Here is a 57,671-nt window from a genome sequence, read left to right as displayed (position 1 = left end):
AACTTGAAATCATCTCCGTTGATATGGATATCCAAGGTAGTGGAGAAGCCTTCCCATCGATTGAAGTGCTCAAAACTAACATTGTTGACCACAACACTAACGAGCGTATCGAAGGCATTGTGGGCAACAACTTCTCTTCATACGTGCGTGATTACGACTTTAGCGTTTTGCTGTTGGACCACAACAAAAACCAGCCACAGTTCAGCATCCCAGCGAACTTCGGTGATTTGCATGGCAAACTGTTCAAAGCTTTCGTTAATTCTGAGTCTTACAAACAGCATTTCAAAAAGCTGCCAGTGATTTGTCTGAGCGTATCGGACAACAAAGTATACCGACGTACTGAAAACCAACATCCTGTTTTGGGCTTTGAATATCAGCCGAACGAATCTTCGTTGACGGAGCAGTACTTCAAAAAGATGGGCTTACAGGTGCGCTACTTTATGCCGCCAAACAGTGTTGCACCATTGGCATTCTACTTCTTCGGTGACTTGTTGAACGATTATTCAAACCTAGAGCTTATCAGTACGATTAGCACGATGGAGACATTCCAGAAGATTTACCGACCTGAGATTTACAATGCCAACGCGGTTGCCGGTAATTGCTACCAGCCAAACCTAAAAAACCTAGACCACTCGCTAACTCAAATCGTTTACGACCGAGAAGAGCGCAGCCAACTGGCAGTTGAACAAGGGAAATTTGCCGAGGAGCATTTCATCAAACCTTATCAATCTGTGCTTGAACAATGGTCTGCAAGCTACGCGTAATCGATAACGAGAATCTAGAAAGGAATGACGATGAAAACACTATTACCGACTTCAACGGCTGGGAGCTTACCGAAACCTTCTTGGCTAGCGGAACCAGAAAAACTTTGGTCGCCGTGGAAACTGCAAGGTGAAGAACTGATTGATGGCAAACGCGATGCGCTACGTGTCGCTTTGCAAGAACAAGAGCTGGCAGGCGTTGATATCGTCAGTGATGGAGAGCAAACTCGGCAACATTTTGTGACGACCTTTATTGAGCATTTAAGCGGCGTAGATTTTGAAAACCGTAAAACGGTGACCATTCGCAACCGCTATGAAGCAAGTGTTCCGACGGTGGTTGGCCCAGTAAGCCGCACAAAGCCCGTGTTTGTTGAAGATGCAAAGTTCTTGCGTCAGCAAACTAAGCAACCTATCAAGTGGGCACTGCCAGGCCCTATGACGATGATCGATACGCTTTATGATGATCATTACGGTAGCCGTGAAAAGCTGGCTTGGGAATTTGCGAAGATCCTCAACCAAGAAGCGAAAGAGCTTGAAGCGGCGGGTGTCGACATTATTCAATTCGATGAACCTGCGTTCAATGTGTTCTTCGATGATGTGAACGAGTGGGGCATTGCATGTTTAGAGCGTGCGATTGAAGGGCTGAAATGTGAAACTGCGGTGCATATCTGCTATGGCTACGGCATCAAAGCGAACACAGATTGGAAGCAAACGCTAGGCACTGAATGGCGACAATACGAAGAAGTATTCCCTAAATTGCAGCAGTCAAATATCGATATTATCTCGCTTGAGTGTCATAACTCGCGAGTGCCTATTGAGTTGCTTGAGTTGATTCGCGGTAAGAAGGTGATGGTTGGTGCGATTGACGTCGCTACTAACGAAATTGAAACGCCAGAAGAAGTAGCGAACACATTGCGAGAGGCGTTGAAGTACGTTGATGCCGACAAGCTTTACCCATGTACCAACTGCGGTATGGCACCTTTGTCTCGTGAAGTATCGACCGCTAAGCTCAATGCGTTAAGTGCGGGTGCGGAGATCATTCGTAAAGAGTTGGTGGGTTGATATTAATACTTAGGCTCCGCACCATGAACTAAAATTAGGGTCAATCTAGCGAGTTTAAATGAAAATAGGAATCGGATTACAGCTCGCTAGGAAATAGCGATAACTTTCGCACTTCAAAGCTCTTGGTGGGTAGATCCTGAATCACGCTCGTCCCTCGCTGTTCAGGATGACGGATGTTGGAAGATATATTGCTCGCCACAACCCTAGGTATTGGAGCAGCTTCAAGATAGGGTCTTTCCGGCGAGTTAAAACGAGACTAGGAATCGGGTTACTGCTCGCTAGGAAATGACGATAACTTTCGCACTTCAAAGCACTCGGTGGGTAGATCCTGAATCACGCTCGTCCCTCGTTGTTCAGGATGACGGATGTTGGAAGATACATTGCTCGCCACAACCCTAGGTATTGGATCTGCTCCAAGAGAGGGTCATTCCAGCGAGTCTAGACGAGAATAGGAATCGGATTACAGCTCGCTAGGAAATAGCGATAACTTTCGCACTTCAAAGCTCTCGGTGGGTAGATCCTGAATCACGCTCGTCCCTCGCTGTTCAGGATGACGGATGTTGGAAGATACATTGCTCGCCACAACCCTAGGTATTGGAGCAGCTCCAATATAGGATCATTCTAGCGAGTTTAAACGAGGCTAGGAATCTACTAACAACTCACTGGAAAATGGCGATAACCTTAGAACTTCAAAGCACTCGGTGGGTAGATCCTGAATCACGTTCGTCCCTCGCTGTTCAGGATGACGGATGTTGGAAGATACATTGCTCGCCATCCACCAGGTATTAGAGCAGCTCCAAGGTCGGGTCATTCCAGCGAGTCTAAACGAGACTAGGAATCTACTAACAACTCACTGGAAAATGGCGATAACCTTAGAACTTCACAGCACTCGGTGGGTAGCTCCTGAATCACCTCGTCCCTCGTTGTTCAGGGTGACCGTTTTAAATAAAAATGCCGCTCACAGTAAAGTGATCGGCATACATTTCCCGTTTCCAGCCTCGGCCAGATTTAATTCAACTCCACGCTCTTAATCTCAGGATGCTTTAGCAACATCACACGAATCCAGTGATGCACCACCCACATCACCATCGCGGTGAGCAGAACCGCGACGAAAATCGAGCTGAAACGGTACAAGATCGAAAAGAACGCGTCTTTTTGTTCTGGCACCAATGAGGTCGTCAGCGGAACCGATAGGGCAGACATGGCAGAAAACGCGATAGCCGCTTTAATTTGCCCTTTGGTGAGCCACAAGCAGAATGGCCCCATTGCAATGGTAAAGGCGAGCCAAAAGAGTAGCCCATGCCCATACCAACTGCCCAATATCAGCTGAACAGCCATCCCTGCGATGCAGCCTAGTGCGGTGCCGATGATGCGAATTTTTGCCATGGCGAGCGAGCCCGCTAAAGTCATTGGGGTTAGGATGATCAAAATGGAAGCTTGTGCGGACAGCGAGTCATATAAGTCCGCTACTTGGAATACGATAAATGCCGCCATCGCCACTACCCAACCCATAGCAACTTGGCTGATGTAGTCAATATCGCTTTTTACTGGGGTCGACATCTCAATGTGCTCGGCGGGGGATTTTGGCTCCGGGAACAACCAATACGCGAATGCGCAAACAAAAATATTGCTGAACGCCATCACCCACATGTTGACGTTGAACTCTTCAATATCCATGAAGTTATAGCTGGCAAAATTCAACACAATTGAACCCACCAACAGCCCCATGTAACCAAACAAATAGGTTTTCTGGTTCATCATTGCAATGCACTTGAACAGCATCATGATTCCGACGGCAACGGTCATTAATGTTGGATGAAACTGCAAGTATTCCAGCAAAAATGTGGCTTGTATGGTTGTCCACACCGCAGAGAAAAACACGATCAATAAAGCCGAAATATTAAAGTTGTCCATTCTGCCCAATATAAACAGCGGCATCATGATGGCAAAAAATCCGTAAGACCAACCGAAGATCATGCTTAGCGCGAGCCCTAAAGAGCAGCCGAACCAAATTCGTAAGGTTTTCATTGTCGCCGCCTAGTAAATGAAGTGGAACCAGCTTGCGAGGTGAATCTGTGCTTGCGCCATCAACTGCCAGAAAATGCTGTTGTCTGGGTACAAAACAATGGTAGCGCGAGAGCCGACAAACAGTGCTGGTGGTAACTCTTCGCTGCTGGTTAGGTTCACTCGTGTACGCTGCGCATCACGTACCCAGCGGTTGTTCACTTCCACTTTGGTCAGTGCGCCATTAGGCGTTTGTTGTGCGGCTGCTACACCGTAATCGCGGCTAGCTAAATCAAAGTCGTACACCGAACCTGGGTTGGCATCAAATGTGACCAAGGCGTGGAAAGTCTTGTCTACGTTCGCGACGGACTTTTCACGAAAATCAGCGGCTACCCAGAGTGATCCTGTTGGTACAAACGTCAGCAATGGCATGTTGGTGTTTGCCATCGTGCCAACTTCTAGTTGCAGGTTGGTCACGACACCATCACTGGGAGCGAGTACCGCGGTATTTGCCAAATCAAGTTGCGCCTTTTCGATGCCGTTTTTGGCAATTCGAACGGCGGTGCTTTGACCTTTTTGATCGCCTAATTGCGCCTCAATGACTTTTAAGTTTTGTCGTTCCGCTTTAAGCGCTGCACGTGATACCTGATTTTGGGCAAAGGCATTATCGAGTGTCGATTGAGAGATGACTTTCTGCTTCGATAGTGTCAGTAAGCGGTTGTACTCGCGGTGTGCATTATCAAATGTCGCTTGTGCGCGGGCAATATTGGCAAGAGCGGCTTCGCGTTGAGAATACAGCGTTGCTTCTTTTTCATAAGCGGATTGCAGAGACAGCTCCGCCTGTTCAAGTGCTATCTTGTATTTACGATCATCAATCGTAAACAACACATCGCCTTTTTGAACGGACTGGTTATTCTCGATGAGAACGTCGGTCACTTTACCAGATACCTCGGGCGCGACTTGGACAACGTATCCTTGTACTCGTCCTTCGGTCGTTAAGGGGGCGTGGCGGTCAGCAATGATAATGTACAAAAATAGTACGATGAACAGGACAATCAAAGTTCGCATCCAGTGTTTAAATTTTTGGTCAGCCGTCATTACAAGTTCCGTTAAACATATTGGATAGCGGATTATAGAGAAGTCACTCACAATTCAGTAGAATGATAATACGAACATGAATGACCTAAAAATAGGACAATGAACGTTAGTTTTGATGATATTTACCTATTCACTCAGACGGTGGTTCACGGCGGTATAAGTGCAGCGGCAGAGGCGAATCAACTACAACGCTCAAAAGTGAGTCGTCGCCTGCAAGAATTAGAGAAATCGCTCGGGGTACAGCTTTTGATCCGCACAACACGCAGCATTGAGTTGACGGAGCACGGGAAACGCTTGTTTGAGTTGGTGGGGCAGCCTATTGACCATATTCAGCAAGGTTTAAATGCCATGCACGAATATCAACAAGAGCTGACGGGCAAGGTGCGTTTAGCCATTCCTTCCGCATTGATGAGCTCTGCCGCGTTTAACGCGATCATCACCGAGTACACAACGCGGTATCCGGAGATTTCGGTCGAGATTGAAAACCATCAAGAGAGTGTCGATCTTAAGCGTCAATCGTTTGATTTACAGCTTCTTCCGAGCGTGGTCAAAGTCACCGATGACAGCTATGTGCAGTTCAGTCTTTTGCCTTATCGTAGTCACTTTGTTGCGTCAAAAGCCTATCTAGAATCGCATCCGCCAGTAAAAACGGTGGAAGATCTTAAGCAGCATCGCCTTTTAACTAATCGTTACAATGCCGATTTGCTCGATTCAGATCTGCATGTGGCGTTGCGCTCGGACGACCTCAACTTGCTGCGCTCGATGGCGATAGCAGGAAACGGCATCGCGTTTATTCCTCAAATTCATTCCAAGCCTGCACTGAGAGACGGTTTGTTGGTCGAGGTGCTGCCTCAATTCGCGCATCCGAAGCAGCATCTTACTCTGATTTATCCCTCGGCCTTATTTCTGCCCAATAAAGTCAAAGCCTTGATTGAACTAATTCGAGAGAAATTTAAATAGTCAGTTCAAACCACCCTTACCTAAGGGCAAATGTGTGAGCGAAGGTCATCTTTCTAGGTTTTATTGCTCTAACATGAAAGGGTTCTGATACATTAACTGTTGCTCAACTTGTTGAGTATGGTTTGTGGTCGCACAAGATAGGAGATGGAAATGTTATCGAAAGGAAACACGGGCCTGATTGTGGTGGATGTTCAGGGCAAACTCGCTACATTAATGCATGAAAGCGACGCACTGATTGAAAATATCACGAAACTGGTAAAGGGTGCCAAAGCACTAGATTTGCCTATTCTGTGGATAGAACAGAATCCAGAAAGGTTGGGCCCAACCGCGGAGCCGATTCGTGAAGTGCTTGAAAGCACGCATTTACCTATTACCAAGTACACGTTTGATGGTTGCAAAGAGGCGACATTTAAGGTCGCGGTGGAGAACGCGAAAGTTGATACCTGGTTGGTTTGCGGTATTGAATCCCACATTTGCGTCTATCAAACCGCGGTTTCTCTGCGCCAGTCCGGTTATCGCGTTGAATTAGTCACGGATTGTGTATCTTCCCGAACCGCTGCCAATAAAGCGCTCGCTCTTGCGAAGTTAACCGCTAACGGTGTGGTGCTCACTGGGCTAGAAATGTGTTTGTATGAAATGGTCGAAGATTGCCGAGCACCTGAATTCAAAGAAATTCTGGCGCTCATCAAATAGTGTAATCACTGGAATCAACAACAACTTTATCTGAACACGCTATTCAAATTCTCGTTGATATCTTGGCAACATCGACTCGTTGCCAAGTAACCCGCCTTGGTGAATGTAAATCACCGTTTTATCTGTGTTCTCTTCCAACCAAGGGGTGAGGCATTGCCACATATACGGGTCGTATAACAGGTCAAATTCGAGGTCGGTTTGCTCAAAGAGTGCTTTCCATGTGATGTAATCTTCTTCGTACAAGCGACCAAAATGGTGTTTGTTGCGGATGGTTAAAATGGTTGGGTGGCTGTTTTCACAGAGCTGGTTGAACTGCTCAGTTAAGTAATCTGCATCGCCTACGCAAGGGCAAGTTAGCACTTCTATGCCGTGTGGGCTTAAATGTTTATGAAGATATAAAGCGGTCGTGCCAGTGCCTGATGGCAGGGCGACGGTAAACTGTTCTTTACCTCTCAATCGCGTCCAATCAAGAATTTCTCGTGCTAACTGTTTGATGCCAGCTTCAGCGAGGTGGGAACGTCCACCCTCTGGAATAAGCAATGTCGACTCATCTAATCTTCGTACCTGGTGGATGTATTCACTAGGGTGGAGTTCGCTACCGATGTCTTGCATGGCGGTGATTTTCATACCCAAATCGAGAGCGCCGCGATAGTTTCCGATGGGGGAGCTTTTTAGCCAAGATGGAATGTGATGAACATAAAACTCAAATGCCCAACCTTTAATCTGGGCGAGAGCCGCTAGCGAATACATCGCGTTGGATTGAGCAGAGCCGTAACTGATGAGGGTTTTGATGTCGCTGTTTTGCGTTTCCATCAACGCCATAAACTTACGTGCTTTGTTCCCAGAAAAGTGAGAATGCAGCATGTCATCACGCTTAAGAAAAAACGTATGACCGTTGAAGTTGTGTTGAGTTATCGGGCTTTCAGAGAGTTTCATGTGACTGCTGACGTGTCCAACCACGCGACCTTGCCGTTAAAAAGGGCGCGTAGTGTAACGCCATTAAACCCAGATAAAAAGTCTGTGTTTCAGTACAACCATTTCGGTTATTCCTGATGCTCTGACGCAAGATCAATCACCGCCTCACAGCCACCTTCTGGATGTGTACCAATCTTAAACTGCCAGCCATAGCGTTGGCACAAATCGTCCACAATCATCAAACCTAATCCGTGCCCATCAGAATGCGGAATGGTTGAAAAGCCTTCACCTTCATCGCGCACCGAGATGGTGTTCTCATCCATATTGATATGAATTGATCCCGATGGTGTCGCGGCGATGCCGTTGCGAATCAGGTTGCCAAGAATAATGGTTAGCACTGCATTGGTCGCGCGCGTTCTTGGGTTGCCGTCTATCTGTACATCAAAGCTAAGTGCTTTCTCATCGGCCTGAGCTTGGCTTTGGAAGATGATTTGGTTGAGTTCTTCTTCGGTGATGTTGCGTACTGGTGAGTCATCTGCATTACGCTCGTAACGCACTAAGCCGAGTAGGGCATCCACCATGGTCGACATCTGCTGCGTTGCATCCTGAATTCGGTTCACTTGGCGGGTCTGGAAATCCGTATTCGCACTTCTCGCCAGTAAGCTGCTTGAGCCTTTCATTACGGTTAACGGTGTACGCAGTTCATGGCTTGCGTATCGTGCAAAGGCTTGCTCACGCTTGATGACTTGGTTGATTTTGTGGCGGTACTCATTCAATTCATCCGCAAGGGTTTGGAACTCTTTGGCCGAGCCCTCGGGCACACTAAAAGTCTGTGTGGCATCGCCTTGGTGGTGATCGAGTTGAGTTTTAAGCGCATTGACGGGTTCAATTAAGCGCTGTGACAAACGCAGCAACAGGCTACCAAACAGGAACACCAGCACGGCGACAATCGATAACACCATAGCGACGACGAGAATGAATTCCTCTGAGGTGATCTCGATTTCATCAATCAAGGAAACCAGAATCACGGGATGTTCAACGCCTTTGTAGGTGTAAGTACTCATGTAAACCATGCGCGAGTATTCACCGTCTTCTACTTCATCAAGAAAGTGCTTTTGACCTATTAGGTATTTTTGGTAGCGCTCGGCAACCAATGAGATGTCGTTGTATGCGGTAGTGAGCAGGTCAAGCTGAATACTGCCTTGCTCTGGATGAGACTGGAAATGTTCAATCGCTTCTTTTTTGTCGACCATAATACGACGCTCGCCCACGCGGTCTTCAGACCAAAGCAGGGAGCCAGTAATCAACAAAAAGCAGAAGATGCCAATCACGACCGACACAAAAGAGAAAAACAGAGCGAGTCGCCCTGTCATACTTTGTGTGCTTTGCGTGCTAGCAAGTAAGCGATTGATCATGCACTTGTCTCCAAGCGGAAGCCAACTTTCGGTACGGTGATCAGCACATGTTGTTCAAATGGCTTATCAAGTTGGTTACGCAGTTGGTAAATGTGGCTTCGCAGAACGTCGTTGTTCGGCTCGTTCTCTTGCCACAGTTGGAAGGCGATTTCTTCACGTGTCACCACGTCTGGCGCGCTTTTCACAAGCATTTCCAGAATGGTGTAAGTGGTAGGGTTTAGCGCCAACAGTTTATTTTGGCGGTAAGCTTTACGCGTTTTTTGGTCGATAGAGACTTCGCCATATTCCAACTTACTCGATGCGACAGTGCCACGGTAACGTCGGATCAGCGCCATCATACGCGCTTCTAGAATATCCAAGTCGAAAGGTTTGGTCAGATAGTCATCGGCGCCGTGTTGGAAGCCTTTGAGCATATCGTCACGGCTATCGAGCGCCGTCAGCATAAGTACCGGTGTGTTGTTGCCCTCGTCGCGAAGTTTATTACACATGGTCAGGCCATCCATGCGTGGCAGCATGAGGTCGAGCAAGATGATGTCGAAGGTGTTTTCCATCGCCAGTTTCAGGCCGAGCTCGCCGTTGTCTGCATAATCGAGTTCCATACCTGCACACTCAAAATAATCGAACAGCATGCCTGCGATTTCTCGATTATCTTCGACTAAAAGTACGCGTTTCATGTATTTCTCTCCAAGTGGGCAGGTGTTCGAAAATAACATTTCGTATTAACCGAACATTATTCACTAAGGACGTGAAAAAGATGTCAATAACATCTCTTTCACATTGATGTTTGTAGACTGGATTCATTCATCGGATTTAGTGGAAGAGTAGCATGTCAACCTTCAACATTCACGCTGTAACCTTTTCAAAGGTGAGCCAACACACTGAGCCTAAAACAGTTTTGTCTGTTGTGGTGCCATTCTTTAACGAGCAAGAAGTCTTGCCTGAATTTCATCGTCGTTTAGCCGCCGTTTTGGATGAAATGCCAGAACGCTGTGAAATCGTCTATGTCGACGACGGCAGCAAAGACGACAGCCTAATGATCGCGCAAAACTTTTCTCAATCTTCTAGCGATGTTCGTTGTATTGCATTAAGCCGTAACTTCGGCAAAGAGTCTGCCATGAGTGCGGGGTTGGAACACTGCCAAGGTGAAGCGGTGATCGTGATTGATGCCGACTTGCAAGACCCGCCTGAGTTGATCCCGCAAATGGTATCAAAATGGCGTGAAGGGTATGACGTAGTGAACATGCAGCGCAGCGAACGCCACGGTGAAACTTGGTTCAAACGCTTCTCGGCTGCTTGCTTTTACAAAGTGCTTAACAGCATGGCGAAATTGGATGTGCCGGAGAACGTGGGTGATTTCCGTCTACTGAGCGCAAAAGTGGTTAAACACATCAATGCGTTGCCAGAGCGTAACCGATACATGAAAGGCATCTTCTCTTGGCCGGGTTTCAAGCAAGTGACGGTTCAGTTTGAGCGTGACGCTCGTTTCTGTGGTGAAACCAAATGGAACTACCTCAAGCTGATTGGCCTTGCAATGGACGGCATTACCTCGTTTTCCATTCGTCCTTTGCGCTTAGCGACACTTGCCGGTGCGTTAGTGGCGTTCAGTGCCTTTATCTATGGCGCATTCATTGTGATGAAAACCGTTGTGTTTGGTGAGCCTGTCACTGGCTACCCATCCATGATGGTCGTCCAACTTGCCTTGGGCGGTGTGCAATTGCTGTCGATTGGTCTTTTAGGCGAGTACATTGGCCGCATTTTTGTCGAGACCAAGCAACGTCCTCTTTATCTTGTTCAGTCTGTTTACGAGCAGCCTGCAAAACATCAATCCATCCAAACCATGAAGTTTAAACTGGGAGAAACCGTGTAATCATGAGTATTAATAAAACCCATCTGTGGTTGTTGTTGGCGTTTGCTCTTTTACTCCGTCTTATTTCACTTGCCGCTTACCCTTTGATGGACACCACAGAAGCCCGCTACGGCGAAATGGCACGCTTAATGGTGGAAACCGGCAATTGGCTTACCCCACAGTTTGATTACGGCGTGCCTTTTTGGGGGAAGCCACCCCTGTTCACGTGGATGAGTGCTTATGGCATTGAGTTGTTTGGATTGAATGAATTTGCAGTGCGCGCGCCTCATTGGCTAGCGGGTGTTGCGACGATTGTTTTTGTTGCTTTCATGGCGTATCGCGCGGGCTTTAATGCAGTCATCGCAGCGTTGGTACTGGCGACGTGTGGCATCTTTTCAATTGCGGCGGGCGCGGTGATGACAGACATGGCACTGACGTTGGCAATGACGATGGCGATGGTCGGCTTTTATTACTGCTGGCTTGGAAAAGACAAACACAGCCGATTGTGGGGTTACCTCGGTTTCTTTGGCTTGGCTTGCGGGCTGTTAGCGAAAGGTCCAGTGGCGATCGTGATCATGGGCATCGCAGTGTTTCCTTGGCTCGTGATTCAGCATGGTTTCTTTGGTGCCTTCAAAGCCTTGTGGCAGCGTTTTCCAATTGTGTCGGGGTTGGTGTTCATGCTGGCGATTGCTCTGCCTTGGTACATCATGGCAGAAATGGCGACGCCTGGATTTATTGATTATTTCATTGTTGGCGAGCACTTTAAGCGTTTTGTTGTCGCCGGTTGGGAAGGGGATTTGTATGGCTCTGCTCATGATCAACCACGTGGAATGATCTGGGTATTCTGGCTGCAATCGGCTGCGCCTTGGTCAATTGTATTGCCTATCTTGGCGTGGAAACGTCGTAAGGTACTCAAAGCCATTGAAACCGATCATCAAGGTCTGTTTAGCTTCCTGATGTGTTGGCTGATTTCACCAATGATCTTGTTCACCATGGCTGGGAATATTTTGCCTGCTTACGTACTACCGGGTGTGCCTGCATTGGGTATCTTGATTGCAATGCTGGTGGATAAACACGATTTCAAATGGCTGACCGGAACGGCAGCGGTGTTGCCAGCCCTGCTTATGATTGCGATGTTGGTTTTGAATATGGGCAAAGCAGATAGCCGCAGCGACCGCATAATCTTCGCGCAAATTAATGATAATGCTCCGGTCTTCTACATTGGTAAGCGCCCGTTTTCAGGCCAGTTCTATAGTCATGGTCAGGCGAAAAAGCTTAAACATAAGAATGACTTAAACAATCTGAAGAAATTCCACCTGATTGGTAAATCGCAGCAAGTGGATAGCATGATTCATGAAAATGCGTTGAGTTGTACCAACGAGTTCACAGCAAAATCGAAACGCTCACTCTACACCTGTGTGGTTGGATAACGGAATGCGCAAATTACCAAAATTTACTTCGCTGGAAAGGTTTGCTTCGTTAACAAGGTTTGCTCTAGTAGGTGGTGTCGGCTTTATGGTCGACACCCTTATCTTTTCTGTGTTGTTCCATTGGTTTGGTCTTGAGCTGATGCTGGCTCGTGGGATTGCATTTTTGTTTGCGGCAACCACGACTTGGCTTGGCAATCGCTGTCTGACTTTCTCTCAAGCAGAAAAAACCAACCCTTTCGCTCAATGGCAAAAATTTATGGCGAGTGCCTTTATCAGTGCTTTGCCTAACTTTATTGTGTTCAAAGGCGTAACGCTCGCGCTAGGAACGCAAGGGGTGATGGTCTATTTGGCTTTGATCTTAGGCATATTGGCAGGCATGGTGAGTAACTATTTACTCAGTGCAAAATGGGTGTTTAGTTGAGGATAGAAAGGTTCGGGCTTACTATCCTATCCTCGAGTTAAAAATTCGTTATCTGAACCAATTTTTCTTTTTGTACATCAGAGTAAACCTAAAGCTTTTCATGGGGGGGATGTAAAAAGGTAAACAAGCCAAGGTTTATACCTTGGCTGCCGTTAGTTCAGATTTTGATTGTTCGATTTCAAACTCGGTTTGCCACTTGCCGTTGTAAAGATACTTACACTCTGGGAGTGGCGCTTTCGCATCCCTTAAATCAAACACTTCATTGGTAGGGTATTCTCGATAATAAGCGGGAGTCGTAAAAAGTCTAGGTTCAGGCTTCGCTTCAAACAGCTTTTTATGATCATTGACCTCTTTACAATCCAGTTTGTAGACCTCTGACAGTTGCGTGACCATGGATTCTAATTCCGCTTCATTTTTAAAGAAAATGTAACAATAAAATCGTCCCTGTGAGCGAAAAGTAATCTCCTGAGCAGTATCTTGGTATTCGCACCTGTCATACTTAAAAAAGAACTTAATTACTTTCCTTTTCTTATTATAATCAGCAAAGAGCCAGTCTTCACGTTCTCCGACCCTCACTTCTGTTGGTTCATCAGGCTGACGTTTAAGCATTTTAAAGGAGACTAATATAAAAGCACCAGCGCCTGCTAACGCCATCGGGCCAACCACCGCAACCATCACCACACACACCACAGCACCTATCCAGCCAACGGCTTGCGTGGCGGTATTCACCCAGTTAGGCATGTTGCGACGTTTCTTCATCACAAAGCCTTTGTCAGAAAAAATATAGTCATAGCGATAGTCGAGGCCAATCGTAAGGTAAAAGGCTCCAGACACCATCACCGACAAAATAAAAGAAAAAATAGTTACGTCAACCGTGTCACTCGTGTGTATAAACAAAGTTAATAGGAATGGGGCGATCACAAATGGAAGCGCAAAAAGTTTAAAGTAATAGCGAAATGGTTCCTCTACATCATACTTATGCCATGTTCTGACGTTATCGCCTGCGAGTATTTCTTGCTCTTGTGCCTCTTGATAAACTGCCAACTCTTCTGGGGTGATGTAAAATGGTGAATATGCCAAGGGTTACTCCTTAAAACCTAATGTGCCAACAGCGGGGGTAAGTGATTTTTTAATGATGTTTTGTTTGGTATTGTCTGAAATCAAGCGATAAGTTGCACTCTGTTTTACGCTATTTTGGAACCAATACTCACGCTTTGATGGCGCATCATCTTCTGCATCGTACTCCACTTGCATGGCAAGGTAATGGTCTGCTTCTTTAATTGGCAATGTTACCTTGTACACAACCAATTCGGCGCTAGTTTGGTCTTGAGTTTGTAGCGTGACTAAATCTGCGTTTTGATGCCACGAGCCTGACATCAAATCATCTTTTGTTGCCTTGGTGTTGGTACTCAATGTAATACCATTCGTTGCAGCGCGCCGTGGCAGTTGAATATGCACTTCCAAACCGATTAACTCACGATGTGTGTAACCTGGGTAGGCCTGTATTTTTTCAACAGGTTGATGGTATACCGTAGGCTGTTGAATAATAGATTGTAAGTCAAACAGCGCTTGCTGCACCAATGCTGAATTATGCTTCTCTCTCTCGGGCAAGCTCGAAGATTGGCTCCACTGAGTGCGAGCTGGGTGATAACCCCAAGGCAGTTTATCTAACCATTTTTGGAAATCATCTTGTTTCAGTTTATTCAACTTATAATTGATGGCTAAGTATGTAACTGTAAGAATAACTAAAGCTGCCGTTACCGGGCCACCAAAAAGCAAGTTAGTCGAAAAAGTACCAGTAGAGGCTCCTAAGAACTGAAACGCACCAATCGCACCAGTTAAACCAAGTGTTACGGTATTTGCTAAATATAATTTGCTTTCGAGGCCATAAACGTTATCGATACTCTGCCAAGAACGGTAAGCCTCAATACCTGAAGCTAGCGCTCCTAAAGCCCCTGTGATTGCGAGCCATTTATGGAATACCTTTAAGTCATCAAGGATCAAGTTTTCAAAACCTTCGACATTTTGATTCACTAACTCTTTTAAGACTTTGTATGAATGAGCTCTTAATTTGGGATCACCCTTCACATTCTCCCATAATTTACCCGTACGAATCCCCGTCCAAGCGTTAGCTGTATAAAAAAGCTTTTGTTGGATATCCAAAAATTCATCTGAGGATGTTAACCCTGTGTCTTGGATACTGCTCATGGCATCACCAAGCGCGATGCAGTTAAATACTAATGCCAGAAAGCCTAGACCACCGGCATTCTCGAACAGTTTATTCAAATCATTGAGCTTATTCATCACGATCCGCGTTCTAAGCTCGATGGTTCTTTGAGGTAGATCATCAGGTAACTCAATGTACTGCGGGTACTCCAATGTAGCTACAGCGAGAGCCTTCTTAATAGTCTTTCTATTTTCTAAAGCTGTTGTGTATTTAGAGTCAGCTTTGCGGTTATTTTTCTGGAAGTCAGCAATGATTGCATCGTTTTTTTCGAGCTTAATCAGATAATCATTTACGCGTGTTTTCCATTTTTTAAAATCGTGAGCGTAACCTTCTTTTATTGTTACGGGCATATTGTGTGCCATATGTTCTGCAATAACGGCAAATAAATAATAGCTATGACGGTTCAGAGGTTTAGCGAAAACAGGCATCAGCGAAATTGATACTTGTGAGGTCATGCTAACACCAAACTCTACAACGCCTTTTGCAAGCGCACCTATTGCAGATTTAAAAATAATATCCAGCTCTTGGAAACCTTTGGCGATATCTTTGAGAAAGGCTGTTTCCGCAGTGTTTGGGTTGGAAACAAAGTCCATGATCTTAGAGTACATATTCACGCGGTTGCTGGTATCAGATATCTGGTCCATCAACTGATTATCAGGATCAGGATTTTCTGAGACGATCGACTGTTCATCAAGTGCCTCTGTAATATTCTTCTCCATCACTTTAAATAAACTACGACTAAACCCAGAGGCATAGAGAGCAAGTAAACTGGTTGGTCTTTCCCATTGGCTTTCAGCCCATTGGCGGTCTTCTTCTTGCATCACCAGAGTAAATGACTCAACGGCTTGCTTGTGCAGTTGATACAAGCTGTACTGCGTGTCTTCGCTGTATAGGTCGAAGATTCTCTCAAGATGATGAGGTGTCAAAGATTCCATTACAGCAATAAAGTCGCGTTTGACCGAAACCACTTGGGCTAGCATGGTTTCTTTTTGTTCTGACAGCTCTTGCATCTCGCTCAGCATTTGCTTCCAGTTGAGCTGCTGACGCCAGCGTTCAGTCGCTATCCATTGTTCGTATTTACCAAAACGGCTCGCAGAAATTCGATATTTGTCCTGTATCGCTTTAGCAATGTCACTTTGGGTATGTTGGTGTGATTCAATCGCTCCAGCGGAAAATTTAGCAGGATAGCCGGACTGAACTGAGCTTTTGTTCTGCTCTGCCAAATCAAGTTGGTGAGAGGAGTCATAATAGTCAGCCATGTCGGTATAAAACGACAGCTCTTCGCCGTTACGCTTAACGCTAGCTGGCATGTCTATCTCGTCACTTGCACCAAACATACACAGTTGCATGGCGGTCTGCATCAAGTTCCACTGGTTTGAAAACTGGTCAGTGAAAAGGCGGTAAGGGCTTGCGGCACCAACAAAATGCAGTGACATATCTTGAATGTCTGCGGCGTAATCTTTTATCGCGACGAAGTAGCCTGATTCTTCTTCTGGAATCGCAGAGGTTAAATCGCTTTCGACTGCGACAGGTTTAAAGACAGAACCATCTTCATCTGCTTTGGTGGCGATGCCAGAATCCGCAAAGCGACCATCATCGACGGCAGAAGATTCAATATCAGCGACTTGGGTTAACTTATCTATTGGTGCAATGTTGTGCTGATTCTCGTTTGAGGACAGAACAATGGTTTGCATGCGATCGATATGATTACTCGGATTGTTAAGTACGCGCATGAACGTGTGCCATGTCCACCGGTGCTCAGAGAAGCAAATCGATAGTACGCTTCCGTTGACGTAAGTAAGGAAGGGCTTTGCATCTTGTGGTGTCCCACGCTGCTCTGATTTTGGGCTTTCTGATTCTCCCAACTTATAGAGCGTGAATTGCGTTCCTTTGATTTCGTATTCGTCTAAGCTTTTGTTGATTGCATCATAGACATACAGCCAACCGTCGCGCAGTTGACGCAGGGTGTAACCAACGGTATTGAGTTTGGCTGGGCCTTGGCCTTTCCATTCTTCAGGCAAACCAAAAGGTTGTGTCTCTTCTGTTTCTAGCTGATCGATGGCATAGCGGACTGGGATAAAGTGCGCAGGTGATGCTTCCGTTGCTTCCTTCTCAGTTTTTAAATTGAGAGGCTCTGGTTCAGACGGCGGTGGCGGATCGATTTTTTTTGTTTCTCCCTCCCAAAACATACTGCGCTCTGGGGGTGAGCCAGCAAGATCATCGGATTCCGTGGTTGGAACGATATTCAGCGATTTCAGTGTACCATCGCTTTCAAATGCCTGAACGGCCTCCTCATAGGTATAGCTGTTGTCATACCAGAACATAGAAGTTTTTGGGGGAAGTGGATGATTCATCGTTAGCCCATGTTTAAGAGTTTTACTCTGTTACGCAAATATCGCACCAAAATAAAGCTATTAAAAATCAATGAGTTAGTTTTTTATGGTTTTGCGTCAATCAAATAATTGTTTGTTTTTCCAATAAGTTGGTTGGTGTTTACCATTTTTTGTATTGATTGAATCAAAGTTTGAGTTGTGAGTGATGCCTCAATGAGCCGACAAAACAAAAGGGCTCCAGAGTTACCTCTGGAGCCCTTTCTAGTATTTAAGTGCTAAAGAGTTAGCGACGCTTTGGTTTACGTTGACCAGCTGGTTTGCCTTGTCCTTGTGGGCGACCTTGGCCTTGCGGCTTGCTACCTGCCGGGCGGTTTGCACCGTTGCCGCTAGGACGTTGGCCGTTGCTTGCAGGGCGTTGACCACCTGTAGCTTTACCCGAACCGTTACGGTTGCCAGATGGTTTACCATCTTTTGAACCGCCTTCAGAACGTTTGTTCAAATGACCACCGAAGCCTGGTTGGTTTTTGGTATGTTTGGTTGCAAAGCGGTTTGCCCCGTGACGACCAGATTTACGACGTTGCGCAGGTGTTTGTGCTTCAATGTCTTCTGCAGGAACGAGACAGCCTTGTTTGTCACCAATCAAATGTTTTTTACCCATACTGATTAGGGCTTCACGGATCATTGGCCAGTTTGCTGGATCGTGATAACGCAACAGCGCTTTATGCAGGCGACGTTGACGTTCACCTTTTGCTACAGGTACATCTTCACGTTTTTTGTACTTCACGCGTTTCAGAGGGTTTGTCTCTGAGTAGTACATCGACGTTGCGTTACACATTGGCGAAGGGTAGAAGTTTTGTACTTGATCACATTCGAAGTTGTTCTTTTTCAGCCACAGAGCAAGGTTCAGCATGTCTTCGTCTTCTGTGCCTGGGTGCGCAGAGATAAAATAAGGGATTAAGTACTGCTTCTTGCCTGCTTCTGCACTGTATTTCTCGAACATCTCTTTAAAGCGATCGTACGTACCCATGCCTGGCTTCATCATCAGATCAAGAGGACCTTTCTCTGTATGTTCCGGTGCAATCTTCAAGTAACCGCCTACGTGGTGAGTCACGAGCTCTTTCACGTATTCTGGTGATTCAATCGCAAGGTCGTAACGTACGCCAGATGCAACCATCACTTTCTTCACGCCTTCAACTTTACGCGCTTCGCGGTATAAATCGATCGTGTGTTTGTGGTCTGTGTTTAGCTTGTTACAGATGCCCGGGAATACACAAGAAGGACGACGACAGTTCGCTTCCGCTTTTGGATCTTTACAGCCCAGGCGGTACATGTTTGCAGTCGGGCCACCAAGATCGGAAATTGTGCCGGTAAAGCCTGGAACTTTGTCGCGAATTTCTTCAATCTCGTTGATGATAGACTCTTTCGAACGGTTTTGAATGATTCGACCTTCATGCTCGGTAATCGAACAGAAAGAACAGCCACCAAAGCAACCACGCATGATGTTCACAGACGTCTTGATCATGTCGTACGCAGGAATTTTTGCTTTGCCGTACATAGGATGAGGAACACGCGCGTAAGGCAGGCCAAACACAAAGTCCATCTCTTCGGTCGTCAATGGAATTGGAGCTTGGTTTACCCAAAGTTCACGATCACCATGGCTTTGAAGTAACGCTCGACCAGAGTACGGGTTCGTTTCTAAATGCAGTACACGGCTTGCATGCGCATAAAGAATGCGATCGTTTCTTAGCTTTTCAAACGAAGGTAAACGGACCGCAGTCGTCGCAGCATCGTGGCGTGATGGGCGAATTGTGATTGGTTGTGCAACTGGCTCGTCTTTTTTAGTTTCACACTGAGTTTCTACTTCGTATGGGTTCTTTGGTACGAACGCTTCTTTACGAGGTTTTTCAATGCGAGAAGAATCAATAACCGTGTAGCCTTCTGGTGCAGCTGGCAAGTTCACGGCAGTACCACGAATATTGGTCATGGTGCTGATGTCTTCGCCGTTTGCGATGCGATGTGCTACTTCGACAAGTGCGCGCTCTGCGTTACCAAAAAGTAGGATGTCTGCTTTTGCATCAAACAGTACAGAACGGCGAACTTTATCTGACCAGTAATCGTAGTGTGCAACACGGCGTAGGCTAGCTTCGATACCACCTAAAACAATAGGTACTTCTTTGTATGCCTCACGACAACGTTGAGAGTAAACCAACGTTGCTCGGTCTGGGCGTTTACCACCTTCGTTATTCGGTGTGTACGCGTCATCGTGACGAAGCTTTTTATCCGCGGTGTAACGGTTGATCATGGAGTCCATGTTACCCGCAGTGATCCCGAAGAACAGATTTGGCTTACCAAGTTGCATGAACGCATCTTTATTTTGCCATTCTGGTTGAGCAATGATACCGACACGGAAACCTTGTGCTTCTAGCAGGCGGCCAATGATAGCCATACCAAAGCTTGGGTGATCCACATAAGCGTCACCGGTTACAATGATAATGTCACAGCTATCCCATCCTAGGGCATCCATTTCTTTGCGACTGGTCGGCAAGAAAGGTGCCGTACCAAAACACTCTGCCCAGTATTTTTTGTACTCATGAATAGGAGTGATGTTATTGGTCATATTTTGCTCTCTGTTCCAGGGAGCGCGAATTATAGCGATTTGATTATCAGGTATCTATAACAAACTCATCTATTCAAGCTTAGTTCATCGAGTTTTATTTGGTTTGTAAAAATATCAATGCTCTATCGGCGATTTTCTGTCTAATTTCACCTTGAAAGCCTCATGGTTATAGATCGGTTCATGAAAAATGTCGCAATCTTAATACAAAGCATAAGCAATGGTGTGCTTATATGGGGTAAAGCCTATAATCAAATTGGTGCATATTAAATACAAAAGGCTGAGCTGCTCTGGAAATAGTTCTAAGTCGATAGGCTTATCGTTGACACAATCCATCTATAAAGAGGATCGGCAGGTCCCAACTGGAATGTCGCGAATTGACTGTGAATTTTGAGCCTTGGGCTAATTACAAAAAAAGGGGCTAGGGTATGAGTGAATCTACGACAACAGTGCATCCAAAAATGCAAACGACTTCCAGTCTAACTCCTGTTATAGAGTGGTCTTACGATATTGATACTCGCGAGTTCGAATGTGATCAGCAAGGAATGGCAAAGGCATTTGGGATAAGTACGCCAGTAACCAGCCTAAATAACTTGTTTGATCATATGCTGATGGGGCAACAAGAAACGCTAAAACAACGAATTCTAGAAGTGGAACTCTTTGGCGGACGGGGGCGGTTTTCTTGTTGCATGATGCTAAAAAACGTTAACTTAGTGCACGTTACTATTAGTTTTGAAAGGCTCAATAAGCGCATTATCCAAGGCACTATCATTCCACAATTAACAATCACTGGTTGCGAGGAGTTAGCGAAAATTCTCGAAACGATTTTTGATTTGCCAAATGTAGGCGTTTTAGTTGCCGATGAAGATACGCGCATTTTAGGTTGTAACCGCGCCTTTGAGTTACAAATGGGCTATCAAAACCGAGATCTGGTTGGGCTTAAAACTCATATATTCAGTACCTCTCACCATAGCCAAGCGTTTTATGATCAGCTGTGGCAGCAAATTAATGATGAAGGATGTTGGTGTGGTAACTTGCTGAGCAAAACAGCAAACGGTAGCAACCAAGCTCATCATCTTTGTATTTACCGACTTACGTTTCACTCTGGACGAATTCTTTATCTCGGATTTTCTACGGATATTTCTGCTTCGTTGTTGTGGATGAAAAATCGTTGTGAACAACAGCATGATTGGGCTGCCTTTTTACCGACGAGGAAAGAATTTGAACTCCAATTAGCTACCTTAGCGAATGAAAGCAGAAATAAAGAACTCAACATTGTTATGACACTAAGACCCAAGTTTTCGGAGAGATACTTGCTTGAACAGCAATTAGGTTTTGCAGATTTTATTATGCGAAGTCGCTACACCAGTATTGCGGGGCAGTTATCTCGGGATGTGTTTGTCGTATGCTTGCAGACCCCTCATTGTCAATGGTTGAGCCCGGTTCGTTTGATCCAAATTGCCATGAAAGGGTTCTTTAATGAGCTTAGAAATGAAATGGGCACAAAAATGCATGCCACTATCGTTAAAGGCCAAACTGGTGTGTCAATCCTTGGCTATGATACGAACCGACCAAGACAAGCGCTAGCACATGCAGCGCAAGCAATGTTGTCCTCTATTTCCGGTGAAGGCAGCTATTTCAACTTTTACGACAGTGAACTTCACTCTGAATTAGTGAAGCGCCAACATCTCGAGGCGTTTTTGGAGGCGCAAATAGAGAGTGGGCTAGTGGACGTTTACTTTCAACCGATTATCGACGTTCAAACCGGAAGCGTGGTTAAGTTCGAGGCTCTCGCACGCTTCTATGATGAAAATGATGCGTATTGTACGCAAAAGATGATCGCTATTATTGAAGATCTAGAACTCATAGCGGCACTTGATGATGTGGTCTGCCAAGCTGCGTTGAAGCACTTTCCGCGCTTACAAGAAATTTATGGCGAGGAAGTGGGCGTGACCATCAATCGCTCCCTCAATACGAAATTGGATTCTCTTCAGATCCTTCAGCGGTCGCATGATTTGATTAAAGCCAGTGGTGTAGACCCTAAGCGAGTAACTATCGAGCTAACAGAAACCGCGTATTTTGAACAAGATGAGGAGCATACTCGAGCTCTAGAGGAAGTGCGGAAAGAGGGCATTGAGATCGCGATTGATGACTTCGGTACTGGGTATTCTTCTTTTTCTTATCTAGAAAAAGGGCAGTTTGATTTACTGAAAATAGACCGAAAATTCGTTAAGAACATTCATAAAGGGAGCACCAGCTATAACATTGTGAAAATGGTCACCGAGCTTTCACAGCAAATGAATGTAAAAGTGGTTGCTGAAGGCGTGGAATCTAAGCAAGAACTTCAAGTATTGGCAGAAATCGGTGTCGATTACATGCAGGGCTTTCTATTTTCTGCTGCCGTGCCTGTCGATTTGATGGATAAAGCGGACAGTTATGAGCATCTGTTCTCTGACATCGCGGTTGAGTCTAAGCAAAGTGATGTGTTGCAATCTGTGAGCCATGAACAAGTCAGGTCTATGGACCCTGGAGAACCGCTCTCCTTGGCAGTGGAGTACATGAATTTGAATCCAAGCTCGCCTTTAGTTGTTCTCAATGAAAATCGTTGTGTTGGGTTAATTACGAAAGAGACGGTGAATTTACACCTAACGCCTTCGATGGGAACAGAGCGAGAAACTGAACGAGAAAGCCGAATTTGGAAACGTCCTGTTAATCAGATAATGAGCACCGAATTTGTGTTGGTTGATGAGGATTTACCTGTCTCTGTTATTCGAGAGTTGGTTAAAACCGGGATTCGTTTCCCTTGGGTACTGTGTAATACCAAAGAAGAGTACCGTGGAGTTTTAACGCAGGAAGACGCGTTGAAGTATCTTGCTTCTCTGTGAATAAAATTGTCTTACCGTTTTAGCTCATTTTGGGGCCGACTTTCGGTGGTTTGGCGATAGTTGATTTGATATTATCGCCCCCCAAAATGACTTTTGAGCGTGCATTCAACATGATTCAACAATTGCTGGTTACTTTCCCTCCGATGCTATTTGGCGCACAAGCGCTACTAACTTTGCTTCTAATCAAGGGCGATATTTGTCCTGGTCAGCGAGGACGTCTTCATAAAATGTTGCCTGCAGTAGCTGTATTGTGGCTCGCTGTTGCGTCACTTCGCATTGAAGCATTTATGATCGTGTTTGCTATTTTCTACTTCTATTCTCAGGTTCAAACCAAGAAAACGCGTGAAAAAGGGCCACTATGGGCGATGCATTTAGCGAATGGTTTGGCCTTTGCGTATGTGAGTATTCAAGTATTTGAGCAATCAAGCTGGCCAGCATCGATAGCGATGGCGCTAATGATATTTTTCCTTGGGGCGTCATTTTCTCAATTGCTGCTTACGATAGCTCGCAGCAGATTACAGGCATTTCACCGTATTTTACCAGTTACGGGCATTGTGTCTGGAATGCTATTAGTCATCGCAACGTTGTTTGCTTCTTACCAGTTAAATGAAGCCACACTAAACGCTGCGACACAGCCGATCTTGCTGTCTTTAGCTATGCTAATTTCTTCAATTATTGTGTGGTGTTGGCATATTTTTACGCATAAGAAACCAGAAAAGGTGCAACTGAGCGTTGCCTTGTTTCTAGCACTCGCGTCGATGACGAGCCTGCAAGGTTTATTCTCTCTCGCGGCTTAACCTCTATTCTAAAGACAAAGCTAGACAGCTTATATCCAAGTGCTTTCTTGGTGCTTGGGTATAAGGTGATCACGTTTTAGATCGCACTCACTTTAAATTCGCGTGATTACTACTACGCTTGTTTATATACCTTGTCGAAGAGGAGAGTCGCGATGGATTTAAGCAATGTAGGTAATCTGGACAGCACTATTTTGCTAGGTATCGTCAACGAAAAGCTACGTTTAGAGTGCGACAGTTTTGACGAGTTAGTATCAGTGTATGAGATGGATGTAGAGTCTGTAGTCGGCAAGCTTGATATGCTCGGTTATCAGTACGATCCATTGACTAACCAATTTAAAGCATATCAACGCTAAGCCTTTCATAACCCAAATCTTTTAAGCCACCTTGATTCCGTCAAGGTGGCTTTTACATTGTAGCCTCGCGGTTGCGAAAAAAGCTTGTAAGTAACGCTTTTCTTTCTCTGAATGACGCGTTGCAGCAAACAAGCGACGCCATAAGCCTTGGCCGAAAGGTTTACTGGTAATAAGACCTTGGCGAGAAAATTCAGAAATCGCCCAATTGGGTAGTGCCGCCACCCCTAATCCAGCAGAGACCATCTGAACTAACATGAGAGTGTTGTCGGCTTGCTTCCATTTCGCAGGTTCTATTCCTGCTGGCTGAAGAAAGTGCTTTACGACGTCTAGCCTTTGTTTTTGAACCGGATAAGAGAGCATGGTTTGATCTGCGAGATCTTGCGGATCAATAATTTCTTTTTCCGCCAATGGGTGGTTGGTTGCGGTAATTAAACGCATTTCAAAGTCGAATAGAGGCTCGTAGTGGACTTCAGATCGAGGTTGGATATCGGAAGTAATAACGAGATCGAGTTCGCCTGCCAATAGAGCTGGGAGTGGTTCAAAGCCAAAACCAGAGGAAAAGTCCAATGTTACGCTAGGCCAAGCAAGTTGGTACTCCCTAAGTGCAGGCATTAGCCATTGGAAGCAAGAGTGACATTCAATGGCCATATGTAATCGGCCATTGACGTCCTCTTTCAAGCTCGCTAAATCATTTTCTGCTCTTGCGAGTTTCGGAAGGATATCTTCTGCAAGACGCAATAGGATTTCTCCCTCTGAAGTGAACTTCACCGGACGAGTCTTTCTCAGGAACAGTTGCCCTCCAATTCGCGCCTCCAAATCTTTGATCTGATGAGACAGTGCCGACTGAGTGAGATGTAAAGCGGTCGCTGTTGCCGTTAGAGAGCCAGTGTCTCGAAGCGAAGTGAGTGTCCGCAAATGTTTTAGCTCTATCATGAATTCCTTTCATCCTTTGTTGCTCGCTATGAACAGAATAGCAATCGTGTAAATAACTTAACGACAAAAAATGGATATGTAAACGTCTAGACGTCTATTTGTTGTTTTTATTTGCGAATCATGTCGCTTCATGATGAATTTTTTTAATAAACAAGTTGAATAAATGGACGTTGTTCTAATATCAGATGAGAGCGATAGTTTAGCCATCCAGACATCTTATTCTTTACCGAAAGATGCTCTGATCCAAACAAATTGAACAAAATTGAGAAAGGAATAGGGACATGGCGACAACGACTCACATATTAGGTTATCCACGCATCGGTGAAAAACGAGAATTAAAATTCGCTCAGGAAAAATACTGGCGCGGAGAAATTGATCAAGCAGAGCTTAAAAAGGTTGGAGCAGATCTGCGCGCTAAAAACTGGCAAACGCAAACAGATGCTGGCTTGAGTTTTACCACCGCTGGCGATTTTGCTTGGTACGATCATGTACTGACGACCACGTTGTTACTGGGTCACGTGCCAAAACGTCACGCAGACGGTTTCCCTGATTTGGATACGCTATTCAAAGTGGGTCGCGGTCAATCTCAAGCGGGTTGCGGCTGTGCGGGCGCTGCAGCATCGGATATGACTAAATGGTTCAACACAAACTACCACTACATCGTACCTGAATTTAGCAAGGACGATACATTTGAAGTGAGTTGGCCTCAACTGTTTGAAGAAGTCAACGAAGCAACCCAAGCTGGGCATAAAGTGAAGCCAGTTTTGCTTGGTCCAGTCAGTTATCTTTACTTAGGTAAAGAGGTAGAAGAAGGGTTCGATCGCCTGACGCTACTGCCACGATTGCTTACGGCTTACCAAGCTATTTTGGCAAAGCTCGCAAGTCAAGGTGTTGAGTGGGTTCAGATTGATGAGCCAATTTTGTCACTGGAGCTAGAAAGCAAATGGGCTGATGCGTTCAAGCTAGCGTACCAAGTGATTCGAAGCGATGTAAAAGTGCTGCTAACGACGTACTTTGACTCTATAAGCGATACGCTAGACAAAATTGTAAAGCTACCAGTGGATGGTTTACATATCGATTTATCTGCCGCGCCTCAGCAGCTTGACGACGTGGTTGCCAAACTACCGGAGGGGTGGGTGCTGTCTGCTGGCGTGGTCAACGGTCGTAACGTGTGGCGCTCGGATTTGAGTGCGCAACTTGAACGTCTACAGCCAGTAAAAGAAAAACTGGGCGACAACCTTTGGGTTGCGAGCTCATGCTCTTTGCTACATAGCCCGGTTGATCTGGAACAGGAAACAGAACTCAGTGAGGAAGTGAAAAGCTGGTTTGCGTTCGCAAAACAAAAAGTAACAGAAGTCGCCTTGCTTGGCCGCGCACTCGATGGTGATCAAGATGCGATTCTCGCTTGTGATACCTACAGCCAGCCAATCAAAGCACGTAAAACGGCAACGCATGTGAATAAGCCACAAGTTCAAGCACGTTTAAACAGTATTACTGCGTCACTTGCCGAGCGCAGCGCACCTTACGCGGAGCGTGCTGCGCATCAAGCTGAAGTATTGGGCTTGCCTCTGTTGCCAACCACGACAATCGGTTCTTTCCCTCAAACGGGTGAAATTCGTGTTCAGCGCAGTGCTTATCGTACAGGTCAATTATCTGAGTCTGAATATATCCAAGCACTTAAAGGACATATTGCTGACGCAGTAAAACGTCAAGAGGCGCTCGACCTAGATGTGCTTGTTCATGGTGAAGCAGAGCGTAACGACATGGTGGAATACTTCGCTGAGAACTTGGCGGGTTTTCAAACGACCAAATTTGGTTGGGTACAGAGTTATGGCTCTCGCTGTGTGAAACCTGCCATTGTAGTTGCTGACATTGAACGTGAAAAACCGATCACGGTTGAATGGTCGACGTACGCCCAGTCGCTAACCAGCAAACAGATGAAAGGCATGTTGACTGGACCAGTTACGATTTTGTGTTGGACGTTCCCACGTGAAGACATCACACGTCAAGAAATTGCGCAGCAACTTGCTTTGGCACTGCGTGATGAGGTGTCTGACCTGCAAGATGCAGGCATCAATATCATTCAAATTGATGAGCCAGCCATTCGAGAAGGTTTACCACTCAAAAAACGCGATCAAAAAGCGTACTTAGAATGGGCCGTAAATGCGTTTAAGGTCTCTGCGGCAAGTGCAAAACCAGAAACTCAGATTCACACTCATATGTGTTACAGCGAGTTCAATGAAATCATTGATTCGGTTGCGGCACTCGATGCGGACGTCATTACCATTGAAACATCTCGCTCGAATATGGAGTTGCTGAAAGCATTTGAAGAGTTCAATTACCCGAACGAAATTGGCCCTGGTGTTTATGACATTCACTCACCAAACATTCCTACGGAAGAATGGATTGAAGGTTTAATCAAGAAAGCGGCAGAAAAAATTCCGGCTCAACGTTTGTGGGTAAACCCAGATTGTGGTCTGAAAACACGAAACTGGAAGGAGACAGAAGCCGCATTGGCAAATCTGGTTTCAGCGGCGAAGAAGCTCCGTGCTGAGCTGGCGTAACACGTCGTTACAGCAAATAAAAACGGAGACTGTGGTCTCCGTTTTTCTATTCTTAATTGTTAACTTTCGTTTTCAGATTATCCAATAATAGCGAATCATCGTCTCATGCCGAAAGCAACAAAAATTACTGTAGCTACTTCACCTGAGTACAAGTCTGTGCTGAAACCAACTCATCTGCCATCAACTGACCGCGAGAATTACGTACCTTAATACGATACATCAAGCCCATATCAATTTGCTTGCGAACTTCTGGGTTGCTGCAGTAGGTATAGATACTGGTATTCAGTACTTGATTTAACGGCTTTGCACCGAGGGCGCCATCGTTATAAATCATCATCATCTCTACAACATTTTTGTTGGATGAGACACGCATTATTTGCAGTGGACCGTACTCTAAAGGGAGACCAGCTGACAAGACTCCTGCTCGGTTTGATGCCATAAGCTCAAGTTGGCGCTGCTTATCATCGGTTGATGAGCAGCCAGCCAGAGCACCAAATACCAAGAAAAGACACAGTAATTTTTTCATAAATTAAAACACTTTTTTGAACGGTTTCACGATTACATTATCGTAAACACCAGCCGCTACGTAAGGATCGGCTTCTGCCCACGCTTTAGCATCCTCTAGCGAGGCGAATTCAGCGATGACAGTTGAGCCCGTAAATCCAGCTTCACCAGGATTGTCAGAATCTATCGCAGGCATCGGACCAGCTGTAAGAAGGCGACCTTCGTCTTGTAGCTTTTGTAAGCGATCCAAGTGTTGTGGGCGAACGCTCATGCGTTTTTCCAACGAGTTCTCAACGTCCTGTGAAAAGATGACATACCACATAGCATAGTTCCTTAATTGGTAGGGTAAAGTGTTAATTTAACGCCTTTTTTGTGTCTCTCACAAGTGAACAACAGAAAATGTGAGATCCTTTCTAACTGTTAGCGTTGTAGGTTGACTAATTCTGAACCGGACGTGGTTTACCTTCACTGTCAATGGCTACGTAGTTGAAGGTCGCATCACAAACCATGAAGCGTTCGCCAACACCGTGAGCTTTGACGGGTTTGACCCATACTTCCAAATCGACACTCATGGATGTGCGGCCGATCTTAGTGCATTCGCCGTAGCAGCATACGACATCGCCCACACCAACAGGTTTTTTGAACGTAATGCTTGATACCGAAACGGTGACAACGCGACCACAAGAGATCTCTTTTGCCAGAATCGCGCCCGCTAAGTCGAGCTGAGACATTATCCAACCGCCAAAAATATCGCCATTGGCGTTTGTATCTGCAGGCATTGCAAGGGTACGAAGCAGCATTTGACCTTTCGGAGAGCTAATTTCTTGACTCATTGTGACATCCTAAATCTTAAAGGCGCTCAAACTAAGCGCCAACATAGTAAATACCTAGAACCAAAGGTCCTTAAAAAACCGCAGATACCGGACCAGAGAAAGTTGGTTTACAGCAGCAAGAATGGTCTGAAAACGGTACGTTGTTTGAGCGGTTTACTGATACATGGAGCAAAACAGCGACCCTAAGGTCGCTGTGAAGTCGCGGATTATAGCAAAACTGAGTTTTTAATCATCAGTGGACACATCGGATGAGTTATTTTTTTGTTCTTTTGGCATGTGTTTATAAATGTAAAAGCCAGTCGCAATCATGTAGGCAAATGTCGCGATCAACATTCCAAATACTTTGAAGTTAACCCAAACATCCAACGGCAATTCGTAAGCAATATAAATGTTTAGGCCAGCGAAGAATGAGAAGAAGCCAACCCAAGCCCAGTTAATCTTTGCCCAAACAGCGTCAGGTAACGTAATTTCCTTGCCTAGCATACCTTTGATGGCTGATTTTCCCAATGCGTGGCTCACTGCTAAGCCAATCGCCAGAATCGCGTAAATGATGGTGACTTTCCACTTTATAAAATTGTCGTCGTGGAAGAAAAGGGTCATGCCGCCGAAGATAGTGACGATAACAAATGTTATTAGCTGCATCTTTTCGACTTTCTTATACAGCGCATAGGTGACGACAAGCTGAATGGCTGTTGCTACGATCAGTGCACCTGTCGCCACGTAGATGTCGTACAGCTTGTATAAAGCGAAGAAAACGATGAGTGGTATAAAGTCTAGGATCTGCTTCATGATGGCAAAATCTACCTAATTGTTGAATTGAAGACAGTCTAACGGAATCTGACAAGATGTGAATACTGAGGAAGTTAAGGTAAGAATAGTAACGCTTAGTATATCGTACAGCCCGCAAGCTTCTTCCATGTCGAAACAGCATATGGAAGGAATAAAAATTGCCGCGATGAGGCGGCAATAAAGTTGAGAGTTTTAAACCTTAAGCCACACGTTGATATTGGGAAATAAGCGTTTTTACATCTTCTAAATAGCCTTCCCGTAGTAAGTTATCGACCGTTGCTTCTAGCTCTTCGAGAGACATCGTGAAGCAAGTGGATTTACCAGTCATCAGGCTCAGATATTGATGATACTCTTCTTCTGTATAGTGGCCTAAGCGATCAAGTAACAGTGTTTTGATTCCATGATGAATCAAGCCGTAGTATGTATGTCGATGAAGTAACATGGCGATCTCCTTATCAAGCTCATACGCTACTCATTTGCAGCCTGCTTGACCTTCTGGATAATTCGATTTACTCCAATAATGCACATCTAGTGCCAGTTCTATATTTGCAAATTAAAAAGTGTTGGAAGGTGCAAAATTCTCGTTCTGTAGCCATCTTTGGATGACGACTTGAAGTGCATTTAACGTGGTGGGCTTTTCGAGTCTGTCATCCATGAGTTTCGAAATTAGCTCCAACTCTCTAGCTCCAGACTCACCAGATAAGGCAATGATTGGAACGGAGGATGTGATTTGCTTAATCCGTTGGCTTGCGTCAAATCCATTCATTACCGGCATTTGGACATCCATAAGAACGAGATCAATCTTGTGAGAGTGGAATAGTTCTACCGCAGAGGCTCCATTATTTGCTTGTAAGCTGTTGACTCCCAATCTTTTTAAATACATCTGTACCAAGGTGCGTTGCACCTCTTTGTCATCAACAATGAGCACTGTTGGTGCATCTTTACATACTTGTACGTGTTGAGCTGAATGATTTTCAGAATGTGATGGAGTTGCTTTCCAGTTATCAAAGTCCGGTGCTCTCAATGTCTCTGGTTTTGGTGCGTTTGGTACGACTGGGAAATACAAGTAGAATTCTGTGAACTCGCTCAATTCAGACTGGCACTCTATTCGTCCTCCGAAGGAGCGCATAACACGTTGGCAATAGCCCAAACCTAAGCCACTGCCTCCGCTTTTTTGATACGAGAAAAAGTCATCAAATATCTTGTGTAAGATACTGCGATCTATACCTGGCCCACTATCTCGGAAGATCAGAATGTTTTCGTAAGCCCCCGTCTGGGTACGAATCTCAATTTGACTGTCGGGATAAGAATCAAAATAGTAGATAGCGTTACGAATCAAATTGAAAATGACAAAGTTAAACAGGGTCTCATTTAACTTCGCGACAAAATCGTGTGCCTGTGGCAGGTTAATTCTCTCAATTATTTGATCGTTTTCAAAACCATAACGGCTTACTGCTTGGTCGATGGCTTTATGTATGGAAGTGAGAGCTAAAGGCTCATGCTCTGGTGAGCTGTCGCTAACTTCTCGTAAAATAATATCGATAAGTTGTCGACCGCGTTGTATAGCGGCTTCACCTTTATCAATTTCTCTTTTTAGCATATCCAGTGAGGCGTTTGACTCTATATGCTGTTTTAAAGCTTCAAATTGTAATTGTACTTGAGCGAGAGGGTTACGCATTTCATGTGCAATGGAGTTAGCCAGCGCACGGCTTTGGCGTACCTTTCTATCGGCTTCAATGGTGCTCTGGATGCGAACTAATAACGTTTGCAGAGCTGAGATTTCTTCATTAGAAAACAGCTTATTATCTATTTTATGTGAAGAAATCAGCAAGTGAGTAACAGATTTTCCACGACCGAAGAGAGGCATAACGAGCGCAGTATTGCTTGAGCGCATACGCTCGTAGAGCTTTCTCATCGACCCTTTAGAAGAGGAGGCATAATCAATTTCTTCAGACAACTCATCAAGCACGAGAACTGACTTGCTTGACGGCAGGTACTCTTCGTAAAACGTTTCTGTGTAATTGCTAGTGACTAGCTGTAGCTTGTTGTTTGGTATGTTAAGTAACGATGCCAACTGACGCATAGCATCATCTATTGAGCGTTTAAACTCTTCCTCTAACCCAAGGATTTGCTGAACGGGAGTGTGTCGTTTCCCATAAATAAAGTATGAAGCGAAACGACTGACTCGCTTAAAAAGCAAGTGCCAACTGATACCGATAAGCGCGCATAAAGGTACCGCAACAAGCCATTGGTTATCTTCAGAGATAGGAATAAATATCGCCCCTAGCGGCAGAACAAAAATGGCGCAGACTAAGAGCGCGCTTACCGTTAAGTACGTGAGATATTTAGCGCTGTAGAAGCGAGAGGTAAGTAGGGCATAGCCCACAAACAACATTTCGCTGATTGAAAGTGCTGGTGGTAACCAAGTTAGGGAGAAGTCGCCAAGGAAATACGTCATTCCAAGGTGTATCACTGCCGTAGATAACATGAATACCAAAATACCAGCGATCATATAGTTGCTTTTTGCTAACGTGAGCTTGCTGCTGTTAGCGCGCATGGCAATCAAGTTAAGCAGCGTTAGTACCACGAAAGCTAGCAAACTAATGAAAAAATATGAGGTATGTGGGCCAAATTTAATGACGAACTGGCTTGGACCACTAATGGTGACATTTTCGACAGTAAGATTCGGTACTAAGTTGATGTACAGTGAATACGTTGCTAGTGCGACAAAGACGACTTTTTGCCAGGCTTTGACCGCTGTTTTTTTAACATCTGCGGTTAACTGGCAAGAAAAATAGAATGCAAACGCAAAGGCGAAAAAAGACGCTAAGTTCGCTAACTTAGCCATAAAAATGCCACCAACAGAGCCTAATTCTGGCAATAAATCGGTATGGAAATAGGCGTTGCTGCTTATCCAAACAATGATACAGCTGGAATAAGCGATGTAAGGCGCGTGATGCGAGCCTAAGATTGATTCACTCTTCTGTTTTAGGCGATAGCAGTAATACAGTAGCCAAGCGAATACTATTAGTACAGTCGCGTACAATGCCATTGCTTTTGGGTAAAAGAGACCGTGCAAATGAACATCAAGCATGCTCATTCACCTTTTTATCCATTCTTTTTGTTCGTACGCAATGTTTGTAGTCGCGAAATTGTATGTCTTGAAATGCTTCAACCATCATACCTAAATTCCAGAAACCGCGGTATGTCTTGGTACCGTCACCGTTAATGTCGCGGTATCCTGAGTGAAAGTAGGCACTTAAATCAATAGATTGATAGAAATTTAACATAAATACTTGCTCAATAATGGTAAGGCCGAGCTTATAGCCTGCTTTATAGAGCTCGCTCATCATAGTTTTTTGCGCCAGATACAAAAAATACAGCTTTTGTTGAATGTTGCCTCCCACCGTAAGACGCAGTACTTCGCAAACCGCTTCACTGTTCTTTACACGAGATTGAAACTGAGCATCAAACTCAATAAGAGTGTGCTCATGAGTTAGAGCACGACACTCCAAAATACCCAGTTGATTGAGAACACTGTACCCATGATTAGGAAAGCAAAACTGCCATTGTTCGTTACTAAACTGTGGTGAGTAACTGAGCCAGTTATTTCGTTGATGCCAGCTTTGCACTAAAGCGGAGGAGACCATGATTGGTGAAGATGACGATTTGAGCAAGAGGGCAAAGTGCTGCCCTTTTTGCGAGAGTGATAAAAGAGGCAAGATTTCAAACCATTGTTCAGTTTGGACGAAAAGCTCAAGATTACTCAGTGTGATCGCTTCGGAAATCGGCATTAACGCTGCATGATTTGGCAGCATTACCTCAAGATCGCAATCTGCGATATCTTCAATTAACACGCTAGTATAGCTGTGGTCGTCAAACGGAAGCGGAGTAGGAATCGCAGCTTCGTTTGAAGGATATTTTTGCTTGATTGCTTCGATCTCGCATTGACACCAGAAAACCATCCAATGCGGGTAACAATCTGCGGCAAGTTGTTCAAGTAAACGAATCTCTTTGGAGAAACCTGTCGGATACTGTTGCACTAAATCTCGATAATCCATTAACTCAAATAGTGCAGAAAGACTTTTTGATGCGTGTTTAGGAAAGAGAGATTTAAGCAGTTTTATTCGATACAGAGCAACCTGTTGAAAAAGAGCATCTCGTTTTTGTTTCGTTAGGGTAAGAATAACTGAGTCAACCAGGGCCTGCTGCTTTGATTCGATCGGCAAATTTATTTTGGTGAGATATTCCAAAGATTGCTCAAGACTCATGATATAACCTAGCTCTAACGTTTTGTTATATTTTGTAATGGTTTATATCATTTTGAAAAATTTATGCCATCGGTTTCTATTTGTATAGTTACGTAATGCAAGAAAAGACAAAAAAACCGCTCATTATGAGCGGTTTTTGGTCTATTCAAGAAAGGGTTAGGCTTCTTGCTTTTTTAGCTCAGCTTCTGCCGTTTCTTCTTCAATTAGCGCATCAACGATAACTGCACATGCAGCATCACCTGTGATGTTCAGTGCTGTACGAATCATATCGAAAATACGGTCAAGAGCGAATAGCAGCGGTAGACCTTCAATTGGAATGCCAGCGGCAAGAAGCACGGCAACCACTAGGAAAGAAGGGCCAGGAACACCCGCTTGACCAACCGCACCCAATGTAGACGTTACGATAATTGCAATGTAAGCGCCCATGCCTAGATCGATATTGAACAGTTGAGCAAAGAAGATAGCAACCAAGCCATAGTAAATCGCATTACCTGACATGTTGATCGTTGCGCCTAGAGGCAGAACAAATGATGCAGTTGAATTTTTTACGCCCAGCTCTTTTTCACAGGTGTCCATTGTAACAGGCAGTGTTGCCATAGAAGACGCTGTTGAAAGCGCAACTGCTTGCGGTTTCTTCATTGAAGACAGGAATTTCTTCGCAGATGTCTTCGTGAAAACATGCACCATTGCTGGGTAAACAACGAAACCGAAGATTAGGATGGCGGCAACGTAAACAACGAACAGTTTAAACACCACCATTAGCGCACCAAAACCGAACGTACCGACGGCTTCTGCCATCAGACCAAATACACCGATAGGTGCAATGATCATTACTTTGTTGATCATCCAAACCATTGCGTCAACGATGCAGTTAACACCATTGATGATTGGTTCACGACGCTCTTTTGCTTGCTTAGAAATCGCAATACCAAAGAACATACAGAAAACGAGGATCTGTAGGATGTTTGCTTCATTTAGTGATTGGAAAACGTTGGTTGGGATCATACCAGTGATGGTTGCCCAGAAAGTAGGTAGTTCACCTTTTGAAGCGTATTCTGCTGAGAACATGCCTTCAACGCCAGAGACGTCGATACCCATGCCTGGTTGGAATACTTCACCCATAAATAGTGCAAGCGCAACGGCTAGGGCGGATGTTAAACCAAAATAACCTAGAGTGACGATGCCAACTTTACCTGCTGACTGGCTGTTCCCAAGACCAGCGGCGCCAGAAATCAAGGCTACAGCGACCAAAGGAATAACCAACATTTTGATTAAGTTGATAAAGATAGCACCTAAAGGAGCGAACACTGTCGCATCATGACCCATCATGGCACCAACGGCTGTGCCCACGATCATGGCGATTACGACTTGTACGCCAATGTTGTTTAGCAAACTCTTTTCTTTTAACACTTCCATAACCTCTGTGCTAATAAAATGTAAAATCCTAAAATTACCCACTAACCATAAATGGATTTACGGATAATTATCTCGCCTTGCTTTTTACACTTATCGTTTACAATTGGCAATATGCAGCAAGGTATTATTGATGGATTAATCGATATTTTATTGACGAACGATAAAGTTTTGTTCAATGGCAAACGTTTGCTATTGATTTTTCTTATAAGGGTCGCGCTTAGGATTGTTCAAGTTTATTTTTCTTTATTTGTTTTCTTTTTGTTAATTTTAACCGCTTTTGTATTTGCTATTGCAGTCAGAGTTTTTAGTGACTTGGGTTGATATTTATAACAATTCATCTCTTTCAAGCTCACACTTTTATTAATTTGCCTTCTGAAATGTTAATTGCTTTACATTCTTAGTCCTGATTGCGTTGTAAACATAATGTTAAATGACAATGACTGGTGAGACTCAAATGCTGACGATCCAGTGTTAAGGATAACTTGCTTAGTTAATGCTCCTGAGCTGATTAGACGAGAAAGACAAGTAAGAGGTAAAGATACTATGATGAATCTTGCTGCTGCGTTACAAAGAAATGCTGCGAGTAAACCAGATAAAACGGCGTTGATATGTGGCGCTGAAAAGATAAATTATGAGCAGTTTGATGCGGTCGCCGGCAAGATCGCAGCGTCTTTAATCAATAAAGGCGTAAAGCCAGGTGACCGCGTTGCGATTTCATGCCCAAACATTCCTTTTTTCGCGTTTGTTTATTATGCAATACAAAAAGCTGGCGCGGTTGCAGTCCCATTAAATGTGCTTTTGAAAGCGCGAGAAATTAAGTATCACTTAGAAGATTCAAAAGCGAAGTTTTATTTCTGCTTTGAAGGGACGAAAGAACTGCCAATGGCAAAAGAGGGCGTCAAAGCCTTTGAACAAGTCGATACATGCGAAGGCATAGTCGTACTGACTCAATCTCAAGATCAAAGCTATTGGAATGGTGTAATAACTCTCAATGCGTTTATAGCCGATGTCCAACCGTTGCCGGATTATATACCGCGTAATGCGGATGATACTTGTGTGATTTTGTATACATCAGGGACGACAGGCTTACCAAAAGGCGCTGAGCTGACTCAGCAGAACATCATAATGAACGCTCTGGTGGCACAAAACATTATGGGCAGCCAGGCCGATGATATTCACTTAGTAACTTTGCCTTTATTTCATACATTTGGTCAAACCGTCCACTTAAATGCTAGTGTTTTGGGCGGGGCAACATTGGTGTTAGTGCCTAGGTTTGAGCCTAAACATGTTCTTGAGCTGGTGGAAAAACATAGGGTGACGATATTTGCTGGTGTGCCAACGATGTACATCGGTCTGCTTCATGTGCAGCATCAATTTGATACCTCGTCATTGCGTGTTGCAGTAAGCGGTGGTGCGCCATTACCAACCGAAATCTTTCGAACCTTTGAAGAAACATTTAATGTGCCGATCTTAGAAGGATACGGGTTGTCGGAGACAAGTCCTATTGCATGTTTTAATCATTTAGATCAGGAGCGAATACCAGGCTCGGTAGGTCAACCGGTTCAAGGCGTCGAAGTAAGAGTTATCGACATTGAAGGCAATGCACTACCGATAGGCGAAGAAGGTGAGATTGTTGTGCGTGGTCATAATGTTATGAAGGGATATCTTGACCGCCCAGAAGTTACTGAATCTGCGCTACAAAATGGTTGGTTCCATACTGGTGATGTGGGCCGCTTTGACAGTTCAGGTAATTTATTTATTGTCGATAGAATGAAAGATCTGATCATTCGAGGTGGATTTAATGTTTATCCCAGAGAAATTGAAGAAGTTTTCATGACTCATCCTGCAGTTTCAATGGTAGCGGTGATAGGGATTCCAAATGAAGAGTATGGCGAAGAGATAAAAGCTTACGTTGTACTTAAACCAAAAGAATATATTGACGCCGATTCATTACAAAAGTGGGGTAAAGAGCAATTAGCCTCGTTTAAATATCCTCGTTATGTCGAAATTCGTGAACACCTCCCGATGAGTGCGACAGGAAAGATTTTGAAACGTGAGTTGAAATCTGAATTGAATATAGCTTAGTCAATTCAATGGTTTTTGTGTCACAGCGCCACTTGCCTAAGCGCAAATGGTGTTGTGCTCTTGACCAATTAGATGCATAAGTTTTTTAGCTATCGTTAGACAATACTTAGCGTTTGTTGAATGGATCTATTGCTCGAGTTCTTTAAAGTATTCTTCTAAGCGTTTCGGATTGGTAATGGTTACTGAGCCATAGTTTAGCTCTAGCATCCCGACACTTTCTAGTCGTTTTAGTATCTTGTGTACGCTCTGACGAGTTAGCCCCATCATGTTAGCGATATGTTCTCTTGTTACCCTGACAACGCATGGTCGAGTATCGATCGCTTGATTAAGTTGGTATTCAGCAAGTAGCAGCAACCTTTTGGCGACTCGTTCTTCAATTCCTCTAATCGCGTCATCTTCGATAACAGAAATAGCAGACCACAAGCGGCGGCTAAGTAAGTCGAGTATAGTGGGGTAACTTTGAGGGTATTTGGCGAGTAATTGGCGAAATTTATCTCCAGGAAGCTCCATTACAGTCACGTCAGAATGCGCGGTCGCACCAAAAATACGAGGCATACCGGGAGAAAAAACATTGTCTCCAAACCAGCCACCAGCTTCGAAAATCATCAGTGTGACTTCTTTGCCTTTTGAACTAATTGAGTTCACTCTCACTGCACCTTGAGCTATGACCATAAGAGAAGATTGAAGCGCACCTTTATTGCAAATCAGTGCTTTTTCGTCGAAGCAGCGAACCTTAGTCATTTGCGCTGCTTCACTAAGCCCTTTATCTGGCAGCCCTGATAGTACAGGACATTTGGCTAGCAGTGTTTTGACTTCTTCCATGTAGCAACCTTACTGCACATTGCTTTATTGAGTTAGTTAAGTTACCCAAGCTTAACACTCTTTGAGTGCTCTGCTTGAGATAGATTTGGAAAGTGCGGGCGTTGAACAAAAAATGACGTGGTATAAACGCGATAGTAAGAAAACGCCCCCTAAACATAATGTTAAGCGGGCGTTGTTGTGTCATATCAAACTGAAATTATTTTTGAGTGGCAGCTTTCATTGCAGAAACGAATTCACCTAGCTTGTCGAGCATAATTTGTGGCTGCTCAACGTTCGCTTCAATGATCTTCACGACAGCCGAACCGGAGATAGCACCCGCCGCACCAGATTCTAGTGCTTGTTTCACCTGTGCTGGCTCTGAGATGCCAAAACCAAGTAGCGCTGGTGGCGCATCAAATTGGTTCAGTCTATCGAGCATATGACCTACAGGCATGTTTGCTTTGGTTTCTGCGCCAGTAACACCTGCACGAGAGAGTAGGTAAGTGTAGCCGCCACCTAACTCTGATACTTGCTTCAGTGTTTCATCACTTGCCGTTGGTGGTGCGATGAAGATTGGGTGAATACCAAACTTTTCTGCAGCAGCAACAAATTCGGCACTTTCATTAGTTGGTACATCTGCAATCAAAACAGAATCGATGCCTGCTTTTGCACAACGCTCATAGAAGTTCTCGATACCACGGGAGTATACAAGGTTCGCGTACATCAGAAGACCAATCGGCAGTTCTGGGTACTTAGCTCGGATCTTACCAATTTGCTCGAAGCAGATATCTGGTGTTGCGCCTGAGTCTAACGCGCGAATGTTAGCGCCTTGGATGGTTGGGCCATCGGCTAGCGGATCTGAGAATGGAATACCAAGTTCAAGGGCATCTGCGCCAGACTCAACCAGTGTTTCCATGATTTTGTAAGACTGCTCTGCGTTTGGATCGCAAACCGTTACGAACGGTACAAACGCGCCTTGGTTCTTTTCGTTTAGGCGCTCAAACATCTTTTCATAACGGCTCATTAGATCGCTCCTTTTTCTTCTAGGATGGCATGCACAGTGAAGATATCTTTATCACCACGACCAGATAGGTTAACAACCAACAATTGCTCTTTTTCTGGGTTCTCACGAGCCATACGCAGTGCATGAGCCAGTGCGTGAGAAGATTCTAGAGCAGGGATGATACCTTCGTGACGCGCAATCTCTTGGAATGCTTCTAGCGCCTCATCATCTGTTACGTTGTCGTATTCAGCACGGCCGATTGCATTTAGGTGGGCGTGTTGTGGACCAACTGAAGGGAAATCAAGACCAGCAGATACTGAGTAAGACTCTTCAACTTGGCCGTTAGGATCTTGCATCAATGGCGCTTTCATACCGAAGAAGATGCCTGTTTTACCATGCTTAAGTGGTGCACCGTGCTGGTCAGTATCGATACCTTTACCTGCTGGCTCAACACCAATTAGGCGAACACTTTCTTCTTCGATGAAGTCAGCAAACATACCGATAGCGTTTGAACCACCGCCCACACACGCGATAACTGCGTCAGGAAGACGACCTTCACGTGCCAAAATCTGATTCTTCGTTTCTTCACCAATCATGCGTTGGAAATCGCGCACGATGGTTGGGAATGGGTGAGGGCCTGCCGCTGTACCTAATAGGTAGTGCGCGTCTTCATAAGTTGCAGACCAGTCGCGTAGCGCTTCGTTACACGCGTCTTTAAGTGTTGCTGAACCCGAGTGGACAGGAATAACTTCTGCGCCCATAAGCTTCATACGGAATACGTTCGGGCTTTGACGTTCAACGTCTTTTGCACCCATGTACACGCGACACTTAAGGCCAAGTAGTGCACACGCTAGTGCGGTTGCAACACCGTGTTGGCCTGCGCCTGTTTCAGCGATGATTTCGTTTTTACCCATGCGTTTCGCAAGCAGTGCTTGACCTAACACTTGGTTGGTCTTGTGCGCGCCACCGTGAAGTAGGTCTTCACGTTTTAGGTACAGTTTGGTTTTCGTACCTTTGGTTAGGTTACGAGTTAGAGTCAAAGCCGTTGGACGGCCCGCATACTCTTGAAGAAGCGTCATGAATTCGCTGCGGAATTCTGGATCTTCTTGCGCGTCGATAAACGCTTGCTCTAGTTGCTCCAGTGCTGGAACTAGAATTTGCGGAACGTACTGACCGCCGTATTCGCCAAAGTAGGCATTCAGTTTTGCCATCGTTATATTCCTTCTCGTATTTTTCGCTACGAATAGCTTTAAATTTTTTAGCTGATATCCAGCTTTAGTAGTTGCGAATAGCAGTGAATGCCGCGAGCAACTTCTGTGAATCTTTTATGCCTGGTGCGCTTTCTACACCAGAGTTTAAATCTAATCCCAAGCAACCTAGTGTCGCTGCTTGTTGAGCATTTTCTGGCGACAGTCCGCCCGCTAGCATAATTTGACTTGGGTCGCCGATCAGTGACCAGTCGAAAACTTGACCAGTTCCGCCGGTTTGAGTGCCAACTTGTGCATCTAATAGGTGACGGTCAATGTTTTCTGCAAGTAGTTCTGGCTTGGCATCAGTCACGCCGTAAGCTTTCCAAATTTCTACCGTTGCTGGCAGTTCGGCTTTGAGTTGGTTTACGTAAGCTTGGTCTTCTTGACCGTGCAGTTGCACCGCTTTTAAACCCAAAGAGGTCACGACAGAAGCAACAAAATCGATATCGTGATTTTGGAAAACGCCCACGTAGTTCAGTGGAGCACCGCTCATGGTTAGGCGAGCACCTTCAAGGTCAACCGCACGCTTCGACTTCTCGACAAAAATCAGGCCACCAAATACCGCGCCAGCTTGATATGCTTTTGCTGCGTCATCTGGATGCGTTAAGCCACACACTTTGTTTTCGCCTAAGGTCACTTTACGTACAGCAAGTTCCAAGTTGTCTTCTGCCATCAGTGAACTACCAATCAAGAAGCCGTCTGCGTATTCCGCTAAATCACGAACTTGTTGATGCGTATAAATGCCAGATTCTGAGATTACTGTTGCGTTAGGAGCCAGTTCGCGAATTGTCGGTGCCAGTTCTTTAGTACGATTCAAATCAGTACTTAGGTCGCGAAGGTTACGGTTATTAATGCCGATAACGCGTGCGCCTAGCTTAACTGCACGATGAAGCTCTTCTTCGTTGCTGACTTCGGTCAAGATACCCATGTTCAGGCTGTGCGCCGCTTCCTCTAGCGCTTTGTACTCTTCGTCATTAAGGACAGAAAGCATCAGTAGCACGGCATCAGCACTGTAATGACGTGCTAGGTAAACTTGGTAGGTATCTACCATGAAGTCTTTGCACAGAACCGGTTGTTTGACTTGACCGCGCACTTGAGGAAGAAAGTCAAAGTTACCTTGGAAGTACTTTTCGTCTGTTAGGACTGAAATTGCATCTGCGTGGTTGTTGTAAACCGACGCAATGTAATCCAAGTCGAAGTGATCACGAATCAAACCTTTAGAAGGAGATGCCTTCTTACATTCTGTGATGAATGCCGTCTTTTCGCCACTCAGAGCATCGTAGAAGCTGCGGTCCGATGGCAGCAAATCAGACTGAAATGTGCTTAGCGGTTGAGACATCTTACGGTCTGCTACCCACTGATATTTGTCGCGGACAATTTTCGCCAGTACTTCTGCCATTTCTGCTTCTTTCTTAGAAACGTGTTCAGACAGGTTGTCAGCTTGCTGAGTGTTGAAGTCAGTCATCTTCTTCAATTCCTTAAGCGTGTGCGGCAAGTTGTTGTACCAATTGGTACGCCTTGCCTGAATTCATTGCCTCAATCGCTTGTTGCGTGTTGGCTTTTAAATCTTCGTGGCCGAATAGACGCATTAGCAGAGCAACGTTTACTGCCACTGCGCCCAATTGTGCGTCTGTCCCTTTACCCGTCAGAATATTGGTAATGATCGCTTTGTTTTCTTCAGGATCGCCACCTTTGATTGCTTCTAGTGGGTGCGCTTCTAGACCGAAGTCTGCAGGCGTTAATTTGTATTCTGTGATCTTACCGTCTTTGATTTCGGCAACGGTTGTTTCACCGTGAATTGCTACTTCGTCCAAACCACTGCCGTGTACTACAGCGGCGCGCTTCATACCCATTTGTAGCATGGTTTCTGCGATAGGACGAACCAGTTCTTCACTGTAAACGCCCATCAATTCGATGTTAGGACGAGCAGGGTTAATCAGTGGGCCAAGAATGTTAAAGATGGTGCGTGTTTTCATGGTTTGACGCACTGGCATCGCATGGCGCACACCACCGTGGTATTGAGGTGCAAATAGGAAAGCAACACCGATATCGTCTACCGCTTTGCGCGTATCTTCTGCGCTCATAGCTAGGTTGATACCAAATGAATCAAGAAGGTCAGAAGACCCCGATTTGCTTGAAACGCTGCGGTTACCGTGTTTCGCTACTTTTAGACCACATGCTGCAGCAACAAACGCCGCAGTGGTTGAAATGTTGATGGTGTTGTGACCGTCGCCGCCAGTACCTACGATATCCGCGAAATCATAATCTGGACGAGGGAATGGGTTTGCGTTTGCCAGCAGTGCTTTTGCCGCGCCTGCAATTTCGTCTGGCGTTTCGCCTTTGATTTTTAGTGCAGTCAGCGCTGACGCCATCAAAATTGGATCTAGTTCACCACGGATAATGATGTCGAATAGCTGTTGGCTCTCTTCCTGAGTAAGCGATTCTTGCTCGTACAGTTTGGTAATAATAGGGTTGATGATTGCTTCCATATTTCCTCTCATAAATTTCTTATGTGCCAAGTGCTTTTTAAGCAGTGAGTGGGTTCGCTGAAGTTTGTTCTTCAAGTGCCCATTCAATGGCATTGGCCAACAGTGTTGCTCCGTAGGTCGTCATAATAGATTCCGGGTGGAATTGGAACCCGCAAACTTTATCTTCTTCATGTACAACAGACATTACCAAGTCATCCACTTCTGCTGTGATGGTTAGGCTCTCAGGAACCTTGGTCGCAACCAGCGAATGGTAACGTGCAATTGCAAGTGGTGATGGTAGGTTTTGGTAAATCGCATGGTTTTGGTGCTCCATCATAGAGACCTTACCGTGAATGATTTCGCCCGCGCCAGCAACGGTGCCACCGTACGCTTCAACAATCGCTTGGTGACCAAGACAAATGCCGATCATCGGCACTTTGCCTTTCATGCGTTGGATAAGCTCAGGCATTGAGCCTGCTTCTGAAGGAGCACCAGGGCCTGGCGATAGCAGAACCACTGGGTTTTCAAGCTCGTTTACCGCTTGTTCGATGGTTTCTGCTGGGATGTTGTTTCGGTAAATCTTGACCGAGTGACCTAACGAGCGGAACTGATCCACAAGGTTGTAGGTGAACGAGTCAAAGTTATCGATAAAAATGATATTAGCCATCTCTGAACCCTATTCCTTATTGTGACTTATGCGCTGCTTGGATAGCAGAGATTACCGCTTGTGCTTTGCCGCGCGTTTCGTCTGCTTCCGCTTGCGGATCAGAGTCGAACACCACGCCAGCACCAGCTTGAACTTGAGCAATGCCGTTCTCAACGTACGCTGAGCGGATCACGATACAGGTGTCGAGTGTGCCTTCACCAGTGAGGTAGCCAACAGCGCCGCCGTAGCTACCGCGTCGTGCGCCTTCTACATCGCGAATCAACTGCATGGCACGAATCTTAGGTGCGCCGGTGAGCGTACCCATGTTCATACATGCTTGATATGCGTGCAGCGCGTCTAGGTCTTCACGCAGTTGACCAACCACACGAGACACCAAGTGCATTACGTGGCTGTAGCGGTCGACTTTTAGAAGGTCTGCTACGTGGCGAGTACCAGCTTGAGCAATACGAGCGACGTCGTTACGTGCCAAGTCAACCAACATCATGTGTTCTGCGTTTTCTTTCATGTCGGTGCGCAGTTCAAGTTCGATGCGGCTGTCTAGGTCGAAATCAATCTCGCCGTTAGGGCGCTTACCGCGGCGACGAGTGCCTGCGATTGGGTAGATTTCAATTTGGTTGGTATCGGTTTCATACTTAAGCGCGCTTTCTGGTGATGCGCCAAACAGAGTGAACAGCTCATCTTGCATGTAGAACATGTAAGGGCTTGGGTTACTTTGTTTCAGTTCTTTATAAGCAGCCAGTGGAGAAGGACAAGGTAGAGTGAATCTACGAGACGGTACAACTTGGAATACATCGCCTTTCACTACGAACTCTTTTAAGTCGCGAACGGTTTGGCAGAAGTCTGCATCAGACACGCTAGGTTCTACCGTTACATCTGTTATTTGCTCTGCACTCGGCAACAGTTTTGGCGCTGCACATTGGGCGCTAATTTCTGCAATACGAGTCTCTAACGCTGTTTTCTCTGAACCATCAACAAACAACGTCGCTTGAAGCTGGCAAGATTCCGTTTGATGGTCGACAACAAGTAGTGTTTCCGCGACGTAGAAAACGTAATCTGGACACTGATTTGTTGCTTCGGCATTACCAAGCGGCTCAAAGTTTGCGACTAAGTCGTAGGCAAACAGACCACCAAGGAAAATTGCGTGTTTGTCTTGCTGTGAAATATCAAAACTATGCTGAACCAAACGCAGCGCATCGAAAGAAGAGGCTTCACGTAGGCGAGAGTCTTCATCTAACGTGTCGCATGGCTGGTTAAACCGCAAAGTTAGCGTTTCGCCATCGAACTTGCTCTCAACGTCACCACGGATGTTCTGGTTTAGGTGAGACAGTAGGTTTTTACCGTTATTGGTCAAGGCGTGCATGCTAACGGTATGGCCGAAGCAAACAATGCGAACCGCTGAATCTACGATCAGCAGGGATTTTAAATTTTGCTTTGAATCGATCTCAGCAGATTCCAGCAATAGGCTGTCAGTTTTGTTCTCACATAGTGTGTGGAACAAGCGAGTCGGGTCTTGAGTATAAGGGACGGAAGCCGTTAGCACTTCAAGCTGTCCAAGTTTCTTAATTTCAATGGCCTTGTTCACAAGACCTCCTTGTAGCTGTTTAAATCTTCCTGCCGTACATAGTCGCATAAAGCAAACGTTCTCCCAATCTAGAGTTGGCTATATTCGATTAATGTTTAGGCAGTTGAATGTGAAATGAGCAACAAAACAAAAAAGCCCGCTTAAGTAGCGGGCTTTACAACGTTTGGTTCTATAAACTAGAAGTATACGTTTGCCCACCAAGAACTAGTCCAAGTGCGCCACCAAGCAAGATCTGATGAGTTTGCCTTATTAAGACAAACCGCAACTTTCGCTTTTTGGTTTTGGTTAAATTCTTGTAACATGGTGAACCTTAAATTACGTACTTTGTATTTGTGTACTAGTTAACTAGTGCGAGAGTAAAAAGTCAACCCCAAAACGGCATTAAAACGATAAAAATATGAGAATTGATTTACATAGTCACACCACTGCATCGGACGGTCGGTTAGAGCCTAAAGATTTAGTGGAAAGGGCGCTGAGTTTTGATATCGAGGTTTTGGCGATCACTGATCACGATACGGTTGACGGTTTGGCGTTAGCTAAGCAATACGTTCAAGATAATAATTTGCCGATAAAAATCATCAATGGCATTGAGATATCGACCGTCTGGCAAAACAAAGACATTCATATTGTCGGCCTGAATATCGATCCGGAAAATGAACAATTATCTGCCCTCATAGAACAGCAGAAGCAGCATCGCATAACACGATCTGAGTTAATTGCAGAGCGACTACAAAAAGCAACTCGAGTAGGTGTGCTTGAAGAGGTAAGGCAAATCGCCGGTGATGCTCCAGTGACAAGAGCGCATTTCGCGAAATGGTTGGTAGATAATGGTTACGCAAAAACCATGCAAATGGTGTTTAAAAAATACCTAACGCGTAATAACCCAGGTTATGTACCACCGAATTGGTGTTCGATGAAGGATGCGGTTGATGCTATCCATGCGGCTGGTGGAATGGCGGTATTAGCGCATCCTGGTAGATATAAGTTGACAGCGAAGTGGATTAAGCGTCTTCTAGCAGCGTTTGTCGAAGCGGGTGGTGATGCGATGGAAGTTGCACAGCCACAGCAAGCGCAACAAGAAAGGCGCAACTTGGCTGATTATGCTATACAATACAAACTATTAGCCTCTCAAGGCAGTGATTTTCACTACCCATCACCGTGGATGGAGCTAGGAAGGAACCTATGGTTGCCTGCTGGCGTCGAACCAGTTTGGAAAGATTGGGGAATAGATCCTTCGTTGAATAATACTCAGTAATACGAAGTCGAGAACCCATAAAAATATAGAGCCGAGAGGCTCGATAATGAGGAATTACAATGAGCCAGTTTTTTTACGTTCACCCAGAAAACCCACAGGCTCGCTTGATTAATCAAGCAGTAGCAATCATTCGTAACGGCGGCGTTGTGGTTTACCCTACTGATTCAGGGTACGCACTTGGCTGTCAGTTGGAGAACAAACAGGCACTGGAACGAATCTGTCAGATTCGTCGTCTGGATGATAAGCATAACTTTACTTTACTGTGTCGTGATTTGTCGGAGCTTTCTCTCTATGCGCGAGTGGATAACTCTGCATTCCGACTGTTGAAAAATAACACACCAGGTCCTTACACCTTCATCTTCAAAGGCACAAAAGAGGTGCCGCGTCGTTTGATGAATGCAAAACGTAAGACCATCGGTATCCGTGTTCCAGACAATCAAATTGCCTTGGACTTGTTGGAAGCATTAGGTGAGCCGATGATGTCTACGTCGTTGATTCTACCTGGCAGTGACGTAACAGAATCTGATCCAGAGGATATTCGCGATAAACTAGAACATGCGGTTGATGTGATTCTTAATGGCGGTTACCTAGGTGAACAACCTACGACTGTAATTGACTTTAGCGAAGGTGAACCTGTTGTGGTTCGTTTGGGATCTGGTGACCCTGCACCATTCGAATAGTAGACGCACACCACCGTCAAACAAAATAGGAGGCATCGCGCCTCCTATTTTTGTTATCATATCGAATATCTCATTGAACTTAACTGATTGAGGTTAAGCGAAATCGAAAATGTCGATACCATTTTGTTCTGCATAGTTGATGTATGCAGAGCTCACACCGTTTAGTGTCACTTCAACATTGTATTCATCACTTGAGAATACTGCCCAGCCACATTCATTGTAAGATAAAGTCAGATCATCCGCTGAATCCAAGAACGTATCTCGAATGCCATCGTTATCAGTGTCTCGGCCCATATCAAAGACAAGTTTGTCATGGAAAATATTAAAATCGACAATGTCGGCTTTAACATCAATATCGTTGGAAGACACTGGCTGATCAGGTACACCAATAGCCAGGCGGTTTGTAAGCACGAAGGTGTCGTCTCCACAGCCACCGCTCAGTACTGATTCACCATCACCAACAACGAGCGTGTCGTTACCCCAGCCACCACTCAAGTAGTTGTTGCCTGAATAATCAAAAATTGTGTCGTCGCCGCAGCCACCAAAGAGTTTGTCGTTTCCTAATCCGCCGGATAGGAAATCGTTTCCAAAGCCGCCAGAAACAAAGTCGTTACCTCGGCCACCAAGCAAGGTATCATCTCCCCAGCCACCGAAGACAATATCATTACCTCCGTATCCTACAAACTTATCATCACCACAGAAGCCGAAGAAAATATCGGTTGTTTCAGAGCCTTTTGTGCCTGTCATATCGTCATCTTGAGATGTCCCAAAAATCCAATTTAGGTCGAGATTTAGCATAGACATTGTTCTATTCCTTTTTGTCTGATTTATGCCAATCGCCGAGAGTGCAGAGCGAACCTAGAGAGTCAGAGTACACGATAGCATTAGTGTTATTTTTGATGTGAACTAATGACTTAAAGACAATTTTTGTCTTGTTACCCACGACCTTGCTTTGCTATGAGCGCTCATTGTCTGCGGTGATTGGTATTACTTAGCAGCAAACAGGGACGGCTTATTTTTCGTTGCTTTCTAGCAATACGAACAGTAAACACACCCCAAGTGGTTATTGTTGTAACCCTGACAATTTTATCAGGTACCGCGTGGTTAAAGTGGTTCAGGAAGACCGATATTAGTGGGATTCTCGTTGAGCAATGCCTGCTTTAAGTAGTAAAAAAGTTGCAGAATAGGACAAATATTTCGGTCATTTTTGAAGTGAATTTTGGTGTGGAGAATGGCGCCGATTTAGCTTACATTAACTAAGAAAGTTACGTATAATGTCCGACCGAAAAATCCCACTGAAATGGGTAAATAGCAAAATACAGACCAATCCTGGTCTAGACGTCTGTGAAGACGACACATAGGTAGATAAATGAGCGAAAAGTTACAAAAAGTATTAGCACGTGCTGGTCACGGTTCTCGTCGTGAGATTGAATCGTTAATTAAATCTGGTCGCGTTAGCGTGAACGGTGTAGTCGCTAAGCTTGGTGAAAGACTTGAAGACGAGAGCAGCGTAGTTCGTATCGATGGTCACATTGTCTCTGCAAAGATTCAAGAAGAAGTGATTTGTCGTGTACTTGCGTACTACAAACCTGAGGGTGAACTGTGTACTCGTCACGATCCAGAAGGTCGTCGTACTGTTTTTGATCGTCTGCCAAAAATTCGTGGCTCTCGTTGGATTTCAGTTGGTCGTCTGGATGCGAACACTTCTGGTCTTCTACTTTTCACAACGGATGGTGAACTGGCGAACCGCTTAATGCACCCAAGCCGCCAAGTTGAACGTGAATACCTAGTACGTGTGTTCGGTGAAGTAACTGAACAGAAAGTTCGTAATCTAGTAAAAGGTGTTGAACTGGAAGACGGTTTAGCTCGCTTTGAAGATGTTGTTTACGCGGGTGGTGAAGGCATGAACCACACGTTTTACGTTGTTATCAACGAAGGTCGTAACCGCGAAGTTCGTCGACTATGGGAATCGCAAGAGTGTACCGTTAGCCGTCTGAAACGTGTTCGTTACGGCGACATCTTCTTAGACAAGAAACTGCCTCGTGGCGGTTGGATGGAGCTTGACCTGAAAGAAGTAAACTACTTGCGTGAGCTTGTAGAGCTTCGTCCAGAGAAAGAAACCATGCTTGATCTGAACAAAGACAACACGTCACGCAAACGTGAGCGTGCACGCAGCCAAAAAATTCGTCGCGCAGTTAAGCGCCATGAAGAGCGTGTTAACACGCCAAAAGGTCGCAGCAACAACCCTTCTCGTCGTAAGCCGAAGAAGACTGCTGGTGACCAAGGCGCACGCAACAAGCATCGTTAATCGATAGCAAAACATCAGAAAGGCTTGCCAATTCGGCAAGCCTTTTTCTTATCTGTTACATAACAAAAGGGTCTAAAGCCTATATAGAGCAGGGTGCTTTGTATAAACAAATATCTCAGCTAGACGAAAATAACAGATAAAAAAATACCAGCACTAGGCTGGTATCTTTGTTCATGATGAAGAAACGTTAATCGCGTTTCCAAAGCATATGGCAGAACTTATGTTCAGGGTCTCGGCTGATTAGCATACGAGCAAATACGTCATCAAGAACGTCATTTTCCTCATTTACTAGGCCGATACGAACCTCTGCATATACTTCTTTGTCGATCTCGAAGCCAACATGTTCAACCCAGTCATCACCGGTTTCAACAAGTTCTGCGGCACCACGATCTTCAAATTGCGCAGTAAACAGAATCACGTCAGCAGGCTCTAGGTTATCTGGAGCCATCTCAAGGAAAATGTCGTACGCTGCGTCGATGACGTCGTCGTAAGAAATCAAATCAGACATGCTTATGCTCGGCTCATGTATTTACGTTCAGCTGTGTTAATGATAACACGGTCACCAGTTGCAATGTACTCAGGAACCTGGATGACAAGACCTGAAGCGAAGCGTGCTGGCTTAGTGCGAGCAGATGCAGAAGCACCTTTGATTGAAGGGTCAGTTTCTTCAATCACTAGCTCAACAGAAGATGGTAGTTCAATACCCACTGCAGCACCGTTAACAAGGATAATGTGGATACCTTGTGTATCTTCGTTGATGAACAGCATGTCGTCTTCAACTTCATTGTGCTTGAATGTGTATTGTGAGTAGTCTTCGTTATCCATGAAGATGTGCTCATCGCCGTCAGCGTATGAGTACACAACTGCACGTTTGTTCATTTCTACCGTTTCAACAACGTCATCAGACTTGTAACGCTCATCTACACGTGCGCCCGTGTTTAGATCTGTACAACGCATTTTGTAGATTTTAGCGCCGCCACGACCGCCTGGAGTCGTTACTTCGATGTCTTTAACTAGAAGAGTTTTACCATTAGACTCGATTGCGAAGCCTTTTTTGATTTCACTTGCCTTTGGCATTGTATATTCCTATTCATACTTATTAAGCAAAACTCGGTGATTATAGCGCTAAGTTAGCCGCCTAGCATTAAAATTCATTGCAGAAATTTGTTGTTACTCCCATGACTAAACACCTGAATGGACTTGATTCAGTGAGTCGGCTAAGAGAACATATAGCCCAACTTCTTGAACCATCTGAGAACACGTTTTAAGTCATGTCTCTGCCTGTTATCGATCCTAAACAACCATTTCAACCAGAGTTTGCGCCTTTAATTAGGGAAGGCACCGCTTGTCTCAAAGGTGGACTGGGGCAAAACTTACACAGCGTTTATGTATACGGTAGTGTTGCTCGTAAAACAGCGATCGCAGGGAAGTCGAACTTAGACCTGGTTGTCGTTACTCAATCATCCTTTGAGCACAATCGCGCGACTTTGCTCAACACAATTAAGTGGCGTGCGCAGCAGAGTTACCCTCACGTTAATGGTGTATCGGTCCGTACAGCCTTAGTGAGTGAAGTAGCTAATTTAGACAGTATTTTCACTTGGGGCTTTATGCTTAAGCATTGCTGTGTCTGTATTTATGGTGATGATCTAGCAGACTGTTTTGGTGATTACGTCCCAAGTTGGGAAATTGCTAAGCACTGGAATATGGATGTGGCAGATTGGATTACGGTGTATCGCAAAAAAATCGTACAAGCGAAGACGATAGAAGAGCAGGTGGCCGCCCAGCGAGTGATTGCTAAAAAGTTACTAAGAGCGTCATACTCTTTGGTGATGTATCGAGATAAACGTTGGTTTGATGACCCCTTAGAGTGTGGCAAGGTATTCTTAACTTATCATCCTGAAAAGCAGCTTGAGATCGAGCGGCTAGAAATTTTACTTTCTGGCCGGGGGATTCCCAAGCGTTCTGTTATCGGGCTAATTGATGCGTTTGGTGATTGGTTAGTCAAACAGTACCAGAAAACAGAGTTTCGTATCGGCTAAAACAACCCCATTTGTGGCGCTGAAAGCCTGTCAAAGTCCGTCCCAATGAAAGGGAGAATCGCATCCGCAACGGGTTTGAGTTGTTTATCAATGTAATGTTGATAATCAATCGGGCTATTGAGGTACTCATAAGGTTCAGGGCCGTTCACGGTAATAATGTATTCAATTCGCCCTTTGTTTTGATACTGTAATGGGCGGCCAAGCTTGGCATTTATCTCATCGGCTAAACGAGCTGCACGCACTTGTGGCGGGACGTTCTTCTGATACTCATGCAGTTTTCTTCGCAGTCGCTTTTGATACACCAACTGTTCATCAAATTCACCGTTGTTAGTTTTCTCAACCATCTCTCGGACATAGTCGCTTGGATCTTCACCATGGAAAATCATGCTATAGAGTGTATTTTGAAATTTCTGTGCTAACGAGGTCCAGTCAGTACGGGCACTTTCTAACCCTTTAAATACAATCCGTTCTTGCTCTCCTTCACCGATTAAACCCGCATAGCGCTTTTTCGAGCCAGTTTCTGCGCCACGAATCGTTGGCATAAGGAATCTGCGATAATGGGTTTCATACTCGATTTCCAACATAGATGTTAGGTTGTACTCAGAACGCAGGTGTTCTTTCCACCAAGAGTTGATGTAATCAACTAATTGATTTCCAACAGCGTCAGCTTCTACTTGACTGTATGGTCGATTCAACGACACGAATGTGGAATCCGTATCGCCGTAAATCACTTGATATCCTTGCTCCTCAATCAGCACCTTAGTTTGCTTCATGATTTCATGTCCGCGCATGGTAATACTAGAAGCTAACCGAGTATCAAAGAAACGACATCCCGATGAGCCCAGTACGCCATAAAAGGAGTTCATGATGATTTTGATTGCCTGAGAAAAAGCTTTTTCATTGTTCTTCTTTGCCACATCACGTGCTGCCCAAAGCTTTTCAATCATTTCTGGTAAAAAGTGTTTCGTACGATGGAACTGACCACCGCGAAAGCCAGGTACAGCCTGATTTTCTTCTTTTCCAATATCGAGCAATAACCCCTCAACTAAACCCATAGGATCAATCAAGAAAGAGCGAATAATCGATGGATATAGACTCTTAAAATCCAATACTAAAACAGAATCATATAGGTTAGGGATGGAGTCCATCACGTAACCGCCGGGGCTGGCAATCCAATTTTCAGGGTGTAGGTTCGGAGCAACGTAGCCTGCTCGGTGTATCTGAGGCATGTATAGGTTTGTGAATGCTGCAACCGAACCGCCGACACGATCCAGTTCGACACCAGTGAGACGAGAGCGCTCTATTGCAAAGTCGAGCAGGTGAGTGTGATTGAAAATCTTATTCACTAACACGCAGTCTTGTAAATTATATTTAGCCAGCGATGGTTTGTCGGAGCGGTACATACGATTGATCTCATCCATGCGGTCATGAACGTTGTGGATTTCTTTCCCTTCCCCTAAGAGTTCTTGAGATACAGACTCTAATGACCAAGACCGAAAGTGATAAGTCGCCGTTTTTAACGTATCGATACCATCCATCACAACTCGCCCGGGAATGGAGATAAACCCTTGTTGGCTTTGAGATGAACTTCTAAAAAAGCTGGCTTGGTCTGCTCTGCCAAGCATTAGCTTCATGTTGTGCCATTCTGCTCGTTTGTGTAGTAGACGAAAGTCAAAATCAATGACGTTCCAACCGACAATGACATCGGGGTCGAATTGTTTAAACCAAACGATGAGTGCTTCTAGAAGCGCTTTTTCATCCTTAACCCATTGTATCGGTGTCTCCGAAGGTTCTGGTTCTCCGATCATGATAACGCGGGAATCCATGACGCTGTCTAATCCGATTGAGTAAAGAATGCCTTTCTCAGAGCATTCTAGATCTAGCGAGACAACGTTTAACTTCGGCTCATATTGCCCCGAACGGCATTTTGCGCTCTGGACGCGTTGGTAGCCATTGGTGCGAGTCACATTGCCTGTAAACTCGATACTGCCTTTGATAAAACGCTCCATTAGGTAGCGATCGGCGAGGCGAATATCACTTTCATACGTAGTGATATCTTTTTGAGCGAATGTGTCTTTGAGTGCGAGAGCGTCTCTGGTTACATTGGTATAGCAGGCAGCAAGAGGCGTATGTTCAAACGTTTTGAGATCCAAAAGGCGGATGTCGACGAATATGTTTTTTTCTCGTGCGAGTGTCTTTGCTTGCTCTGAGTGTTTCTGAGCGATGAAAAATACTGGCTTCTCACCATTAATAAGTAACTGAGTAGGACCTGCTTCTGTCGAAAGCCACAACTCGATTTGAGTTTGACCTTTGATGTCTCGTGCCTGTCGAGTAAGCAGAAAGCCTTGTTGGATATTCAAATGTGAGAAACCTTAGAAAACTTGAAGAACGTTAGTTTAACACTAAGAACTGTAAAAATAACCAGTAAAGAAAGCGTCTCAAATTTTTGCTGGAATTAGTGATTACAAGTTAGTCTTTGGTGCAAGAGGGACAGTGTCATTTTAAGTTATAGCGTGTTTCTCTGGGCAATATGAAACCTAGTTACTTGATTTATTGTACTTAATGTTGTTAATTGTCTTTTCTTAGATTTCGGTTCTGCTCATCACGCTCTAAAATAATAGAGTGGTTTATGAATAAGTTCTTGCTAAAGTTTGCGTTTCAGCACATATTCATAGAAAGCAATTTTTTGTCGATTACGTTAGTATATAGGCAGTCATACTGATATCCACATTTAACAAATAATGGTTATGTGGGTGCAGAACCAATACAAAGTGTGGAGATACAAGTTTGATAAATGTTTTCCTTGTAGATGATCACGAGCTGGTTCGCACAGGGATACGACGTATTATTGAAGACGTCCGTGGAATGAACGTAGCAGGAGAAGCTGACAGCGGTGAAGATGCAGTAAAATGGTGTCGCAGTAATCATGCTGACGTCGTTTTAATGGACATGAACATGCCAGGAATTGGCGGCTTGGAAGCCACTAAAAAAATTCTTCGCGTGAATCCTGATGTGAAAATCATCGTACTTACCGTTCATACAGAAAACCCGTTTCCAACCAAGGTGATGCAGGCAGGTGCGTCTGGTTATTTAACCAAAGGTGCTGGCCCTGACGAAATGGTGAATGCGATTCGTGTAGTTAATAGTGGGCAGCGTTACATCTCGCCAGAGATTGCGCAGCAGATGGCATTGAGTCAATTTTCTCCAGCCTCTGAGAACCCTTTTAAAGACTTATCCGAGCGTGAATTGCAGATCATGCTTATGATCACCAAAGGCCAAAAGGTAACGGATATTTCTGAGCAACTTAATTTAAGTCCAAAGACAGTCAACAGCTATCGCTACCGACTCTTTAGTAAATTGGACATTAATGGTGACGTTGAGTTAACTCACTTAGCGATTCGCCACGGAATGCTGGACACCGAGACCCTTTAGCGTGAATCCTCCTTTCGATTCGGCTTCCTTTCTCAAGACAGTAACTCATCAGCCCGGCGTTTACAGAATGTACAACGCCGAAGCTGTTGTAATCTACGTAGGTAAAGCCAAAGACCTTAAAAAGCGCCTTTCAAGCTACTTTCGAAAAAAAGTAGACAGTGAGAAAACTCGCGCGCTTGTCAGTAATATCGCCAAAATAGACGTCACGGTGACTCACACTGAGACAGAAGCGCTGATCTTAGAGCATAACTACATCAAGCAGTATTTGCCGAAATACAATGTGTTGCTGCGAGATGATAAGTCTTACCCTTATATCTTTATTAGCGGTCATAAGCACCCACGGCTTTCTATCCACCGTGGCGCCAAGAAGCGCAAAGGTGAATATTTTGGCCCCTACCCAGATTCTGGTGCAGTAAGAGAAACATTGCATTTGCTGCAAAAGATATTTCCTGTGCGCCAGTGTGAAGACACTGTCTATTCTAACCGAACGCGCCCATGTTTGATGTACCAAATTGGTCGCTGTGCAGGACCATGCGTTAATACCATCATTTCTGATGAAGAATATGCAGAGTTGGTTGGCTTTGTGCGAATGTTTTTGCAAGGCAAAGATCAGCAAGTACTCAAACAACTGATCGAGAAAATGGAAGTTGCCAGTCAGCAATTGCGCTTTGAAGATGCCGCTAAATTTCGCGATCAAATCCAAGCGATTAGGCGTGTTCAAGAGCAGCAGTACGTCTCAGAAGACAGCATGGATGATATGGATGTACTCGGGTTTGCTCAGGAGAATGGTATCGCGTGTATCCATATCCTGATGATACGCCAAGGCAAAGTGCTTGGTAGCCGTAGCCATTTTCCGAAAATCCCACAAAATACAAGCCAGCAGGAAGTGTTCGATAGTTTTCTGACTCAATACTATTTGAGCCATAACGAAGCACGTACAATTCCTTCTCGTATTATTTTGAATCAAGAGTTGGCAGAAGATATTGCGCCAATACAGAAAGCGTTAAGTGAAGTGGCAGGGCGTAAGGTTCATTTTCATACGTCGCCAACTGGCTCTCGAGCAAGGTATCTCAAGCTTTCGAACACGAATGCACTAACGGCGATTACCACAAAAATCAATCACAAGATGACGATTAATCAGCGTTTTCATGCGCTTCGCGAAACATTGAAGTTGGAGTCTATAGCTCGAATGGAATGTTTTGATATCTCCCATACGATGGGGGAAAGCACGATTGCGTCATGTGTGGTGTTCAACAACGAAGGCCCCGTAAAGCAAGAGTATCGTCGCTACAACATTACTGGGATTACCGGTGGTGATGATTACGCAGCAATGGGACAAGCGTTGGAGCGCCGTTATTCGAAGCAATTGGACGTAGAGAAAATTCCCGACATCATCTTTATCGATGGCGGTAAAGGTCAGTTAAATCGTGCGCATGACATCATTTCGCAATATTGGGGGGATTGGCCAAAGCGTCCCATCATGATTGGTATTGCAAAAGGCGTTACTCGCAAACCAGGTTTAGAAACGCTGATTACAGTCGATGGGGACGAGTTTCATTTACCAAGCGATGCTCCTGCGCTGCATCTTATTCAACATATTCGTGATGAAAGCCATAACCATGCTATAGCGGGGCACCGTGCTAAGCGAGGTAAAACCAGACGTACGAGTGCACTCGAAGGGATTGAGGGAATCGGCCCTAAACGACGTCAGGCGTTACTCAAGTACATGGGTGGGTTACAAGAACTTAAACGTGCAAGTGTCGAAGAAATCGCCAAAGTACCGGGAATAAGTCACTCTTTAGCAGAAATTATTTTCCAAGCATTGAAACAATAAGGAAAATCGCGCAACATTAAGCCGCAATGTGTAAGAGAATAATAAAATGCGTTTGAATATCCCGAACATTCTGTCTCTTCTTAGACTGTTCCTAATCCCTGTTTTTGTGGTTGTCTTTTATCTACCTTATTCATGGGCACCGTTTGCAGCAGCAATGGTGTTTTGGGTAGCGGGTTTTACTGACTGGCTTGACGGCATGTTGGCCCGTAAACTTGGCCAAACTTCTCGTTTTGGCGCGTTTATTGATCCTGTCGCTGATAAAGTGCTAGTGGCAACGGCATTGATTCTAATCACGGAACATTATCATTCAATTTGGGTGACCATTCCTGCGGTAACGATGATTGCGCGAGAAATCATTATCTCAGCATTGCGAGAATGGATGGCTGAAATCGGTAAGCGAGCGAGTGTTGCGGTATCTTGGGTTGGCAAAGTAAAAACTGTTTCGCAAATGTTCGCCTTATGGGTGTTGATATGGCGTTACGATGAATGGATGGTTTGGCTAGGCTTTGCGGCCTTGTATGTGGCAACTTTCTTGACATATTGGTCAATGATTCAATATTTGGCTGCTGCGAAAGACGATCTGTTGAATGAAGAGCACCATTAAATTCTGATGTTAGAAAGCAGGCTTAATAGCCTGCTTTTTTGTATCTAAGACAATCTACAGCATTTTTTGGCTTCTCTCGCTTTTCAATGCTTGCTAACGGCCATGTTTGCAATTTGTATCTGGGGCTTTTGCTTCGATAGAGTTCTATTTGTGATCTAAGTCTTGTTTTTGTCCTTGGAGAGTCTTAGAGAGGCGAGTCTTCTGATTATTAATACTTCAATGCACGCAACGCACGGCCAGCAGTGTAAGGCGTAGCCAAAGTTTTATGATAAACAAGTGTATTTAAGCGATTTTTAGTATTAAAACTAAGCAATCCATCGTCTTTCGCACAAATTCTAGTCAAACGATTTAAAAAAATAAAAATAGTGTTGACTCGATCGCTCGAATCCGTAGAATGCATCCCGTACCCAAGAGAGCACGGCTCAAAAGGGTTGTGAGAAAGCTTAGCTTTATTCACAAATGAGGCGCCTTGGCAGAGTGGCTATGCAGCGGATTGCAAATCCGTGGACCTCGGTTCGACTCCGGGAGGCGCCTCCATT

The 57,671-nt window shown here is 44.9% G+C and carries 48 protein-coding genes, 1 tRNA gene and 1 other annotated feature (1 of these 50 running past the window's edge); of the genes, 20 read left to right on the top strand and 29 right to left on the bottom strand.

Going from position 1 to position 57,671, the window contains the following annotated elements:
• Both MTF70_RS00245 and MTF70_RS00240 read left to right on the top strand, forming a co-directional pair.
• Positions 1-764, top strand: the 3' portion of a protein-coding gene (locus MTF70_RS00245; protein ID WP_025767248.1) for a DUF1852 domain-containing protein. Its footprint begins 211 nt before the window's first position; the window shows 764 of its 975 coding nt (coding positions 212-975); its start codon lies off the left edge, out of view; it ends in the stop codon at positions 762-764.
• Between the two features lie 30 nt (positions 765-794).
• Complete coding sequence (locus MTF70_RS00240) at positions 795-1,823, top strand: methionine synthase (RefSeq protein WP_031780992.1); 1,029 nt, start codon at positions 795-797, stop codon at positions 1,821-1,823.
• A 1,008-nt stretch (positions 1,824-2,831) separates the two neighbouring features.
• Here the strand turns inward: MTF70_RS00240 and MTF70_RS00235 are convergent.
• Both MTF70_RS00235 and MTF70_RS00230 read right to left on the bottom strand, forming a co-directional pair.
• Positions 2,832-3,851 (bottom strand): DUF2955 domain-containing protein, encoded by a 1,020-nt coding sequence (locus MTF70_RS00235; RefSeq protein ID WP_025767250.1) that lies wholly within the window; start codon positions 3,849-3,851, stop codon positions 2,832-2,834.
• A 9-nt stretch (positions 3,852-3,860) separates the two neighbouring features.
• Positions 3,861-4,925, bottom strand: a complete 1,065-nt coding sequence (locus tag MTF70_RS00230) for an HlyD family secretion protein (protein WP_005376744.1) — start codon at positions 4,923-4,925, stop codon at positions 3,861-3,863.
• 99 nt (positions 4,926-5,024) lie between these two features.
• On the opposite strand from MTF70_RS00230, the gene MTF70_RS00225 reads away from it, so the two are divergent.
• Together MTF70_RS00225 and MTF70_RS00220 are read left to right on the top strand one after the other, a co-directional pair.
• Positions 5,025-5,885 (top strand): LysR family transcriptional regulator, encoded by an 861-nt coding sequence (locus tag MTF70_RS00225; RefSeq protein ID WP_005376746.1) that lies wholly within the window; start codon positions 5,025-5,027, stop codon positions 5,883-5,885.
• Between the two features lie 150 nt (positions 5,886-6,035).
• Positions 6,036-6,578 (top strand): hydrolase, encoded by a 543-nt coding sequence (locus tag MTF70_RS00220; RefSeq protein WP_005376747.1) that lies wholly within the window; start codon positions 6,036-6,038, stop codon positions 6,576-6,578.
• Positions 6,579-6,617: 39 nt separating this feature from the next.
• Here MTF70_RS00220 and MTF70_RS00215 read toward each other — a convergent pair whose 3' ends face one another.
• From MTF70_RS00215 to MTF70_RS00205, 3 genes are all read right to left on the bottom strand, one after another.
• Positions 6,618-7,514 carry a 1-aminocyclopropane-1-carboxylate deaminase/D-cysteine desulfhydrase gene (locus MTF70_RS00215; protein WP_005376749.1) on the bottom strand — a complete coding sequence of 299 codons (897 nt, stop codon included), beginning with the start codon at positions 7,512-7,514 and terminating at the stop codon, positions 6,618-6,620.
• A gap of 107 nt (positions 7,515-7,621) precedes the next feature.
• Positions 7,622-8,908: a HAMP domain-containing sensor histidine kinase gene (locus MTF70_RS00210; RefSeq protein ID WP_005376750.1), complete on the bottom strand. Its 1,287-nt coding sequence runs from the start codon at positions 8,906-8,908 to the stop codon at positions 7,622-7,624.
• Positions 8,905-9,582 (bottom strand): response regulator transcription factor, encoded by a 678-nt coding sequence (locus MTF70_RS00205; protein WP_005376751.1) that lies wholly within the window; start codon positions 9,580-9,582, stop codon positions 8,905-8,907. Before MTF70_RS00205 ends, MTF70_RS00210 begins: the two co-directional genes overlap by 4 nt.
• A gap of 152 nt (positions 9,583-9,734) precedes the next feature.
• Here MTF70_RS00205 and MTF70_RS00200 point away from each other — a divergent pair, with 152 nt between their 5' ends.
• The 3 genes from MTF70_RS00200 to MTF70_RS00190 are packed head-to-tail and all read left to right on the top strand — an operon-like array spanning position 9,735 to position 12,605.
• Positions 9,735-10,775 carry a glycosyltransferase family 2 protein gene (locus tag MTF70_RS00200; RefSeq protein ID WP_025767251.1) on the top strand — a complete coding sequence of 347 codons (1,041 nt, stop codon included), beginning with the start codon at positions 9,735-9,737 and terminating at the stop codon, positions 10,773-10,775.
• Positions 10,776-10,777: 2 nt separating this feature from the next.
• Entirely contained in the window at positions 10,778-12,184 is a 1,407-nt protein-coding gene (locus MTF70_RS00195) for a glycosyltransferase family 39 protein (RefSeq protein WP_025767252.1), read from the top strand.
• Between the two features lie 4 nt (positions 12,185-12,188).
• Positions 12,189-12,605, top strand: a complete 417-nt coding sequence (locus MTF70_RS00190; RefSeq protein WP_031781328.1) for a GtrA family protein — start codon at positions 12,189-12,191, stop codon at positions 12,603-12,605.
• A gap of 135 nt (positions 12,606-12,740) precedes the next feature.
• Here MTF70_RS00190 and MTF70_RS00185 read toward each other — a convergent pair whose 3' ends face one another.
• From MTF70_RS00185 to MTF70_RS00175, 3 genes are all read right to left on the bottom strand, one after another.
• On the bottom strand, positions 12,741-13,685 hold the full coding sequence (locus tag MTF70_RS00185; RefSeq protein ID WP_025767254.1) for a hypothetical protein: 945 nt from the start codon (positions 13,683-13,685) through the stop codon (positions 12,741-12,743).
• A 3-nt stretch (positions 13,686-13,688) separates the two neighbouring features.
• Positions 13,689-17,186, bottom strand: coding sequence for a T6SS effector BTH_I2691 family protein (locus tag MTF70_RS00180; protein ID WP_205461174.1), 3,498 nt, complete (start codon positions 17,184-17,186; stop codon positions 13,689-13,691).
• 262 nt (positions 17,187-17,448) lie between these two features.
• Positions 17,449-19,782: a YgiQ family radical SAM protein gene (locus MTF70_RS00175; protein WP_205461175.1), complete on the bottom strand. Its 2,334-nt coding sequence runs from the start codon at positions 19,780-19,782 to the stop codon at positions 17,449-17,451.
• Between the two features lie 425 nt (positions 19,783-20,207).
• Between MTF70_RS00175 and MTF70_RS00170 the strand changes: the two genes are divergently transcribed.
• The 3 genes from MTF70_RS00170 (at position 20,208) to MTF70_RS00160 (ending at position 23,814) form a co-directional block, all read left to right on the top strand.
• Positions 20,208-22,664 (top strand): EAL domain-containing protein, encoded by a 2,457-nt coding sequence (locus MTF70_RS00170; protein ID WP_213986763.1) that lies wholly within the window; start codon positions 20,208-20,210, stop codon positions 22,662-22,664.
• Between the two features lie 86 nt (positions 22,665-22,750).
• On the top strand, positions 22,751-23,461 hold the full coding sequence (locus tag MTF70_RS00165; RefSeq protein WP_005376761.1) for a hypothetical protein: 711 nt from the start codon (positions 22,751-22,753) through the stop codon (positions 23,459-23,461).
• 152 nt (positions 23,462-23,613) lie between these two features.
• Positions 23,614-23,814 (top strand): DUF4250 domain-containing protein, encoded by a 201-nt coding sequence (locus tag MTF70_RS00160; RefSeq protein ID WP_005376762.1) that lies wholly within the window; start codon positions 23,614-23,616, stop codon positions 23,812-23,814.
• Positions 23,815-23,835: 21 nt separating this feature from the next.
• Here MTF70_RS00160 and metR read toward each other — a convergent pair whose 3' ends face one another.
• Positions 23,836-24,747, bottom strand: a complete 912-nt coding sequence (gene metR, locus MTF70_RS00155; RefSeq protein WP_005376763.1) for an HTH-type transcriptional regulator MetR — start codon at positions 24,745-24,747, stop codon at positions 23,836-23,838.
• A gap of 281 nt (positions 24,748-25,028) precedes the next feature.
• Here metR and metE point away from each other — a divergent pair, with 281 nt between their 5' ends.
• Positions 25,029-27,311: a 5-methyltetrahydropteroyltriglutamate--homocysteine S-methyltransferase gene (metE, locus tag MTF70_RS00150; protein ID WP_047103313.1), complete on the top strand. Its 2,283-nt coding sequence runs from the start codon at positions 25,029-25,031 to the stop codon at positions 27,309-27,311.
• A 133-nt stretch (positions 27,312-27,444) separates the two neighbouring features.
• Here metE and MTF70_RS00145 read toward each other — a convergent pair whose 3' ends face one another.
• From MTF70_RS00145 to MTF70_RS00110, 8 genes are all read right to left on the bottom strand, one after another.
• The gene (locus MTF70_RS00145) at positions 27,445-27,837 is read right to left on the bottom strand and encodes a GspS/AspS pilotin family protein (RefSeq protein ID WP_005376765.1); all 393 of its coding nucleotides are present in this window, start codon (positions 27,835-27,837) and stop codon (positions 27,445-27,447) included.
• Positions 27,838-27,840: 3 nt separating this feature from the next.
• Positions 27,841-28,137, bottom strand: a complete 297-nt coding sequence (locus MTF70_RS00140) for a YciI family protein (protein ID WP_005376766.1) — start codon at positions 28,135-28,137, stop codon at positions 27,841-27,843.
• Positions 28,138-28,252: 115 nt separating this feature from the next.
• Positions 28,253-28,648: an acyl-CoA thioester hydrolase YciA gene (gene yciA, locus MTF70_RS00135; RefSeq protein WP_005376768.1), complete on the bottom strand. Its 396-nt coding sequence runs from the start codon at positions 28,646-28,648 to the stop codon at positions 28,253-28,255.
• Positions 28,649-28,873: 225 nt separating this feature from the next.
• Entirely contained in the window at positions 28,874-29,437 is a 564-nt protein-coding gene (locus MTF70_RS00130) for a septation protein A (RefSeq protein WP_005376769.1), read from the bottom strand.
• Between the two features lie 199 nt (positions 29,438-29,636).
• Positions 29,637-29,879, bottom strand: coding sequence for a hypothetical protein (locus tag MTF70_RS00125; protein WP_005376770.1), 243 nt, complete (start codon positions 29,877-29,879; stop codon positions 29,637-29,639).
• 111 nt (positions 29,880-29,990) lie between these two features.
• Entirely contained in the window at positions 29,991-32,531 is a 2,541-nt protein-coding gene (locus MTF70_RS00120) for a hybrid sensor histidine kinase/response regulator (RefSeq protein WP_054866150.1), read from the bottom strand.
• Complete coding sequence (locus MTF70_RS00115; protein ID WP_054866149.1) at positions 32,524-33,708, bottom strand: acyl-homoserine-lactone synthase; 1,185 nt, start codon at positions 33,706-33,708, stop codon at positions 32,524-32,526. Before MTF70_RS00115 ends, MTF70_RS00120 begins: the two co-directional genes overlap by 8 nt.
• A 156-nt stretch (positions 33,709-33,864) precedes the next feature.
• Positions 33,865-35,124 carry a dicarboxylate/amino acid:cation symporter gene (locus tag MTF70_RS00110; RefSeq protein ID WP_005376774.1) on the bottom strand — a complete coding sequence of 420 codons (1,260 nt, stop codon included), beginning with the start codon at positions 35,122-35,124 and terminating at the stop codon, positions 33,865-33,867.
• Between the two features lie 543 nt (positions 35,125-35,667).
• Here MTF70_RS00110 and MTF70_RS00105 point away from each other — a divergent pair.
• Entirely contained in the window at positions 35,668-37,209 is a 1,542-nt protein-coding gene (locus MTF70_RS00105; protein WP_205461177.1) for a long-chain fatty acid--CoA ligase, read from the top strand.
• A gap of 126 nt (positions 37,210-37,335) precedes the next feature.
• On the opposite strand, the gene MTF70_RS00100 is transcribed toward MTF70_RS00105, so the two are convergent.
• From MTF70_RS00100 to MTF70_RS00065, 8 genes are all read right to left on the bottom strand, one after another.
• Entirely contained in the window at positions 37,336-38,031 is a 696-nt protein-coding gene (locus MTF70_RS00100) for a Crp/Fnr family transcriptional regulator (RefSeq protein ID WP_158156673.1), read from the bottom strand.
• 196 nt (positions 38,032-38,227) lie between these two features.
• Positions 38,228-39,034, bottom strand: a complete 807-nt coding sequence (gene trpA / locus MTF70_RS00095; protein ID WP_025767264.1) for a tryptophan synthase subunit alpha — start codon at positions 39,032-39,034, stop codon at positions 38,228-38,230.
• The gene (gene trpB / locus MTF70_RS00090) at positions 39,034-40,224 is read right to left on the bottom strand and encodes a tryptophan synthase subunit beta (protein ID WP_005445041.1); all 1,191 of its coding nucleotides are present in this window, start codon (positions 40,222-40,224) and stop codon (positions 39,034-39,036) included. The genes trpA and trpB overlap by 1 nt, the downstream gene beginning before the upstream one ends.
• A gap of 64 nt (positions 40,225-40,288) precedes the next feature.
• Complete coding sequence (trpCF, locus tag MTF70_RS00085; protein ID WP_054866146.1) at positions 40,289-41,728, bottom strand: bifunctional indole-3-glycerol-phosphate synthase TrpC/phosphoribosylanthranilate isomerase TrpF; 1,440 nt, start codon at positions 41,726-41,728, stop codon at positions 40,289-40,291.
• Between the two features lie 13 nt (positions 41,729-41,741).
• Positions 41,742-42,752, bottom strand: coding sequence for an anthranilate phosphoribosyltransferase (trpD, locus tag MTF70_RS00080; protein WP_017635721.1), 1,011 nt, complete (start codon positions 42,750-42,752; stop codon positions 41,742-41,744).
• Between the two features lie 37 nt (positions 42,753-42,789).
• Positions 42,790-43,398, bottom strand: a complete 609-nt coding sequence (locus tag MTF70_RS00075; RefSeq protein ID WP_005434961.1) for an aminodeoxychorismate/anthranilate synthase component II — start codon at positions 43,396-43,398, stop codon at positions 42,790-42,792.
• Positions 43,399-43,414: 16 nt separating this feature from the next.
• Positions 43,415-44,980: an anthranilate synthase component 1 gene (locus tag MTF70_RS00070; protein ID WP_054866145.1), complete on the bottom strand. Its 1,566-nt coding sequence runs from the start codon at positions 44,978-44,980 to the stop codon at positions 43,415-43,417.
• Positions 44,981-45,106: 126 nt separating this feature from the next.
• Positions 45,107-45,210 (bottom strand) — a sequence feature (Trp leader region).
• Positions 45,157-45,282 carry a trp operon leader peptide gene (locus tag MTF70_RS00065; RefSeq protein WP_005376787.1) on the bottom strand — a complete coding sequence of 42 codons (126 nt, stop codon included), beginning with the start codon at positions 45,280-45,282 and terminating at the stop codon, positions 45,157-45,159. Its footprint overlaps the feature before it by 54 nt.
• Before the next feature lie 95 nt (positions 45,283-45,377).
• Between MTF70_RS00065 and MTF70_RS00060 the strand changes: the two genes are divergently transcribed.
• Both MTF70_RS00060 and MTF70_RS00055 read left to right on the top strand, forming a co-directional pair.
• Positions 45,378-46,235: a PHP domain-containing protein gene (locus MTF70_RS00060; RefSeq protein ID WP_005386777.1), complete on the top strand. Its 858-nt coding sequence runs from the start codon at positions 45,378-45,380 to the stop codon at positions 46,233-46,235.
• Positions 46,236-46,294: 59 nt separating this feature from the next.
• Complete coding sequence (locus MTF70_RS00055; protein WP_005376791.1) at positions 46,295-46,915, top strand: L-threonylcarbamoyladenylate synthase; 621 nt, start codon at positions 46,295-46,297, stop codon at positions 46,913-46,915.
• A gap of 93 nt (positions 46,916-47,008) precedes the next feature.
• Here the strand turns inward: MTF70_RS00055 and MTF70_RS00050 are convergent, their stop codons facing one another.
• Positions 47,009-47,719: a calcium-binding protein gene (locus MTF70_RS00050; RefSeq protein ID WP_005376796.1), complete on the bottom strand. Its 711-nt coding sequence runs from the start codon at positions 47,717-47,719 to the stop codon at positions 47,009-47,011.
• A gap of 565 nt (positions 47,720-48,284) precedes the next feature.
• Here MTF70_RS00050 and rluB point away from each other — a divergent pair.
• Positions 48,285-49,223, top strand: coding sequence for a 23S rRNA pseudouridine(2605) synthase RluB (rluB, locus tag MTF70_RS00045; RefSeq protein WP_005376798.1), 939 nt, complete (start codon positions 48,285-48,287; stop codon positions 49,221-49,223).
• Positions 49,224-49,410: 187 nt separating this feature from the next.
• Here rluB and MTF70_RS00040 read toward each other — a convergent pair whose 3' ends face one another.
• Both MTF70_RS00040 and yeiP read right to left on the bottom strand, forming a co-directional pair.
• Complete coding sequence (locus MTF70_RS00040) at positions 49,411-49,731, bottom strand: HI1450 family dsDNA-mimic protein (protein WP_005376800.1); 321 nt, start codon at positions 49,729-49,731, stop codon at positions 49,411-49,413.
• Between the two features lie 2 nt (positions 49,732-49,733).
• Positions 49,734-50,300: an elongation factor P-like protein YeiP gene (yeiP, locus tag MTF70_RS00035; protein ID WP_005376801.1), complete on the bottom strand. Its 567-nt coding sequence runs from the start codon at positions 50,298-50,300 to the stop codon at positions 49,734-49,736.
• 194 nt (positions 50,301-50,494) lie between these two features.
• Here yeiP and MTF70_RS00030 point away from each other — a divergent pair, with 194 nt between their 5' ends.
• Positions 50,495-51,262 carry a nucleotidyltransferase domain-containing protein gene (locus MTF70_RS00030; protein ID WP_205461178.1) on the top strand — a complete coding sequence of 256 codons (768 nt, stop codon included), beginning with the start codon at positions 50,495-50,497 and terminating at the stop codon, positions 51,260-51,262.
• Here the strand turns inward: MTF70_RS00030 and MTF70_RS00025 are convergent.
• The gene (locus MTF70_RS00025; protein WP_158159704.1) at positions 51,259-53,622 is read right to left on the bottom strand and encodes a DNA polymerase II; all 2,364 of its coding nucleotides are present in this window, start codon (positions 53,620-53,622) and stop codon (positions 51,259-51,261) included. The two genes, MTF70_RS00030 and MTF70_RS00025, sit on opposite strands and share 4 nt — an antisense overlap.
• A gap of 427 nt (positions 53,623-54,049) precedes the next feature.
• On the opposite strand from MTF70_RS00025, the gene uvrY reads away from it, so the two are divergent.
• The 4 genes from uvrY (at position 54,050) to MTF70_RS00005 (ending at position 57,669) form a co-directional block, all read left to right on the top strand.
• A complete protein-coding gene (uvrY, locus tag MTF70_RS00020; protein ID WP_005386783.1) occupies positions 54,050-54,694 on the top strand; it encodes a UvrY/SirA/GacA family response regulator transcription factor in 645 nt (214 codons plus the stop codon).
• A gap of 1 nt (position 54,695) precedes the next feature.
• A complete protein-coding gene (gene uvrC, locus MTF70_RS00015; protein WP_080773718.1) occupies positions 54,696-56,528 on the top strand; it encodes an excinuclease ABC subunit UvrC in 1,833 nt (610 codons plus the stop codon).
• A gap of 46 nt (positions 56,529-56,574) precedes the next feature.
• Positions 56,575-57,132 (top strand): CDP-diacylglycerol--glycerol-3-phosphate 3-phosphatidyltransferase, encoded by a 558-nt coding sequence (pgsA, locus tag MTF70_RS00010; RefSeq protein ID WP_005394805.1) that lies wholly within the window; start codon positions 56,575-56,577, stop codon positions 57,130-57,132.
• A 463-nt stretch (positions 57,133-57,595) separates the two neighbouring features.
• Positions 57,596-57,669: transfer RNA gene (locus tag MTF70_RS00005), tRNA-Cys, on the top strand.
• The last annotated feature ends 2 nt before the right edge of the window (positions 57,670-57,671 follow it).

Origin of the sequence: Vibrio sp. 2CM40D (assembly GCF_023161825.1) — a bacterium.
In the GTDB taxonomy this organism is placed as follows: Bacteria; Pseudomonadota; Gammaproteobacteria; order Enterobacterales; family Vibrionaceae; genus Vibrio; species Vibrio alginolyticus.
The sequence above is the reverse complement of the archived record's forward strand: the minus strand, read 5'-3'. Positions and strand labels throughout refer to the sequence as shown.

Excerpts from the sequence above, each read along its gene's own strand:
- MTF70_RS00240 (WP_031780992.1), top strand. The coding sequence starts at position 795 with ATGAAAACACTATTACCGACTTCAACGGCTGGGAGCTTACCGAAACCT.
- MTF70_RS00235 (WP_025767250.1), bottom strand. The coding sequence starts at position 3,851 with ATGAAAACCTTACGAATTTGGTTCGGCTGCTCTTTAGGGCTCGCGCTA.
- MTF70_RS00230 (WP_005376744.1), bottom strand. The coding sequence starts at position 4,925 with ATGACGGCTGACCAAAAATTTAAACACTGGATGCGAACTTTGATTGTC.
- MTF70_RS00225 (WP_005376746.1), top strand. The coding sequence starts at position 5,025 with ATGAACGTTAGTTTTGATGATATTTACCTATTCACTCAGACGGTGGTT.
- MTF70_RS00220 (WP_005376747.1), top strand. The coding sequence starts at position 6,036 with ATGTTATCGAAAGGAAACACGGGCCTGATTGTGGTGGATGTTCAGGGC.
- MTF70_RS00215 (WP_005376749.1), bottom strand. The coding sequence starts at position 7,514 with ATGAAACTCTCTGAAAGCCCGATAACTCAACACAACTTCAACGGTCAT.
- MTF70_RS00210 (WP_005376750.1), bottom strand. The coding sequence starts at position 8,908 with ATGATCAATCGCTTACTTGCTAGCACGCAAAGCACACAAAGTATGACA.
- MTF70_RS00205 (WP_005376751.1), bottom strand. The coding sequence starts at position 9,582 with ATGAAACGCGTACTTTTAGTCGAAGATAATCGAGAAATCGCAGGCATG.
- MTF70_RS00200 (WP_025767251.1), top strand. The coding sequence starts at position 9,735 with ATGTCAACCTTCAACATTCACGCTGTAACCTTTTCAAAGGTGAGCCAA.
- MTF70_RS00195 (WP_025767252.1), top strand. The coding sequence starts at position 10,778 with ATGAGTATTAATAAAACCCATCTGTGGTTGTTGTTGGCGTTTGCTCTT.
- MTF70_RS00190 (WP_031781328.1), top strand. The coding sequence starts at position 12,189 with ATGCGCAAATTACCAAAATTTACTTCGCTGGAAAGGTTTGCTTCGTTA.
- MTF70_RS00180 (WP_205461174.1), bottom strand. The coding sequence starts at position 17,186 with ATGAATCATCCACTTCCCCCAAAAACTTCTATGTTCTGGTATGACAAC.
- MTF70_RS00175 (WP_205461175.1), bottom strand. The coding sequence starts at position 19,782 with ATGACCAATAACATCACTCCTATTCATGAGTACAAAAAATACTGGGCA.
- MTF70_RS00170 (WP_213986763.1), top strand. The coding sequence starts at position 20,208 with ATGAGTGAATCTACGACAACAGTGCATCCAAAAATGCAAACGACTTCC.
- MTF70_RS00165 (WP_005376761.1), top strand. The coding sequence starts at position 22,751 with ATGACTTTTGAGCGTGCATTCAACATGATTCAACAATTGCTGGTTACT.
- MTF70_RS00160 (WP_005376762.1), top strand. The coding sequence starts at position 23,614 with ATGGATTTAAGCAATGTAGGTAATCTGGACAGCACTATTTTGCTAGGT.
- metR (WP_005376763.1), bottom strand. The coding sequence starts at position 24,747 with ATGATAGAGCTAAAACATTTGCGGACACTCACTTCGCTTCGAGACACT.
- metE (WP_047103313.1), top strand. The coding sequence starts at position 25,029 with ATGGCGACAACGACTCACATATTAGGTTATCCACGCATCGGTGAAAAA.
- MTF70_RS00145 (WP_005376765.1), bottom strand. The coding sequence starts at position 27,837 with ATGAAAAAATTACTGTGTCTTTTCTTGGTATTTGGTGCTCTGGCTGGC.
- MTF70_RS00140 (WP_005376766.1), bottom strand. The coding sequence starts at position 28,137 with ATGTGGTATGTCATCTTTTCACAGGACGTTGAGAACTCGTTGGAAAAA.
- yciA (WP_005376768.1), bottom strand. The coding sequence starts at position 28,648 with ATGAGTCAAGAAATTAGCTCTCCGAAAGGTCAAATGCTGCTTCGTACC.
- MTF70_RS00130 (WP_005376769.1), bottom strand. The coding sequence starts at position 29,437 with ATGAAGCAGATCCTAGACTTTATACCACTCATCGTTTTCTTCGCTTTA.
- MTF70_RS00125 (WP_005376770.1), bottom strand. The coding sequence starts at position 29,879 with ATGTTACTTCATCGACATACATACTACGGCTTGATTCATCATGGAATC.
- MTF70_RS00120 (WP_054866150.1), bottom strand. The coding sequence starts at position 32,531 with ATGCTTGATGTTCATTTGCACGGTCTCTTTTACCCAAAAGCAATGGCA.
- MTF70_RS00115 (WP_054866149.1), bottom strand. The coding sequence starts at position 33,708 with ATGAGTCTTGAGCAATCTTTGGAATATCTCACCAAAATAAATTTGCCG.
- MTF70_RS00110 (WP_005376774.1), bottom strand. The coding sequence starts at position 35,124 with ATGGAAGTGTTAAAAGAAAAGAGTTTGCTAAACAACATTGGCGTACAA.
- MTF70_RS00105 (WP_205461177.1), top strand. The coding sequence starts at position 35,668 with ATGATGAATCTTGCTGCTGCGTTACAAAGAAATGCTGCGAGTAAACCA.
- MTF70_RS00100 (WP_158156673.1), bottom strand. The coding sequence starts at position 38,031 with ATGGAAGAAGTCAAAACACTGCTAGCCAAATGTCCTGTACTATCAGGG.
- trpA (WP_025767264.1), bottom strand. The coding sequence starts at position 39,034 with ATGAGCCGTTATGAAAAGATGTTTGAGCGCCTAAACGAAAAGAACCAA.
- trpB (WP_005445041.1), bottom strand. The coding sequence starts at position 40,224 with ATGGCAAAACTGAATGCCTACTTTGGCGAATACGGCGGTCAGTACGTT.
- trpCF (WP_054866146.1), bottom strand. The coding sequence starts at position 41,728 with ATGACTGACTTCAACACTCAGCAAGCTGACAACCTGTCTGAACACGTT.
- trpD (WP_017635721.1), bottom strand. The coding sequence starts at position 42,752 with ATGGAAGCAATCATCAACCCTATTATTACCAAACTGTACGAGCAAGAA.
- MTF70_RS00075 (WP_005434961.1), bottom strand. The coding sequence starts at position 43,398 with ATGGCTAATATCATTTTTATCGATAACTTTGACTCGTTCACCTACAAC.
- MTF70_RS00065 (WP_005376787.1), bottom strand. The coding sequence starts at position 45,282 with ATGTTACAAGAATTTAACCAAAACCAAAAAGCGAAAGTTGCGGTTTGT.
- MTF70_RS00060 (WP_005386777.1), top strand. The coding sequence starts at position 45,378 with ATGAGAATTGATTTACATAGTCACACCACTGCATCGGACGGTCGGTTA.
- MTF70_RS00055 (WP_005376791.1), top strand. The coding sequence starts at position 46,295 with ATGAGCCAGTTTTTTTACGTTCACCCAGAAAACCCACAGGCTCGCTTG.
- MTF70_RS00050 (WP_005376796.1), bottom strand. The coding sequence starts at position 47,719 with ATGTCTATGCTAAATCTCGACCTAAATTGGATTTTTGGGACATCTCAA.
- rluB (WP_005376798.1), top strand. The coding sequence starts at position 48,285 with ATGAGCGAAAAGTTACAAAAAGTATTAGCACGTGCTGGTCACGGTTCT.
- MTF70_RS00040 (WP_005376800.1), bottom strand. The coding sequence starts at position 49,731 with ATGTCTGATTTGATTTCTTACGACGACGTCATCGACGCAGCGTACGAC.
- yeiP (WP_005376801.1), bottom strand. The coding sequence starts at position 50,300 with ATGCCAAAGGCAAGTGAAATCAAAAAAGGCTTCGCAATCGAGTCTAAT.
- MTF70_RS00030 (WP_205461178.1), top strand. The coding sequence starts at position 50,495 with ATGTCTCTGCCTGTTATCGATCCTAAACAACCATTTCAACCAGAGTTT.
- pgsA (WP_005394805.1), top strand. The coding sequence starts at position 56,575 with ATGCGTTTGAATATCCCGAACATTCTGTCTCTTCTTAGACTGTTCCTA.